Annotated in this window: 51 protein-coding genes (2 of these 51 only partly in view); 22 read left to right on the forward strand and 29 right to left on the reverse strand. The window is 72.3% G+C overall.

Annotated elements, in window-relative coordinates:
* From AB0B66_RS17095 to AB0B66_RS17105, 3 genes are all read right to left on the reverse strand, one after another.
* Positions 1–370, reverse strand: the 5' portion of a protein-coding gene (locus AB0B66_RS17095; protein WP_360529922.1) for a trimeric intracellular cation channel family protein. 272 nt of this gene lie to the left of the window's left edge; 370 of the gene's 642 nt are visible here — the first part of the coding sequence; the start codon lies at positions 368–370; the stop codon falls past the left edge of the window.
* A gap of 88 nt (positions 371–458) precedes the next feature.
* Entirely contained in the window at positions 459–1,400 is a 942-nt protein-coding gene (locus tag AB0B66_RS17100; RefSeq protein WP_360529925.1) for a ribokinase, read from the reverse strand.
* Between the two features lie 125 nt (positions 1,401–1,525).
* Positions 1,526–1,771 carry a DUF3039 domain-containing protein gene (locus AB0B66_RS17105; RefSeq protein ID WP_155372228.1) on the reverse strand — a complete coding sequence of 82 codons (246 nt, stop codon included), beginning with the start codon at positions 1,769–1,771 and terminating at the stop codon, positions 1,526–1,528.
* 89 nt (positions 1,772–1,860) lie between these two features.
* Between AB0B66_RS17105 and AB0B66_RS17110 the strand changes: the two genes are divergently transcribed.
* The 3 genes from AB0B66_RS17110 (at position 1,861) to AB0B66_RS17120 (ending at position 4,168) form a co-directional block, all read left to right on the forward strand.
* Positions 1,861–2,784: a pseudouridine-5'-phosphate glycosidase gene (locus AB0B66_RS17110; protein ID WP_360529929.1), complete on the forward strand. Its 924-nt coding sequence runs from the start codon at positions 1,861–1,863 to the stop codon at positions 2,782–2,784.
* On the forward strand, positions 2,781–3,695 hold the full coding sequence (locus AB0B66_RS17115) for a sugar kinase (RefSeq protein WP_360529932.1): 915 nt from the start codon (positions 2,781–2,783) through the stop codon (positions 3,693–3,695). Before AB0B66_RS17110 ends, AB0B66_RS17115 begins: the two co-directional genes overlap by 4 nt.
* A 92-nt stretch (positions 3,696–3,787) precedes the next feature.
* Positions 3,788–4,168, forward strand: coding sequence for a DUF3099 domain-containing protein (locus AB0B66_RS17120; RefSeq protein WP_360529934.1), 381 nt, complete (start codon positions 3,788–3,790; stop codon positions 4,166–4,168).
* A gap of 183 nt (positions 4,169–4,351) precedes the next feature.
* On the opposite strand, the gene AB0B66_RS17125 is transcribed toward AB0B66_RS17120, so the two are convergent.
* From AB0B66_RS17125 to AB0B66_RS17135, 3 genes are all read right to left on the reverse strand, one after another.
* On the reverse strand, positions 4,352–5,086 hold the full coding sequence (locus AB0B66_RS17125) for an alanyl-tRNA editing protein (protein ID WP_360529937.1): 735 nt from the start codon (positions 5,084–5,086) through the stop codon (positions 4,352–4,354).
* Positions 5,087–5,160: 74 nt separating this feature from the next.
* Positions 5,161–10,209 carry a Pls/PosA family non-ribosomal peptide synthetase gene (locus AB0B66_RS17130; protein WP_360529940.1) on the reverse strand — a complete coding sequence of 1,683 codons (5,049 nt, stop codon included), beginning with the start codon at positions 10,207–10,209 and terminating at the stop codon, positions 5,161–5,163.
* A 163-nt stretch (positions 10,210–10,372) separates the two neighbouring features.
* Positions 10,373–11,794 carry a diaminobutyrate--2-oxoglutarate transaminase family protein gene (locus AB0B66_RS17135; protein ID WP_360529943.1) on the reverse strand — a complete coding sequence of 474 codons (1,422 nt, stop codon included), beginning with the start codon at positions 11,792–11,794 and terminating at the stop codon, positions 10,373–10,375.
* 321 nt (positions 11,795–12,115) lie between these two features.
* Between AB0B66_RS17135 and AB0B66_RS17140 the strand changes: the two genes are divergently transcribed.
* Together AB0B66_RS17140 and AB0B66_RS17145 are read left to right on the forward strand one after the other, a co-directional pair.
* A complete protein-coding gene (locus AB0B66_RS17140) occupies positions 12,116–12,814 on the forward strand; it encodes an LppX_LprAFG lipoprotein (RefSeq protein WP_360529946.1) in 699 nt (232 codons plus the stop codon).
* Positions 12,804–14,399 (forward strand): MFS transporter, encoded by a 1,596-nt coding sequence (locus AB0B66_RS17145; RefSeq protein ID WP_360529949.1) that lies wholly within the window; start codon positions 12,804–12,806, stop codon positions 14,397–14,399. The genes AB0B66_RS17140 and AB0B66_RS17145 overlap by 11 nt, the downstream gene beginning before the upstream one ends.
* A 266-nt stretch (positions 14,400–14,665) precedes the next feature.
* Here the strand turns inward: AB0B66_RS17145 and AB0B66_RS17150 are convergent, their stop codons facing one another.
* Positions 14,666–15,247, reverse strand: coding sequence for an HhH-GPD-type base excision DNA repair protein (locus tag AB0B66_RS17150; protein ID WP_360529952.1), 582 nt, complete (start codon positions 15,245–15,247; stop codon positions 14,666–14,668).
* A 119-nt stretch (positions 15,248–15,366) separates the two neighbouring features.
* On the opposite strand from AB0B66_RS17150, the gene AB0B66_RS17155 reads away from it, so the two are divergent.
* Positions 15,367–15,597 (forward strand): ribbon-helix-helix domain-containing protein, encoded by a 231-nt coding sequence (locus AB0B66_RS17155; protein ID WP_360529955.1) that lies wholly within the window; start codon positions 15,367–15,369, stop codon positions 15,595–15,597.
* The gene (locus AB0B66_RS17160; RefSeq protein ID WP_360529958.1) at positions 15,584–15,931 is read left to right on the forward strand and encodes a type II toxin-antitoxin system PemK/MazF family toxin; all 348 of its coding nucleotides are present in this window, start codon (positions 15,584–15,586) and stop codon (positions 15,929–15,931) included. Before AB0B66_RS17155 ends, AB0B66_RS17160 begins: the two co-directional genes overlap by 14 nt.
* A 76-nt stretch (positions 15,932–16,007) precedes the next feature.
* Here the strand turns inward: AB0B66_RS17160 and AB0B66_RS17165 are convergent, their stop codons facing one another.
* The gene (locus tag AB0B66_RS17165; RefSeq protein ID WP_360529961.1) at positions 16,008–16,559 is read right to left on the reverse strand and encodes a VanZ family protein; all 552 of its coding nucleotides are present in this window, start codon (positions 16,557–16,559) and stop codon (positions 16,008–16,010) included.
* 71 nt (positions 16,560–16,630) lie between these two features.
* Here AB0B66_RS17165 and AB0B66_RS17170 point away from each other — a divergent pair, with 71 nt between their 5' ends.
* Entirely contained in the window at positions 16,631–18,082 is a 1,452-nt protein-coding gene (locus tag AB0B66_RS17170; protein WP_360530209.1) for a methyltransferase, read from the forward strand.
* 86 nt (positions 18,083–18,168) lie between these two features.
* Positions 18,169–18,591, forward strand: coding sequence for a D-aminoacyl-tRNA deacylase (dtd, locus tag AB0B66_RS17175; protein ID WP_360529964.1), 423 nt, complete (start codon positions 18,169–18,171; stop codon positions 18,589–18,591).
* A gap of 111 nt (positions 18,592–18,702) precedes the next feature.
* Here the strand turns inward: dtd and AB0B66_RS17180 are convergent, their stop codons facing one another.
* Positions 18,703–19,488 (reverse strand): sporulation protein, encoded by a 786-nt coding sequence (locus AB0B66_RS17180; protein WP_360529967.1) that lies wholly within the window; start codon positions 19,486–19,488, stop codon positions 18,703–18,705.
* Positions 19,489–19,601: 113 nt separating this feature from the next.
* Here AB0B66_RS17180 and sigB point away from each other — a divergent pair, with 113 nt between their 5' ends.
* The 3 genes from sigB to AB0B66_RS17195 all read left to right on the forward strand — a co-directional run bounded on the left by sigB (position 19,602) and on the right by AB0B66_RS17195 (position 22,609).
* Positions 19,602–20,582, forward strand: coding sequence for an RNA polymerase sigma factor SigB (gene sigB / locus AB0B66_RS17185; RefSeq protein WP_360529970.1), 981 nt, complete (start codon positions 19,602–19,604; stop codon positions 20,580–20,582).
* Positions 20,583–20,715: 133 nt separating this feature from the next.
* Positions 20,716–21,204 (forward strand): SigE family RNA polymerase sigma factor, encoded by a 489-nt coding sequence (locus AB0B66_RS17190; protein ID WP_360529973.1) that lies wholly within the window; start codon positions 20,716–20,718, stop codon positions 21,202–21,204.
* Position 21,205: 1 nt separating this feature from the next.
* Positions 21,206–22,609: a hypothetical protein gene (locus tag AB0B66_RS17195; RefSeq protein WP_360529976.1), complete on the forward strand. Its 1,404-nt coding sequence runs from the start codon at positions 21,206–21,208 to the stop codon at positions 22,607–22,609.
* Between the two features lie 174 nt (positions 22,610–22,783).
* Here the strand turns inward: AB0B66_RS17195 and AB0B66_RS17200 are convergent, their stop codons facing one another.
* From AB0B66_RS17200 to AB0B66_RS17210, 3 genes are read right to left on the reverse strand one after another with little or no spacing between them, the layout of a single operon-like run.
* The gene (locus tag AB0B66_RS17200) at positions 22,784–25,408 is read right to left on the reverse strand and encodes a GNAT family N-acetyltransferase (protein WP_360529979.1); all 2,625 of its coding nucleotides are present in this window, start codon (positions 25,406–25,408) and stop codon (positions 22,784–22,786) included.
* Between the two features lie 3 nt (positions 25,409–25,411).
* Positions 25,412–26,587, reverse strand: coding sequence for an acetoin utilization protein AcuC (locus tag AB0B66_RS17205; protein ID WP_360529982.1), 1,176 nt, complete (start codon positions 26,585–26,587; stop codon positions 25,412–25,414).
* A gap of 16 nt (positions 26,588–26,603) precedes the next feature.
* Complete coding sequence (locus tag AB0B66_RS17210; RefSeq protein ID WP_360530212.1) at positions 26,604–27,407, reverse strand: sulfurtransferase; 804 nt, start codon at positions 27,405–27,407, stop codon at positions 26,604–26,606.
* Between the two features lie 110 nt (positions 27,408–27,517).
* On the opposite strand from AB0B66_RS17210, the gene AB0B66_RS17215 reads away from it, so the two are divergent.
* Both AB0B66_RS17215 and AB0B66_RS17220 read left to right on the forward strand, forming a co-directional pair.
* Positions 27,518–27,694, forward strand: coding sequence for a hypothetical protein (locus AB0B66_RS17215; protein WP_360529985.1), 177 nt, complete (start codon positions 27,518–27,520; stop codon positions 27,692–27,694).
* A 99-nt stretch (positions 27,695–27,793) separates the two neighbouring features.
* Positions 27,794–28,480, forward strand: a complete 687-nt coding sequence (locus AB0B66_RS17220; protein WP_203698909.1) for a metal-dependent transcriptional regulator — start codon at positions 27,794–27,796, stop codon at positions 28,478–28,480.
* 61 nt (positions 28,481–28,541) lie between these two features.
* Here the strand turns inward: AB0B66_RS17220 and AB0B66_RS17225 are convergent, their stop codons facing one another.
* Positions 28,542–29,087 carry a hypothetical protein gene (locus AB0B66_RS17225; protein WP_360529988.1) on the reverse strand — a complete coding sequence of 182 codons (546 nt, stop codon included), beginning with the start codon at positions 29,085–29,087 and terminating at the stop codon, positions 28,542–28,544.
* Between the two features lie 73 nt (positions 29,088–29,160).
* On the opposite strand from AB0B66_RS17225, the gene AB0B66_RS17230 reads away from it, so the two are divergent.
* Positions 29,161–29,538, forward strand: a complete 378-nt coding sequence (locus AB0B66_RS17230) for a VOC family protein (protein WP_360529990.1) — start codon at positions 29,161–29,163, stop codon at positions 29,536–29,538.
* Between the two features lie 39 nt (positions 29,539–29,577).
* Here AB0B66_RS17230 and AB0B66_RS17235 read toward each other — a convergent pair whose 3' ends face one another.
* Complete coding sequence (locus tag AB0B66_RS17235) at positions 29,578–30,387, reverse strand: hypothetical protein (protein WP_360529993.1); 810 nt, start codon at positions 30,385–30,387, stop codon at positions 29,578–29,580.
* 143 nt (positions 30,388–30,530) lie between these two features.
* Here AB0B66_RS17235 and AB0B66_RS17240 point away from each other — a divergent pair, with 143 nt between their 5' ends.
* Positions 30,531–31,532, forward strand: coding sequence for an aldo/keto reductase (locus AB0B66_RS17240; protein ID WP_360529996.1), 1,002 nt, complete (start codon positions 30,531–30,533; stop codon positions 31,530–31,532).
* A gap of 161 nt (positions 31,533–31,693) precedes the next feature.
* Here the strand turns inward: AB0B66_RS17240 and AB0B66_RS17245 are convergent, their stop codons facing one another.
* Positions 31,694–32,620 carry a DMT family transporter gene (locus AB0B66_RS17245; protein WP_360530000.1) on the reverse strand — a complete coding sequence of 309 codons (927 nt, stop codon included), beginning with the start codon at positions 32,618–32,620 and terminating at the stop codon, positions 31,694–31,696.
* Positions 32,621–32,813: 193 nt separating this feature from the next.
* On the opposite strand from AB0B66_RS17245, the gene AB0B66_RS17250 reads away from it, so the two are divergent.
* Positions 32,814–33,137 carry a tetratricopeptide repeat protein gene (locus tag AB0B66_RS17250; RefSeq protein ID WP_360530003.1) on the forward strand — a complete coding sequence of 108 codons (324 nt, stop codon included), beginning with the start codon at positions 32,814–32,816 and terminating at the stop codon, positions 33,135–33,137.
* A 99-nt stretch (positions 33,138–33,236) separates the two neighbouring features.
* Here the strand turns inward: AB0B66_RS17250 and AB0B66_RS17255 are convergent, their stop codons facing one another.
* Complete coding sequence (locus AB0B66_RS17255) at positions 33,237–33,734, reverse strand: hypothetical protein (protein WP_360530006.1); 498 nt, start codon at positions 33,732–33,734, stop codon at positions 33,237–33,239.
* Positions 33,731–34,093 (reverse strand): hypothetical protein, encoded by a 363-nt coding sequence (locus tag AB0B66_RS17260; RefSeq protein WP_360530009.1) that lies wholly within the window; start codon positions 34,091–34,093, stop codon positions 33,731–33,733. The genes AB0B66_RS17255 and AB0B66_RS17260 overlap by 4 nt, the downstream gene beginning before the upstream one ends.
* 56 nt (positions 34,094–34,149) lie before the next feature.
* Here AB0B66_RS17260 and AB0B66_RS17265 point away from each other — a divergent pair, with 56 nt between their 5' ends.
* Complete coding sequence (locus AB0B66_RS17265; protein WP_360530012.1) at positions 34,150–34,848, forward strand: N-acyl homoserine lactonase family protein; 699 nt, start codon at positions 34,150–34,152, stop codon at positions 34,846–34,848.
* A 186-nt stretch (positions 34,849–35,034) separates the two neighbouring features.
* Here the strand turns inward: AB0B66_RS17265 and AB0B66_RS17270 are convergent, their stop codons facing one another.
* Together AB0B66_RS17270 and nrdR are read right to left on the reverse strand one after the other, a co-directional pair.
* Positions 35,035–37,851: a vitamin B12-dependent ribonucleotide reductase gene (locus tag AB0B66_RS17270; RefSeq protein ID WP_360530015.1), complete on the reverse strand. Its 2,817-nt coding sequence runs from the start codon at positions 37,849–37,851 to the stop codon at positions 35,035–35,037.
* 60 nt (positions 37,852–37,911) lie between these two features.
* A complete protein-coding gene (gene nrdR, locus AB0B66_RS17275) occupies positions 37,912–38,442 on the reverse strand; it encodes a transcriptional regulator NrdR (protein WP_203698922.1) in 531 nt (176 codons plus the stop codon).
* A 400-nt stretch (positions 38,443–38,842) separates the two neighbouring features.
* On the opposite strand from nrdR, the gene lexA reads away from it, so the two are divergent.
* Positions 38,843–39,583: a transcriptional repressor LexA gene (gene lexA / locus AB0B66_RS17280; RefSeq protein WP_360530018.1), complete on the forward strand. Its 741-nt coding sequence runs from the start codon at positions 38,843–38,845 to the stop codon at positions 39,581–39,583.
* 58 nt (positions 39,584–39,641) lie between these two features.
* Here the strand turns inward: lexA and AB0B66_RS17285 are convergent, their stop codons facing one another.
* A complete protein-coding gene (locus tag AB0B66_RS17285) occupies positions 39,642–41,270 on the reverse strand; it encodes a hypothetical protein (RefSeq protein ID WP_360530021.1) in 1,629 nt (542 codons plus the stop codon).
* A 51-nt stretch (positions 41,271–41,321) separates the two neighbouring features.
* Positions 41,322–42,758, reverse strand: coding sequence for a GTPase HflX (hflX, locus tag AB0B66_RS17290; RefSeq protein ID WP_360530024.1), 1,437 nt, complete (start codon positions 42,756–42,758; stop codon positions 41,322–41,324).
* 189 nt (positions 42,759–42,947) lie between these two features.
* Here hflX and AB0B66_RS17295 point away from each other — a divergent pair, with 189 nt between their 5' ends.
* On the forward strand, positions 42,948–44,420 hold the full coding sequence (locus AB0B66_RS17295; RefSeq protein WP_360530027.1) for an NAD-dependent malic enzyme: 1,473 nt from the start codon (positions 42,948–42,950) through the stop codon (positions 44,418–44,420).
* Positions 44,421–44,979: 559 nt separating this feature from the next.
* Here the strand turns inward: AB0B66_RS17295 and dapF are convergent.
* Together dapF and miaA are read right to left on the reverse strand one after the other, a co-directional pair.
* Complete coding sequence (dapF, locus tag AB0B66_RS17300) at positions 44,980–45,780, reverse strand: diaminopimelate epimerase (protein WP_360530030.1); 801 nt, start codon at positions 45,778–45,780, stop codon at positions 44,980–44,982.
* Entirely contained in the window at positions 45,777–46,706 is a 930-nt protein-coding gene (miaA, locus tag AB0B66_RS17305) for a tRNA (adenosine(37)-N6)-dimethylallyltransferase MiaA (RefSeq protein ID WP_360530033.1), read from the reverse strand. Before miaA ends, dapF begins: the two co-directional genes overlap by 4 nt.
* Before the next feature lie 234 nt (positions 46,707–46,940).
* Here miaA and AB0B66_RS17310 point away from each other — a divergent pair, with 234 nt between their 5' ends.
* Entirely contained in the window at positions 46,941–48,149 is a 1,209-nt protein-coding gene (locus AB0B66_RS17310) for a DUF349 domain-containing protein (protein ID WP_360530036.1), read from the forward strand.
* 142 nt (positions 48,150–48,291) lie between these two features.
* The gene (locus tag AB0B66_RS17315) at positions 48,292–49,983 is read left to right on the forward strand and encodes a cellulase family glycosylhydrolase (protein WP_360530039.1); all 1,692 of its coding nucleotides are present in this window, start codon (positions 48,292–48,294) and stop codon (positions 49,981–49,983) included.
* Positions 49,984–50,211: 228 nt separating this feature from the next.
* Here the strand turns inward: AB0B66_RS17315 and AB0B66_RS17320 are convergent, their stop codons facing one another.
* The 6 genes in view from AB0B66_RS17320 to AB0B66_RS17345 are tightly spaced (each overlapping or abutting the next) and all read right to left on the reverse strand, a layout consistent with a single transcriptional unit that may run on beyond the window.
* Positions 50,212–51,600: a nucleotide pyrophosphatase/phosphodiesterase family protein gene (locus tag AB0B66_RS17320; protein WP_360530042.1), complete on the reverse strand. Its 1,389-nt coding sequence runs from the start codon at positions 51,598–51,600 to the stop codon at positions 50,212–50,214.
* On the reverse strand, positions 51,588–52,805 hold the full coding sequence (gene eboE / locus AB0B66_RS17325) for a metabolite traffic protein EboE (protein WP_360530045.1): 1,218 nt from the start codon (positions 52,803–52,805) through the stop codon (positions 51,588–51,590). The genes AB0B66_RS17320 and eboE overlap by 13 nt, the downstream gene beginning before the upstream one ends.
* Positions 52,805–53,653 (reverse strand): TatD family hydrolase, encoded by an 849-nt coding sequence (locus tag AB0B66_RS17330; protein WP_360530048.1) that lies wholly within the window; start codon positions 53,651–53,653, stop codon positions 52,805–52,807. The genes eboE and AB0B66_RS17330 overlap by 1 nt, the downstream gene beginning before the upstream one ends.
* Positions 53,653–55,158 carry an EboA domain-containing protein gene (locus tag AB0B66_RS17335; protein WP_360530051.1) on the reverse strand — a complete coding sequence of 502 codons (1,506 nt, stop codon included), beginning with the start codon at positions 55,156–55,158 and terminating at the stop codon, positions 53,653–53,655. The genes AB0B66_RS17330 and AB0B66_RS17335 overlap by 1 nt, the downstream gene beginning before the upstream one ends.
* Positions 55,155–56,372 (reverse strand): SCO3242 family prenyltransferase, encoded by a 1,218-nt coding sequence (locus tag AB0B66_RS17340; RefSeq protein WP_360530054.1) that lies wholly within the window; start codon positions 56,370–56,372, stop codon positions 55,155–55,157. Before AB0B66_RS17340 ends, AB0B66_RS17335 begins: the two co-directional genes overlap by 4 nt.
* Positions 56,369–56,582, reverse strand: the final stretch of a protein-coding gene (locus AB0B66_RS17345; RefSeq protein WP_360530057.1) for an inositol-3-phosphate synthase. Its footprint extends 920 nt past the window's final position; 214 of the gene's 1,134 nt are visible here — the last part of the coding sequence; the start codon falls outside the window, past its right edge; its stop codon occupies positions 56,369–56,371. The genes AB0B66_RS17340 and AB0B66_RS17345 overlap by 4 nt, the downstream gene beginning before the upstream one ends.

Below are 56,582 nucleotides of genomic sequence, written 5' to 3' on the forward strand. Positions count from 1 at the left end.
GGCACGAGCCGACGGCCGGCACCCCGGCGTCGAGCGCCTTGAGCGTGCTGGTGACCGTGAACAGCCCCAGCCCGGCCGCGTCCAGGCCGAGCACGGTACGCCGCAGCCGGTCCAGGTGTGGGTGCAGCCAGAACACGGCCAGCGAGGCGACGATCGCGGTGGCCGGGTAGCGCCAGTCGGCGAACGCCAGCGGCGGCACCTGGTTGATCACCAGGTCGCGCAGGATGCCGCCACCCAGCGCGGCCACGAAACCCACGAACACGACGCCGAACAGGTCGAGCCGTTTGCCGACCGCGGCGGAGCCGCCCGAGGCGGCGAAGACGGCGACCCCGGTGAGGTCCCCGATCAGCAGGGCCGACGAACTGTCCACCGGCGCAGGCTACGACGCGGTGTGCCGTACCCCCGCGCCGCCTCGCCGCCGACCACCCACCGGAACCGGCCCCGTGGCACCGGCCGGATCAGTTCTGGGGCTGGTAGGCGCGCTCGTAGAGGGCGTCGATGTCGGCCTGCAGCGGCAGGGACGAGGACGCGCCCCAGTGCTGGGCGCAGGCCGCGCCCGCCGCGCAGGCCCAGCGCAGCGCTTCCTCGACCGGCCTGCCCTGCGCCCAGGCCACCGCGAACGCGCCGGTGAAGGCATCCCCGGCGGCGGTGGTGTCCACCGCGGCGACGGGCGGCGCGCCGACCTCCAGCCGCGTCCCGTCGCGGTCGGCGTACGCGGCCCCGGCCGCGCCGAGGGTCAGCACCACCCGCGGCACCGAGGCCAGCAGGTTCGCCATCAGCTCGGGCACGTTGTCGGCCCGGGACGGGTCGCGGCCGCCGTCGAGCCCGGCCAGCGCGGCAGCCTCGGTCTGGTTCACCACCAGCACGTCCACCAGGGCCAGCAGCTCGCTCGGCAGGGCGCGGGCAGGGGCGGCGTTGAGCACGAAGACCGTCCGGCCCGCGCGGGCGGCCACGGCGGCCTGGATGACCGTCTCCAGCGGGATCTCCAGCTGGCAGAGCAGCACGTCGCAGCTCTCGATCAGCTCACGGTCGACCGCGTCCAGCTCGGTGAACTGCGCATTCGCTCCGGGCGCGACGACGATGAGGTTCTCCGCGGCGGCGTCGACGGCGATCAGAGCCACGCCGGAGGGCCCGGCCGTCCGGCGCAGCCCGTCCAGTTCCACGCCGGACGCGGCCAGGCAGCCTTTGAGCTCGTCACCGAAGGCGTCCAGTCCGACCGCGCCCAGGAAATGGCACCGGGCTCCGGCCCGCGCGGCGGCGACCGCCTGATTGGCGCCCTTACCACCGGGAACAGTCGAGAATCCGTCGCCGAGCACGGTCTCGCCGGGGCGCGGCAGGGTGGGAGTCGCCACCACCAGGTCCATGTTCGCGCTGCCCACGACGACCACGCTCGCGGTCATACCCGCTCCTCGCTGCGCCCGCGGGCGCTACGACCTGACGGAGCCCGCAACGCGGGCTCCTGGCGGCGCGCCGAGACCCCCGTGCCGCACGGCCCATCCGGCCGTCCGTCGGCGCGCGAGCCGGATCATTCGGAGAGGTTCTCGTAGATCTCTTTGCACTCCGGGCACACCGGAAAACGGTTCGGGTCTCTGGTGGGCACCCAGACCTTGCCGCACAGGGCGCGCACCGGCGTTCCCTCGATCATGGCTTCGAGCAGTTTGTCCTTGGGCGCGTAGTGCGACAAACGCTCGTGGTCGCCCTCATCTAGGCGATAGTCCGTCGCAACGCGCTCATCAAGGATGGTGCTGGGGTTCGTCACTGGTGTGGTCACCCGAACATTGTCTCAGGTCACCGGCTGGCAGCCCAGCCTGATATCACGCCACGCTGGCAGGAGCCCGTCGCCGGGCAACCCGTAAGCTCATGATCGTGACTGGTGTGAGCATTCTGCTGGGTGACGAGGTCAAGGCGGCGCTGGCCGCGGGGCGGCCGGTGGTGGCGCTGGAGAGCACGATCGTCTCCCACGGCCTGCCGCGACCGGACAACCTGCGCGTCGCCCGCGAGATCGAGCAGGTGGTACGCGACAACGGCGCGGTCCCGGCGACGATCGGCATGGTCGGCGGCCGGCTGGTGGCGGGGCTCGACGACGCGGCGCTCACCCGGCTGGCCACGGGCGAGAACGTGGCGAAGCTCTCGGTGCGCGACCTGGCCATCGCGGCCGCACTCGGCGCCGACGGCGCGACCACGGTCGCGAGCACCTCGGCGATCGCCGCCGCGGCCGGGATCGGCGTGTTCGCGACGGGCGGCCTGGGCGGGGTGCACCGCGAGGCCGCGCAGACCTTCGACGAGTCCGCCGACCTGTGGACGCTCGCGCAGACGCCGATCGTGGTGGTCTGCGCAGGGGTGAAGTCGATCCTCGACGTGGGCGCGACCCTGGAGCGGCTGGAGACGCTCGGCGTCGGGGTGGCCGGCTACCGCACGGACCGCTTCCCAGGGTTCTTCATCCGGGACAGCGGGTTCGGCGTGGACTGGCGGCTGGACTCCCCCGAGCAGATCGCGGCGGCCATGCGCGCGCAGCGCGATCAGGGCGTGCACCGCGGCGCGCTGGTGGTGGCCAACCCGCTGCCCGAGGACGAGCAGCTCGACCGCGAGCTGCACGACCGCACCCTGGCCGAGGGCCTGGCCATCGTGGAGCGCGACGGCGTGACCGGCAAGCGGGTCACGCCGGTGCTGCTGTCGCACTTCCACGCCGCGACGCGGGGGCAGAGCCTGGCGGTCAACGTACGCATCATCCTGCGCAACGCGGCGCTGGCCGCGCAGATCGCCGTCGCGGCCGGGCAGCAGTGATCCTCTCCGTCGGAGACCTGGTCACCGACGTGCTGGCGGTGCTGCGGGCACCGCTGGCACAGGGCTCGGACACCCCGGCGACGGTGCACGTCGCCGGGGGTGGCCAGGCCGCGAACACCGCCGCGTGGCTGGCCGCGCTGGGCGCACCGGTGACCTTCGTGGGCGCGGTCGGCGACGACCAGGCCGGTCGCGACCGGCTGGCCGAGCTGCACCAGGCGGGCGTACGCACCCAGGTGAGCGTGCGCCCCGGGGCGAGCACCGGCAGCATCGTGGTGCTGACGCACGGCGGCGAGCGCACCATGATCAGCGATCGGGGCGCGAACCTGCTGCTGGCCTCCACCGACGTGGACGCCGCCATCGCGCAGGGCGCGTCGCTGCTGCACCTGTCCGGATACACCCTGCTGGACCAGCCGTCCCGCCCGTCCGGGCGCTACGCGCTCGCCTCGGCCCGCGCGGCGGGGCTGCGCACCTGCGTCGACGCCGCCTCGGCCGCACCGCTGTACGCGGTCACCACCGAGCTGATCGAGGACGGGGTGACGGGTCACCCGTTCCTGGACTGGGTGCGCGGGGTGGACCTGCTGCTGGCCAACGCCGACGAGGCGACCGCGCTGGCCGGCCCCGGGGACCCGGCGGACCAGGCGCTGCGGATGTCGTACGCGATCGGCGGCGACGTGGTCGTGAAGCTCGGCGCGCACGGAGCGCTGTGGGCTGGTCCGGCCGGTGTGGTGCACGTCATGGGCGACCCGGTGCCGATCGTGGACGCCACCGGCGCGGGCGACGCCTTCGCCGCGGGCCTGCTGGCCGCCTGGTCAGCCGGGGCCGGGCCGCACGACGCCCTGCTCGCGGGCTGCCGCCTGGGCGCTCGCGCGGTCGGCATCGTCGGGGCCCGCCCGCCCCTGCCGTCGGCCTGACCCGTGGCGTCCGGCACGGTCCGCGGCCCGCTGTCGGCATGCCGATCGGAGGGGAGCAGGATGGAAGAGTTCCCCGGCTATCAGGAGGCATCGTGAAGAGGCAGGCGGACCGCCCGGCGCTGATCACCGATGCGGCGGAGAGCCCGGAGGTCGAGCTGCGGCGACGCGAACGGCGCTACATCTTCATGATGCTGCTGCGCGCGGGCTGCCTGATCCTGGGCTCGGTGCTGGCCATGCTGCAGGTGCCGCTGCTGTGGCTGTGGCTGCCGCTGTGCGGCCTGGGCATGGTGCTACTGCCCTGGCTGGCCGTGATCCTGGCGAACGACCGTCCGCCCAAGGACGAGCACCGCTTCAAGCGCTACCGCCATCAGACCGTCCCGGCGAACGCCCTGCCCGCCCAGGCCGCCGGCCCCGTTTACGAGGGCACCGTCGAAGACGCGCCGCCTCCGGCCGACCCCGGCCGCCCCGCCTGACCCGCCCACACACCCCGCCCACCCACGCGCCTCGCGCGGCCGTGCGCCGTCGGCCCGCCATGATCGCTCGACTTGCCAGGCACATGGGCGAAAGCACGTGCAAGATACGCACAGGTGCCAGGCAAGTCGGACGATCATGGGCGGCGCGCGGTGCGCGGTGCAGCCGCGCGAAGGCGGGCGCGGTCAGACCAGGCGGACGCGGACGCGGCGGTTGGCCTTGCCCTTGGACTCGACCTTGACCACCTGGAGTTTGCCGATCTGGGCGGTCGAGGCGACGTGGGTGCCGCCGTCGGCCTGCACGTCCAGGCCCACGATGTCGACGATGCGGATCTCCTGCTCGTCGGCGGGGATCAGGTTGGACTGGGTGCGGATGATATCGGGCAGGGCCAGCGCCTCGTCCCGGCCGAGCACCTTGGTCACCACCTGGCGGTCCGCGCCGACCTCGGTGTTGACCAGCTCCTCCAGCCGCGCCTTGAAGTCGGCGGGCACCTCGGGCAGGTTGAAGTCCATCCGGGCCTCGCCCGGCTCCATGTTGCCGCCGGTGACCAGCGCGCCGAAGTCGCGGAACACCACCCCGCACAGTACGTGCAGCCCGGAGTGGGTGCGCATGAGCAGGGTGCGCCGGGTGTCCTCGACCGCTCCCGCGACCTGCGTGCCGACCGGCGGCACCGGGTCGCCCTCGGCCGGGATCAGCCACAGGTCGTCGCCCTTGCGGGTGCCGGTGATCCGGGTCTGCACGCCCTGCCAGAGCAGCACGCCGTGGTCCGGCGGCTGGCCGCCGCCGCCCGGGTAGAAGGCCGAGCGGTCCAGCACGATGCCCTGTTCGGCATCGGCGGCCAGCACGGTGCAGGTCCAGTCGCGCAGGGTCGGATCGGCGAGGTCGAGGCGCTCGGTGCGCCCGTGGTGTGTGACGCCCATGACCCCGCAGTCTAGGCGCCACCGGTCAGCGCCTGTGCGGCGACGCGACCGGTGACGCCCGTGCCCGCGCAGGATCAGGCGTCCCCGCCGGATGCGCTGTTCGGTGACGCGACGGTGCGGGCGGTGACCCTGCCACCGGCCAGGATCTGCATCATCACGTCCTGGCTGGCGGCGGAGCGGGTGGCGGGGCGCGGGGCGCGGCCGACCGACTTGGCGACCGCGGGACGTACGCCCCGCCCGGCCGGTCTGCGGCCACGCCGGCCGGTGGGCCGCCGCCGCACCGCGACGGTCACCCAGTGCTGCTCGGCGGCGCTGCCCCACTGCTCCTGGTGGAACCAGTAGCGCTGGCGGCCGTTCGGCGCGGCGCCGACCACCTGCAGCGGTTCCAGCAGCGTGTCCAGCTGCTCGAAGCGGACCTCGCCGTCGTCGCCGACGCAGCGGGTGAAGGCCTCCTTCAGCGTCCACATCCGCAGCAGCTGCTCCCCCTGGTCGTCGGCCTCCATCAGCCGGGCGTGCTCAGCGGCGGACAGCGCCGTCCAGGGCAGCGACGTGTGCTCCCGGCCGGCCGGTTCGAGATCAACCCCGATGTCGTACGCGTCGGAGACCGCCACCGCGATCGCCGAGTCGGTCAGCGAGACGCTCACGTCGATGCCGGACAGCGGCCCGGACACGGTCAGCTTGCCGAACCCGCCGTAGTGCAGGCTCCAGTTGCGCGGCGCGACCTCGCCGTGCCACTCGATCGACAGGATCATGCGGACCAGCGCCCGGGTGACGACGAAGGAGCTGCGGCGCTCGTCCGAGCGCATGCTCGCGGCCTCGGCCCGCTCGTCCGCGCTCAGGAACTGGGCCAGGTCCTTCTCCCGCCGCCGGCACGCGGCCAGCGCGAACAGGGAGACCGCCACGCCCGCCGGACGCCGCCGCCGCGGCGACGGGGTCGCCCGCAGTTCGGTGAGCAGGGCGCGGGCCGCCGCGCGGGAGCCGGCCCGGGGTCCGGACACGCAGGGCACGGGCCTGGTCCGGCGCGGCGCGGCGGGCAGCGGCTCGCACACCTGCCGGGCCGGGTTGCCGGTCCAGTCCTCGCCGTCGGGTATCTGCTCGCCCTTCATCAGGAAGGCGTGCGCGCCGAGCACCGCGTTCTCGCCGACGGTGACGCCGTAGTGCACGAACGCCTTGACGCCCAGCGTCGCGCCGGAGCCGATGACGGTCGGCTCGGACCGGAACATGCCGTCCTCCTGGGAGTGGCACTGGATCACCACGCCGGCGTTGAGGCAGGCGTCGTCCCCGACGGTCATCATGGTCCGCTCGGACATGTACGCACCATCGTCGTACACCCGCTTGCCCATCCGCACGCCCAGCAGCCGCCAGATCAGCGGGCGGAACGGGGTGCCCGCGAACGGGACCGGCGCCTCCAGCTTCCACAGCCGCTCGTGCCACCAGTAGTACGGGTCGTAGATGGAGCAGCGCCGCGGGCGCAGCCGCCGGAACCCGCCGACCAGCCGCTCCACCAGCACGCTGTAGCAGAGCTGGAAGGCCAGCATGACCACGCCCGCGGCGGGGATGACCAGCACGCTCCACTCGGAGTACATGTCCAGCGCGGCCGCGAGCACGACCAGGCCGACCGCACCCGAGATCCACATCACGAACAGGAACAGGGCCATCGAGCGCAGGTTGTACCGGTTCTTCAAGGTCAGCTGTCGGCGCAGCGCGTCGCCGGTGGGCGCCTCGCAGCCGGCCTCCCGCGTGACGACCCGCGCGATCGGGAACGAGGGCGAGCCGAGCAGGCCGGTGTCGTGGCGGATCGGCCCGTCGGTGGGCACCGTGGCCTTGGTCGCGTAGAGCACGTTCTGGCCGACGGCGTGACCCGCCGGGAAGGTGACGTCGTTGCCGACGAAGGAGCGGGCGCCGACGACGACCCGCGACATCTGGAACGACGTGGTCGAGTAGTCGGCGTTCACCATGGACAGGCCGTCGGACACCATGGTGCCGGTGCCGATGGTGCACAGGAACGGCGTGTCGAACCGGAACTCGATGCCGAAGTTGGACCCGGTCTGCACGACCTGCTGCAGGTCGACGCCGATCCAGCGCAGGTAGTTGACGACGTACGAGCTGTCGCCGAACAGGCGCATGAACAGCGCGGAGTTGGTCATCCCGGAGATCGTCGAGGCGAGCCAGTACCGGAAGCTGTAGAGCGGGTAGACGGTGTCGGGCTTCCACAGCAGGTTGAGCAGCCGCGGGATGACCACGATGGAGGCCAGGCCGAGCAGGAGCCCGACCACGAAGAGCACCGCCGAGGCCAGCACCAGGTCCAGATAGATCATGCTGCTGATCGAGAACGGCTTGCGGTCGACCAGGCCCTTCAGCAGCGGCACCTGGGTGACCAGCGCGACCAGCGCGCCGAAGAACAGCGGGCCGCGAGTGAGCACCTGGTTGGCGATCTTCACGCCGCTGTAGACGGTCTTGCGCAGCCAGCCGCAGCTGCGTGCGGGCACCAGCGGCAGGCCGGGGTGGCCCGGCTGGGCCGGCATGCCCTGCCAGCTCTCGCCGGCCGGCACCGTGTATCCCGGCGGCAGCGTCGAGGAGTGCCCGAGCCGCGCGCCGTCGCCGATGGTCGAGTTGATGTCCAGCGCGGTGTGCTCACCGACGATCACGTCGCTGCCGATGGTGATCCGGCCGGTCTGGATGTAGCCGGACTGGGCACGGTAGCCCATGAAATAGCAGTCCTTGCGGATGACCGTGTTGTCGCCGATCGTCAGCAGGTCGGTGCAGATCGGCATGACCGGCGACAGGATCACCACGTTGCGGCCGATCTTCGCGCCGAGCAGGCGCAGGTACCACGGGTAGAGCGGGGTGCCGTAGAACATCAGCAGGCGGCTGGCGCCCATGCACATGCGCACGTACCAGAAGCGCAGGTAGGTCAGCCCCCACAGAGGGATCTCCTGTTCCTTCCACCGCCCGATGAGCAGCCATTTCACGGCGATCGGATAGATGGCCAGGATCAGGAAGCCGACGATGCTGAAGGCCGCCGAGCGCAGGTACAGGTCGAGGTAGCCGTTCGCGGCGGCCATGAAGCGGAACGCGAAGATGAACAGGTAGCCGGCCATCACCGCGCTGCCCAGCCCCATCAGCAACTGCACCAGGCCGCAGGCCCAGTACTGCAGCGAACTCGCGCGCCGGGTCTGGCGCGCCGGGACCGGCGCGGTGCGCGGCCGCGCGTTCTCGGCGGCGACCGGGGCGACCGCGGCGGCCAGTGCCCGCACGGTGGGGTACACGTACACGTCACGCATGGATACCGAGGGCAGGTCGCCGCGCTGCCGCACCTTGGCGCAGAAACGCGCCATGAGCAACGAGTCCGCGCCCACCTCCTCGAAGAAGTGGCTCTCCACGCCGACCCGGTCCACCCGCACCACCTCGGCCAGCACCTCGGCGTACCCCTGCTCGACCGGGGTGGCGGGAGCGGCGGCGTCGGCGGGCGGCGCGGCCAGTCTGCGGTTGCCCGGCGGCGGCAGGCTCTTGCGGTCGGCCTTGTCGCTGGGCAGCATCGGGATCGCGTCGAGCTGCTCCAGGTACGACGGGATCATGTAGCCCGGCAGCCGTTCCCGCAGCCAGGCGTAGATCTGCTGGCGGTCCAGCGCGACCGTGTCCTTGCGCAGGCTGTAGTAGCCGACCAGCTCGGTCACGCCCGGCTCGGGGCGGTGCGTGTCCACCACGGCCTGCGCCACGCCCGGCACCTGCAGCAGCACCGACTCGATCTCGGTCAGCTCGATGCGATATCCGCGGATCTTCACCTGGGTGTCGATGCGCCCCAGGTATTCGATCTCCCCGGCCTCGTTGACCCGGCCCAGGTCCCCGGTGCGGTAGATGCGCCCGGAGGGGTTGTTCTTGAGCTTCAGGAAGTCGGGGATGAAGGCGCGCTCGGTCAGGTCGTCGCGGTTGACGTAGCCGACGGCCAGGCCGACGCCCGCGATGCCGATCTCGCCCAGCTCGCCCGGGGGCAGGGCGCGGGGCGCGTCGGGGTCGAGGATCACCGTGGCGTACGTCGGCAGCGGCAGGCCCAGCGTGATCGGCTTGTCCGGGTGCACCGGCGTCCAGGTCGCGGTGACGGTCGCCTCGGTGGGCCCGTACACGTTGAGGAAGCGGCGGTTCGGCCGGTGCCAGCGGGTGACCAGGTCCTGCGGGCAGGCCTCGCCGGAGACCAGCAGGAAGCGCAGGTCGGGCAGGTCCTCGTCGAGCGTGGCCAGCAGCGTCGGCACGCAGCACATCGCGGTGACGCCGCGCGCGGTGAGGAACTCCCACAGGTCCCGGCCGAGCAGGCTGGCCCCGCCGGGTTTGGGCACCAGGGTCGCGCCGACCATCCAGGACACCCAGATCTCCTCGACCGAGAAGTCGAAGGCGATGGTCATGCCCTGGTACATCCGGTCCTCCGGGCGCACCCCGTAGAGCTCGGCGGCAACCCGGACGAAGTTGACGATGGCGGCGTGCTCGACGGCGACGCCCTTGGGCCGGCCGGTGGAGCCGGAAGTGTAGATGATGTAAGCCAGCTCGTCGGCGGGCTCGCCGCGCTCGTCGCTGGTCAACCGGTCGTCGGCGGCCGCCGCCAGCTCGGCGGTGATCTCGTCTAGGCAGAGCACCTCGGCCTCGGCGACCTCGGCCAGGTGCTCGCGCAGGTGCGACACCGTCAGCACCAGCCGCGACCCGGAGTCGCCGACGATGTAGGCCAGCCGGTCGGCGGGGAAGCCGGTGTCCAGCGGCACGTACGCGGCGTGGATCTTCCCGATGGCGAGCATGCCGACGTACGACTGCACGGGCTGGTCGAACAGCAGCGCGATCCGGTCGCCGGGCCGGGCTCCGCGGCTGATCAGATGCCTGGCCAGCCGGTTGGCGCGCGCGTCGACCTCGTCGTAGGTGAGCGCCTCCTCGCCGGTGTCCACGGCGAGCTGCTCGCCCCGGCCGTACCGGCGCAGCCGGTCGCACTGCTGCTCGAACAGCTGGGACAGCCGCTCGCCCGGCCGCCAGCGCGGCTCGTGTTCGTAGCCCGGGCAGGTCAGCACGAGACCTCCGTTGCGACCGGGTTCGACGTCAGGGAACTCAGGAAGATCATTGACATCGAGGACGCGTGTGCTCATGGGCTTCTCCCTCCGCGGACGACTAGGACGGCTGAGCGGAACGGGCCGGGCCGGGGTGAGGCGGGGGCCGCGTTCGGCGAGGCGGTCGCCTGTCCGGCACGCCGCGCGGGGCGGCGCGCCGGACAGACCGCTGTCAGGCGGGGCGCATGGTGGCGCCCGCCGCTCAGCCCATGCCGTCCGCTCCGGAACGTGCGGTCGTCGGCTCGTCGGCCTCGGCGCCGGGGCGGCACGACTCCTCGATGGCGTCGATGACGATGCCGCACGCGGTGTCGATGACCTCGGCCGTCACGTTCAGCGGCGGCAGGATGCGGATGACGCAGTCGTCTCGGCCGCCGAGTTCGACGATCAGGCCGCGGCGCAGCGCCCGGGCCTGCACCTGGCGGGCCAGCTGCCCGGCCGAACGCCCGTCGCCCGGGTCGGCCAGTTCGACGCCCCACATCAGGCCGCGGCCGCGCACCTCGCGCACCACGGGGTGGGCCCGCAGCTCGCCGAGCCGGTCGGCCACCTGCGCCCCGCGCTCGCGGACGTTGGCCAGGATCTGGTCGCGGTGCAGGATCCGGACCGCCTCCGCCCCCGCGGCGAAGGCGAGCTGGTTGCCCCGGAAGGTGCCGGTGTGCGCGCCGGGCTGCCAGACGTCGAGCCGCTCGTCGTACATGATCAGCGCGACCGGCGTCCCGATACCCGACAGCGCCTTCGACGCGACGATCACGTCGGGCTCGATGTCGTACTGCTCGAACGCGAACCAGGTGCCGGTGCGCCCGCACCCGGTCTGCACCTCGTCGACGATCAGCGGGATGTCCAGCGAGCGGGTCAGCGCCCGCACCCGCCGGACGAAGTCGCGGGTGGCCGGGATGACCCCGCCCTCGCCCTGCACCAGCTCCAGGATCACCGCGGCCGGCCGGGCGACGCCGCCGTTGGGGTCGAGCAGCGACTTCTCCAGCAGCCCGGCGCAGTTGGTCTCGCAGCTGTCGGGCCGCAGTCCCAGCGGGCAGCGGGCGCAGTACGAGTAGGGATAGAAGTGCACGCCGGGCACACCGTTGGCGATCGGGCGCTTCTGCGAGACCAGCCCGGAGGCGGCCATCGCGGCGTGGCTGCACCCGTGGTAGCCGCCCTGGAACGAGACGATGTCGCCGCGGCCGGTGGCCGTCTTGCAGAGCTTGATGGCGGCCTCGACGGCGTTGGCGCCGGTCGGTCCGCAGAAGTGCACGCGCATGCGTTCGCGCAGGCCAGGGGCCAGCATGGACAGCTGCGCCTCGACGAACGCGTCCTTGGCGGGGGTCGGGAAGTCCAGTGCGTGGGTCAGCCGGCCCAGCTGCGACGTGACGACGCGGACCAACTCGGGGTGGTTGTGGCCGAGCGAGAGCACGCCCGCGCCGGTGAGGAAGTCGATGAACACGTTGCCGTCGACATCGCGTACGAAGCTGCCGGAACCCTCGGCGATGGCGATGGGGATGTTGCGGGGATAGGTACGCGCGTTGGACTCGCGGCGCTGCTGGCGCTCCAGCAGTTCGGCCGAACGGGGTCCGGGCAGGTCGCAGTGGACGGACGGCCCGGTCAATGCGTCAGGCTCGCTGAGCATCGTCATTGGTTCTCCTCAGGCAGGACACGGTGGCGCCGGGAGGCTCCACCTGGGCGAGCGGCCCTCGAACTCCGCCCGGAAGGTGGAGGACGACGCCATAACGATTACCAAATGAAATCGTTAGCTCACCCTCCGTGATGCTACCGAGCGACCGATAGCTTGCTCCGGATTTCAGAAGGTTCGTCCGGTCTGCTATGGACCGAAGGACGGATTCCGGTCCGGACCCCTGCGGGGGACTTCGCGAAACTGGTATAAGAAAGGCCAGGTCAACACGTGTGCAAGCGGCGTGTCGGGCCCGGCGTGGCGGCCCCCACTACCATGCGCGTTATGTCCCGCACCTCGTACGCGCTCGCCGCGCTCGCCGCCCTGGCCCTCACCCTCACCGGGTGCACCTCCACAGCGGACGACAAGACCCCGCCCGCCGACCTGCCCGCCGCGCAGACCCTGCTGGCCGACGGGGCCAAGGCGATGGCCGAGGTCAAGTCCGCGCACTTCGTCATCGACGTCAACGGCAAGATCAGCGGACTGACCCTCAAGCGCGCCGAGGGCGACCTCACCCAGGCGGGCTCCGCGCAGGGCACCGCCTCCATCGAGCAGTTCGGCACCGCGATCGAGGCCCAGTTCGTGATCGTCGGCACCGACCTGTGGCTCAAGGCCGCCACCGGCGGTTTCCAGAAGCTGCCGCTGGCCGCCGCGGCCACCGTGTACGACCCGTCGGCCATCCTCGACCCGAACCGCGGCGTCGCCAAGCTGCTGACCAGCATCAAGACGGCGACCACCAAGGCCAAGGAGACGGTCGACGGCAAGGAGACCTACAAGATCCAGGTCGAGCCCGACCCGGTCGCGCTGGCCGCGCTGATCCCAGGCGTCGGCACCGGGGTCACCGGGAACATCTGGCTCGACGCCACCAGCAAGCAGCTGGTCAAGGGCGAGTTCACCATCCCGGCCAAGGGCAGTGACCCGGCCGGCACGGTCACCGTCACCTTCACCAAGTACAACGACCCGGTGACGATCAGTGCGCCCTGATCACGACGCCACGGGCGGCGGGGCGGTCCCCGGCAAGCACCGTCTCGCCGTCGGCATGGGCGCCCTCGCCGTGCTGCTCGGCGCGCTCGACGCGTACGTGCTGGTCTCGGTGCTGATCGACATCGTCAACGACCTCGGCATCCCGATCAACCACCTGGAGCGGGCCACCCCGCTGGTCACCGGCTACCTGCTCGGCTACGTCGCGGCGATGCCCCTGCTGGGCAGCCTGTCCGACCGGTACGGCCGCCGGGTCCTGATCCTCGCCTGCCTCGCCGCGTTCGCGGTCGGGTCCGTCATCACCGCGACGGCGACCGACCTGGCCCCGCTGGTCGCCGGCCGGGCGCTGCAGGGCATGGCCGGCGGCGCGCTGCTGCCCGTCACCATGGCGCTGATCGCCGACCTGTTCCCGCCCGCAGCCCGGCCCGCCACCCTCGGCTGGGTCGGCGCCGCCCAGGAACTCGGCGCGGTGCTCGGTCCGCTGTTCGGCGCGGCCGTGGCGCTGTGGATCGGCTGGCGCGGCATCTTCTGGATCAACATCCCGCTGGCCGTGCTCATCGGCGTCGCCGTCTGGCTGCTGGTCCCGCCGCACCGCCCCGACCCGGACGCTCCCCCGCGTCGCGTCGACGTCGTCGGCGGGCTGCTGCTCGCCCTCGTGCTCGGCCTGTGCGTGATCGGCCTGTACAACCCCGACCCCGCGCACGCCGTGCTGCCGAACTGGGGACCCGCCGTGCTCGCCGCGGCCGGCGTCGCCCTCGTCGCGTTCGTCGCCTGGGAGTGGCGCGCCCGCACCCGCCTGCTCGATCCGGTCGGCGTCGCCATGGGACCGCTGCTGGCGACGCTGGCCGCGAGCGCGTGCGCGGGCGCCGCGCTCATGGTCACCCTGGTCGACGTGGAACTCGTCGGGCACACCCTGCTCCGGCTGGACAGCCTGGACAGCACGCTGCTGCTCACCCGGTTCCTGGTCGCACTGCCGGTCGGCGCGGTGCTCGGCGGGCTGCTGCTGCGGCGGCTCAGCGAACGGGTGCTCACCGTCGTCGGCCTGGCCGGCTCCGCCGGGGCGTACCTGCTGATCGCGGGCTGGCCCGCCGACCTGCCGGCCGCCCGGCATGAACTCGGCCCGCTCAGCCTGCCCCGGCTCGACACCGACCTGGTGCTCGCCGGGCTCGGCCTGGGCCTGGTCATCGCGCCGCTGTCGGCACTGGTGCTGCGTATCGTGCCCGCCGTCCAGCACGGTGTGGCCTCGGCCGCCGTCGTGGTCGCCCGGATGATGGGCATGCTGCTCGGCGTCGCCGCGCTGACCGCCTGGGGCCTGCACCGCTTCCAGGAGTTCACCAAGGACCTGCCCACGCCGCTGCCGTTCGGCATGACCGAGGACGAGTTCCGCCGCGCCCTGGCCGCCTACCAGACCGCCCTGGACGCCGCGCTGCGCGCCGAGTACCGCGAGATCTTCCTCGGCACCGCCGCGATCTGCCTGCTCGGCGCCCTCGCCGCCCTCGGCATGCGCCCCCACCGCACCCCCACCCCGTCCACCCCCACCTCCGACGCCGCACCGGCTCCGGAGCAACCAGCCCTCGACAAGGTGTAAGGCCGCAACCTCCCACCACCCACCACCCACCACCCACCGCGCGTCGCGCCCCGCACGTCGCGCCCCGCACGAAGGAAGGGCACCTTCTTAACGCTATGCGTTGTAGAAGGTGCCCTTCCTAACGCCCGTGGTCGGGGCAAGGTGGGAAGATCACTGTTTCCGGTCGGAAAGTGAGGTCTGACCACAGGTTTTGACCCGAAACAGCGATCATGCTTCGACCAACCGATCCCACGATCGACCGGGGCGCGCCAGGCTCGGGCGGGCGGTCAGCCCTTGGCGGCCTTGGCCTCGGCCTTCATCTGCTTCTTGAACTCGCGGACCTTGGCCAGCGAGGCCGCGTCGCGGATGTCGGCGACCGAGCGCAGCGAGCCCTCCTCGCCGTACACCCCTGCGGCCTCGCGCCACCCCTCGGGCTGCACACCGAACTGCTTGCCCAGCAGCGCGATGAAGATCTGCGCCTTCATCTTGCCGAAGCCGGGCAGCGCGGACAGCCGCTTGAACAGGTCCTTGCCGTCCTTGGCCCCGGTCCAGATCTTCGCGGCGTCCCCGTCGTACTCGTCGGCGACGGCGCGGGCGAGCTTCTGCGAACGCTCCGCCATCGAGCCGGGGAATCGGTGGATGGCGAGCGGGGTCGCGTACAGCTCCGCGAACGCGGCCGGGTCGTAGTCGGCGATCTGCGCCGCGTCGAGCCGCTGCACGCCCATCCGCTCGGCCAGCCGGTACGGCCCGACGAACGCCTTCTCCAGCGGGATCTGCTGGTCCAGCAGCATGCCGAGTACTCGCGCAAACGGGTCATTCAGGAGGAGTTCATCCGCCGCGGCATCCTGTGCCAACCACAACTTCGCCATGGTCACAGGATCTCAAATCCGGCACGGGCAACCCACACGGCTCGGCGTATTCGCCGCCGCCGTACCCCCGGTAGCAACGTCAGTAGCATCGATCGACCCCTCCGGGTAGCATCGAATCCATGAAACTGAGCGTCAGCCTGCCGGCGGAAGACATCGAGTTCATCGATGACTACGCCGACCGCCGGGGCAGCGCTTCCCGGTCCGCGGTCCTGCACCGCGCCATCGACCTGCTGCGGGCCAGTGAACTCGAAGACGCCTACGCGGCGGCCTACGACGAGTGGGACGCCGGCGAGGACGGCCGGCTGTGGAGCGCCACCGAAGGCGACGGGCCGGCAGATGCAGCGCGGTGACGTGTACCTGGTCAACCTCGACCCGGCCCAGGGATCTGAGTCCAACAAGGTCCGGCCTGCGGTTCTCGTGGGCAACACCGTGGCCAACCGCACCGCGGAGCGAAACGGCCGCGGTGTCGTCACGCTCGTGCCGGTGACCTCGAACACCGAACGGGTCTACCCGTTCCAGGTGCTGATCCCGGCGGGTGAGGCCGGGCTGAACCGCGACTCGAAGGCCCAGGCGGAACAGGTCAGGTCCGTCGACTTCGTCCGCCTCCGCCAACGGCTCGGCAGCTTACGCCCCGAAACGCTGAGCAGGCTGGACGCCGCGCTCCGCGTACACCTGGATCTGTAGCGCCGGATGTGCCCGGCATCTGGTGGAAAGTCGGCGCAAGATACGTGCACCTGCCCGGCAAGTCGGGTGACCTTGGTCAGGCCGGGACGGCCACCCGCGCGCGAGACCACCAGGGGCGGGTGACCAGGCCGCCGAGCAGGCAGCCGACGGCGTTGACCAGCACGTCGTCGACGCTGCACACCCGGTTGGCAACGAACAGCAGCTGGGTCACCTCGATCGCCAGCGAGCAGGCCGCCCCGAGCAGCAGCAGCCGCGCGGGCGAGGCGAGCGCCGCGAAACGCACCGGCGCGCCCGCCCCGAGCGCGAAGAACACGAGCAGGTTGCCGCCTATCTGCGCGACCACCCACGGCAGCGGCATGGTGAACTGCTGGCCCAGGTCGCTCAGCGGCACGAGGTACAGCATGGTCGTGTCCGGCGGCACCTGTTGCGGCGTCATCGTCATCCACACCCAGGGCAGCGTGCCGAGCACCATGGCGCCCTCGGCCAGCGACAGGCGCCACGCGTGGGCCCGCGGCACGCCCGCCCGCGACCGGCGCCGGACCAGGCCGGCGACGATGAGCAGGGTCAGGGGCACCAGCGCCGCCGTTGTGATCAAGACGGTGTGCCAGTGCGCCCATACCTGTGCCATGCGCAGCAGGTTAGTGCACACGTCCCTGCACCGTGCGCCGCGCGTTGGTGCACGATGTCAGGGTGCAGACGCTGCTGGAGACCGCTGACATCGATCATCTGCGAACCGCGCTGACCGGCGCCGGGTTCACCGCCTCGGGCATCGCCGACCGGCTGGGGCCGCAGGCGTCGGCCGACGCGGGCCGCAGCGACTTCCGGGCCGCGCTGCGGATCACCGGTTCGGGTGATCCGCTGGACACCCTGATCCGGCTGTTCATCTGCGGGCAGACCGAGCCGGAGGCCGCCGTCGCCGCCGCGCTGGCTCCGCTGCCGGTGGCCGCGGCCCGTGCGGCCGGGCTCGTCGTGCTCGCCGACGGCGGGCTCGCGGCGGGCGTCGACCTGGAGCCGTACGGCGACTGGTGGGTCCTGTCCGACCTGCCCGCCCAGCCGGGCCGCCAGCTGCCCGCCGACCACGTGCTCGGGGTGGGCGGCGCGTCCACGACGCTGGCCGGCGCGACGGTGCGCACACCCGTCGGCACCGCCCTCGACCTCGGCACCGGCTGCGGCGTGCAGGCGCTGCACCTGAGCACGCACGCGCGTTCGGTGACCGCCACCGACCTGTCGCCGCGCGCGCTGCGGTTCGCCGCGACGACGGCGGCGCTCAACGGCATGAGCTGGGAGCTGCTGCAGGGCGACATGCTCGCCCCGGTCGCCGACCGCCGGTTCGACCTGGTGGTCAGCAACCCGCCGTTCGTGGTCGGGCCCGGCCTGGCCACCCACGTGTACCGCGACTCCGGCCGGGCCGGCGACGGCGTCTGCGCCGAGCTCGCCGGGGCCGCGCCGACGCTGCTCAACGAGGGCGGCACGATGCAGTTCCTGGCCAACTGGGTGCACGTGAAGGGCGAGGACTGGGAGGACCGCGTCGCGAGCTGGTTCGCGGGCACCGGCATGGACCTGTGGGCGATCCAGCGCGAGGTCAGCGACCCGCTGGACTACGTACGCCTCTGGCTGGCCGACGCGAGCGAGAAGCACGACGCGTCGCGGGCAGCCGAGTGGCTGGACTGGTTCGCCGCGCACGGCGTCGAGGCGATCGGCTTCGGCCTGGTCACCGCCCGCCACAGCGGCAAGGCCGACCCGTCGATCGTCTGCGAGGACCTGCGCCAGCAGGTGCAACCCCCGCTCGGCGACCGCGTCACGGAGTGGTTCTCCCGCCGCGACTGGCTCGACGCCCGCGACCGCGACCAGCTCCTCGCTGCCCGCTACCGCCGCGTCGACGGCCTCCAGCTGCGCCAGGAGGCCACCATGGGCGAGGACGGCTGGATCGTCGACCGCCAGCTCCTGGCCATGCCCGAGGGCCTGCGCTGGGTCGAGGAGATCGACCCCCTCATCCTCGCCCTGGTCAGCGGCTCCAACGGCGACCTCCCCCTCCACGACCAGATAGCCCTCCTGGCCACCGCCCACGAAGCCCCCACCGAAGCCCTCGCCGACGCCCTCCTCCCCGTCCTGGACCACCTCGTCGAACGCGGCCTCCTCCTCCCCTCCTGAGGGGTTGATCATGAACCTATGGGCGTGTTCGACGGCGTGTCGCCACCCTGTAACCGTGATCGACTTCGACAGGGCAGGCTAGGGGGATGCGTGCGGTGGTGCAGACGGTCAGCCGGGCGAGCGTGACCGTCGCCGGCGAGGTCGTCGGGGAGATCAAGGACGGGCTGCTGGTGCTGCTGGGGGTCACGCACAGCGACACCCGGGCCACCGTGGAGACGATGGCCCGCAAGGTGTACGAGCTGCGCCTGCTCGACGGCGAGCGCAGCGCCTCGGACGTCGGCGCACCACTGCTGGTGGTCAGCCAGTTCACGCTCTACGGCGACGCCCGCAAAGGCCGCCGCCCCACCTGGCAGGCTGCCGCCCCCGCCGAGGTGGCCGAACCGATGGTCACCGCGTTCGTCGAGGCGCTCCGGGCCCGCGGCGCCACCGTCGAAACCGGGCGCTTCCGCACCCACATGCTGGTCGAGTCGGTGAACGTCGGCCCGAACACGGTGATCCTCGACCTCTAACAGCCACCGACACCACCGCCCGCCCCGGCACCGTTGGATGATCACGGTGCCAGGGTGGCGACACGCCGTCGAACACGCCCATAGGTTCATGATCAACGCGGAAGGGTGGGGTCAGAACAGGGGGCCCTTGCGGGCGGTGGATTGGGTCAGCCAGTCCTGGAGGAGGCCGCGCCAGTCGGTGTCGGCGATGGTGGCAGGGTCGACCGTGAATCGGCCGAAGATGTCGCGGTCGGCGAGCGGGCCGACCTTTCTGTCCAGTTCCATCACGACGTGCAGCTTGCGGTCGGTCGCGACGAAGGTGACCTCGAGGTTGCGCACCTGGGCGGCGTGCGCCGAGCCGGGCAGGAACTCGATCTCCTGGTAGAAGGGCAGCGTCTGCGGCAGCCCGCGCAGGCGGCCCTTCTCCATGTGCGCCTTCACGAACTGGAAGCCGAGCTTGCTCAGCGCGTCGAGGATGTGCTGCTGCGCCGGCATCGGCTCGATCTCGACCGGGTCCAGGTCGGTGCGGTCGACCGCACGGGCGACCTCCAACTCGGTACGCAGGCCGACGTTCATCCCGGCGATCGGCTGCCCGAAGGCGCGGGTCAGCGGCGTCTCCAGCGGCACGTCGCAGGTGATGTCGAATATCCGACGCTCCCGCGCGGCCAGTGTGAAGCCCTCCACCACCTTCTGCCGGCTGATCTCTCCCGTGGACTGGTCACCGAGCAGGCCGCCCTGCACACCGACGTCGGTGACCAGCACCAACGCGATGTACCCGATCGATACCTGGTGATCACCACCGGTGACCTCGACGGTGCCGGTGAGCTTGCCGCCGGGCTTGGCCCGCGACACCGTCAACTCCGTCCGCACGGACGGCCCGCCGACCCCGAACATGCGCATCAGGCGCTTCACGACCACACGTCCCTCCCCTGTCCGCCCCATCGTGGCAGATTCACGAAATCGTCTCACCGCCGTCTCACGCGCCATACACCAAGCTGTCCAGTACACAAGGCGACACGGGGAGGACAGCGATGAGCGACGAGAGCATGGAAGCAGTGGCCGTACTGGACAGCACGACTGCCGATCTGGACGAGACCGATGAGCGAGGCGTCTCGACCGACCTCGTCCGCGCGTACCTCAACCTCATCGGCCGCACCAAGCTGCTGACCGCCGAGCAGGAGGTCGTGCTGGCGCGCCGCATCGAGGCCGGCCTGATGGCCGAGTACGTGATGGAGCGCGACGGCATCGAGCACGACCGCGACCTGGAGACGGTGATCCGCGAGGGCCAGGCCGCCAAGAACCACCTGCTGGAGGCGAACCTGCGCCTGGTGGTCAGCATCGCCAAGCGCTACACCGGACGCGGCATGGCGTTCCTGGACCTGATCCAGGAGGGCAACCTCGGCCTCATCCGCGCCGTCGAGAAGTTCGACTACACCAAGGGCTACAAGTTCTCCACGTACGCCACCTGGTGGATCCGCCAGGCCATCACCCGCGCCATGGCCGACCAGGCCCGCACCATCCGCATCCCGGTGCACATGGTGGAGCAGGTCAACCGCATGGTCCGGGTGCGCCGCGACCTCGCCGCCGCGCTCGGCCGCGAGCCGTCCATCGCGCAGATCGCGGTCGCCCTGGAGATCCCGGAATACCAGGTCATCGAGCTGATCTCGTACGACCGTGAGCCGGTCAGCCTGGACCAGGCCGTCGGCGAGGACGGCGAGAGCGCGCTGGGCGACTTCGTCGCCGCGGTCGACCCGCGCGGTGACGCCGCCGACGCGCTCGCCCAGGGCCAGCTGCGCGACGAGGTCGAGATCGTGCTGTCCACCCTGTCGACGCGCGAGCAGGCCGTGATCCGGCTCCGCTTCGGCCTGGACGACGGCCGCCAGCGCACCCTGGACGAGGTCGGCAAGGAGTTCGGCCTGTCCCGCGAGCGCATCCGCCAGATCGAGAAGACCACGCTGCTGAAGCTGCGCAGCGGCGAGCGCGCCGAGCGCCTCTCGGTGTACGCCGCCTGACGCTTCTGAGCACGTCAGCACACAGCCCCGGCCGATCGGCCGGGGCTGTGCCGCGTTCGGGTCCCGCGACGGCTCAACCTTTTCGGACTGTCGGGTGTTCGTGCGAGTGGACACACGAGGGGAGACCGGCCCGATGCCCGACGACGACTTCGAGGCGTTCGTGGAGCAGCGCTACAGCGCGCTGTTACGCACGGCGTACCTGCTGTGCGGTTCCCGCGATCGGGCGGAGGACCTGCTGCAGAGCGCGCTCGCCGCGGCGCTGCCGAAGTGGCGGCGGATGGACCACCCCGAGGCGTACCTGCGCCGGGTCATGGTGAACCAGCTGGCCAACGTCTGGCGGCGGCCGATCCGGGAGATCGTGACCGCGGTGCTGCCGGACCGGCCGGGGCACGATCCGGCGATCGAGGACCGCGACGAGCTGTGGACCGCGCTGCGCCGGCTGCCGGTGCGCATGCGGGCGGTGCTGGTGCTGCGGTACTGGGAGGACCGGTCGGAGCAGGAGACCGCGCAGATCCTGGGGGTGAGCGTGGGCACGGTGAAGAGCCACGCCTCGCGCGGCCTGGACCGGTTGCGTGAGCTGGTGCCCGCCCCGTCGATGGCCACCGCGAACGGGGAGAACTGACATGATCGACGAACTGCGCGCCACCCTGGACCGGCACGCCGACGAGGTCAGGCCGCGGCCCGAGCCGTACGCCCGGGTGGTTCGGCTGCGCCGGCGACGCCGACAGCAGCGGGTGACCGTCCTGGCCGTCGTCTTCGTGCTGCTGGTGACCACGCCGACCATCTGGCTGCTGACCCCGCCGGGGGACGGACCGCACCAGCCCGCCGCGTCGGTGCCGGCCGCGCTGCTGCCCCTGCTGCGCTCGCCCACCCGCGGCAGCCTCGCCGGTGACGCGGCGTTCCTGGACGTGATGCGGCGGCGCACCGCGGCCGAGGTCGGCTCGGTGCGCGGCAACCCGGGCGACGGGCCGTACATGCCCACCGACCCGGATCGCATCAAGGTGCTGTTCGCCGGTGACATCGGCTCGCGGCGCTATGTGCTCACCGCGGGCATGGACGGGTGGCCGCTCAAGGCGGCGTTCCTCGGCGATTCGGGTGAGGGGCCGGAGGAGCTGTACCAGACCGGCTCCGGATCGCTGGAGGCCGCCGAGGAGACCAACTTCGGCACGGGCGACGGGGTGCACCCGGAGGAGAGCTTCCTGCTGCTCGGACCCGTCGGAGCGGTGTACGAGCAGGGACAGGCGTTGTGGTCGTCCACCGGCGTGACCCGGACCTGGCACCCGGTCGACGCCCCGGACGGGTACTACGCCGTCGTGGAGGTCACCCGGAGCCAGCGGCTGCGGGTGCGGCTCGGGGACACGGTGCTTCGCGAGGTCCAGACCTACCCGGCTGACACGGGCCCGGTGGTGGGACTCGACCCGAAGCCGTACGGCGGGCGGGGCACGCCCTTCCCCGACGTGGCCGAGCAGGTCGGCAGTTCGCTGCTCAGGCTGACCCAGCTCACGGGCACCGGTGCGACGCTGCGGGTGCTGTGGAGCTCGCAGGTGCCCGCGCCCGGCGCGGCCGACGGGACGGGGCGCGCGGTCACCGTCCAGGTGGTGACGGCTGACGGGGGTGGGCCGTACTTCACCGGGATCGCCGACGCGGACGGCAACTGGCGGGACCACCCGACCGGTTCCGGCTTCGCCGCCGGGCCGGAGCAGGCGCTGATCGTGATGCGCCTGCCCAGTTACGCGGCCGAGGACAACCAGCGGCTGCAGATCATCGCGCCGCCGTCGGCGGTCCGGGCGGAGCTGGTGCGGGACGGACGGGTCGACGAGGTCCCCCTGACCAAGGGGGCGGGGTCGTGGACCGAGGCGGGCAAGGTTACGGCGACCGTGCGGGCGTACGACGCCGCAGGCAACCTGCTGGCGACGGCCGAGTTCACCGACCTGCTGCCCCCGCAGTGCGACCGCCTCAATCCGCCGACCTGCCAGGCGTCGGCCGCCGCACCGTCCGCACCGGACACGGCGGGACCAACGCCGTGAGTGGTGCGGGCCGGAGCCGCACGGGGAGCGCCGGCCCGCACCGCCGTGCACGGGCCGGAGCAGCGGCCCCGACGCGCACAGCACGGCCGAGCCGCAGCCCGGCCTGCTCAGCCTGCATCGGAGGTTAAGAAGGGCACCTTCTTCTACGCGGAGCGTGAAGAAGGTGCCCTTCCTTCACCTCAGTTGGCGGGGGCCGGTGTCGGGGCGGGGGGTGGAGGTGGCGAGTTCGCCCAGGGCGTGCAGGACGGAGACGCCGGTGGGGTGCACCAGGATCGGGTTGAAGACGAGGTGGCGCAGGCGGGCCGTGTCGGCGGCGAGCTGCCCGATGCGGACCAGGAGCGCGGCCAGGGCGTCGGCGTCGGCGGCGGCGAGCAGCGGGGCGGCCTTCGGGGCGCGGACCAGGGCCGCGGCGTCGGTGTCGGTGAGCGGCGCGGCGCGCCAGGCGCGGTCGCCGACGAGTTCGGTGACCGGGCCGGCCAGGCCGAAGCCGACGACCGGCCCGAACGCCGGGTCGTCGACGACCTCGACCACGCAGGCGATCCCCGGCGCGACCATCGGCTGCACCAGCACCTCGACTCCCGCGCCGAACAGCTGCTCCAGGTCGGTGTAGGCGCGGCGGACCTCGTCCGGGCCGCCCAAATTGAGGCGTACCGCGCCGAGGTCGATGCGGTTGGGCCGGTCGGCGACCTTCAGCGCCACCGCGGCTCCGTAACCGGCCGCCGCGGCGGCGACCTGCTCGGCGCCTGCCGCGCGGGTGCTCGGCACGACGGGGATGCCGTACGAGTCCAGCAGGGTGTCCAGTTCGGGCGCGGCCGGGTCGGCCCCGGGCGGCGCGGGCGGCAGCGTGCCCGCGGGCGCGCGCAGCCAGGCGGCGCGGCGGGTCACCTGCGCGAGCGCCCGCACCGCCTCCTCGATCGAGCGGTAGGACGGCACCTGCGCCGGTCCGCGCCCGGCGAGGAAGCTCGCCAGCACCGGCTTGTCCGCGTCGCGCACGGCGTCGGCCAGCGCGTCGGCGTACGGGCCCAGCAGCGCCGTCTCCGCGCTCTGATCGGCGGCGAGCGGGCCGGTCGGCAGCGGCGGCGCGACGACCACGACCACGGCGTCGGTGTCGTCGCTGTGCAGGGCGGCGTGCACCGCGGCGGCGAACTCGTCCGGCTTGGCGGCCGGACCGACCGCCCCCGAGCGGCCGACGCGCAGCCCGACGGCCCGGATCTCGGCCGAGGCCAGCGCCGACAGCGCGAACGCGTTGCTGACCACGCCGATCCGGTCCCCGGTCGGCAGCGGTTGGGCCGCCAGCAGTGTCGCCACGTCGAACAGCTCGCCGACGGTGCCGACCTCGATCACGCCGGAGTGCGCCCGCAGTGCCTGCATCGCGGCCTCGTCCAGGGTGGACCCGCCGTGGCCGGTGTGCCCGGCGAGCATCACGATCGGCTTGTGCCGCCCGGTGGTGCGGGCGATCCGGGCGAACTTGCGCGGGTTGCCGAACGACTCCAGGTACATCGCGACGACGTCGGTGTGCGGGTCCTCGGCCCAGAACTGCAGCAGGTCGTTGCCGGACACGTCGGCGCGGCGGCCCGCGCTGACGAATCCGCTCACGCCCAGCCCGCGCCGCTCGGCCTCGGCCAGCAGCAGCAGGCCCAGCGTGCCGGAGTGGCAGAACAGGCTCACCCGGCCGGGGCCCGGCAGCCGGGGCACCAGCGTGGCGTTGAGGCTCACCGCGTGGTCGGCGATGCCGAGGCTGCCCGGCCCGATCACCCGCATGCCCGCGACCCGCGCGGCCCGCACCAGGTCACGGCGCTGCGCCGGGTCCAGCTCGGTGAGCACGAGCAGCCCGTGCACCCCGGCCGCGGCGGCGTCGGCCAGCACGTCGGGCAGCGCGGCGGGCGGCGTCGCCACGACAGCCAGATCGATGCCGGGACCGCTTGGCGTATCTCCGCCACGTCCCAGGCCGGATCCCGGCTCCCCAGGGCGGGACGAGCCGCTGATCGCCGTAGGCTGCCGCGGATCGGGCCCACCCGTCGCGGCCGCCCCCCGTGAGCCGTCGCCGGCGGCGGGCGGCGCGGGCGGAGACTGCGGGCTCAGCTCCGCGAGCGAGCGCAGCGGCCCGTCTGGGTGCACGTGGTGCACCGGGCCGGCGAATCCGCTCGCGCGCAGGTGGGCCAGCACCGCCGCGCCGACGCCGTGCCCCGACGCGCTCGCGCCGTAGACGGCCACGGCGCGCGGGCGCAGCAGGCGGGCCACCGAGCGGGCCTCGGTGCGCTGCTCGCGGTCGGCCTGCACGGCACGGGAGCGTTCGGTGGGCGCGACCGGGAACGTCAGCGTGACAACGCCGTCGGCGTAGCGCCGGGTCACCTCATACCCGGCGTCGGTGAACACGCGCAGCATGGCCCCGTTCTCGGGGAGCACCTCGGCGACGAACCGGGTGATGCCCGCCTCGGCCGCCGCGGCGGCCAGATGCTCCAGCAGCACCGAGCCGACGCCCCGGCCCTGGTAGGCGTCCTCGACCACGAACGCGACCTCGGCGTCGACGGCCTGCTCGCCGAGCCGCTCGTAACGGCCCACCGCGACCAGCCGCTCGCCCGCGGCGACCACGAACGCCTCCCGGTCGACGTGGTCGACGTTGACGAACCGGTGCAGGTCCCGGGCCGGAATCCGGGGGTACGGCGAGAAGTAGCGCAGGTAGCGGGTGCGCTCGGAGAAGCGCGAGTGCATCGCGACCACCGCGTCGCCGTCCTCCGGCGTGATCTGCCGCAGGTGGACCGTGGTGCCGTCGGACAGCAGCACATCCGCGCCGGTCACGGCTCAGTCCCGGGGGTCGTGCGGGTCGAGCCCGTGCAGCGGGAAGACCGCCTTGCGCGCCGCCATGATCGCTCGGTCGAGCTGGTCGCCCTCGGCCTCGGGCTGCCACGGGGTGAACGTGGTGTCGCCGCCGTCGGTGAGCGTGCTCGGCACCGCCCGCCCCGGCACCCGGCGCGCGGCGAACTCCCGCCACGACTCCGGCAGCGCGGTGGCCGGGTCCAGCGGCTCGCCGGTGACCATCGCCAGCAGGTGCGTCCAGGCCCGTGGCACCACCTCGACCAGGGCGTATCCGCCGCCGCCGGTGGCCACCAGCCGTCCCTCGCACACCTCGTCGGCGAGCGCGCGCACGGCCAGCTGCGCCGCCCGCTGCCCGTCGACGGTCAGCCGCAGGTTCGCCAGCGGGTCGAGCCGGTGCGTGTCCGCGCCCGCCTGCAGCACGATCAGCTGCGGCCGGAAGGCGCGCACCACCGACGGCACCACAGCGTGGAACGCGCGCAGCCAGCCCCGGTCGCCGGTGCCCGGCGGGAGCGGGACGTTGACCGCGGTGCCCTCGGCCTGCGGGCCGCCGGTCTCCTCGACGTAGCCGGTGCCGGGGAACAGGGTCAGCGGACCCTCGTGCAGGCTGACCGTGAGCACGCGTGGGTCGTCGTAGAAGATCTCCTGCACGCCGTCGCCGTGGTGCACGTCGACGTCGATGTACGCGATCCGCTCCGCGCCCTGGGCGAGCAGGTCGGCGATGGCGACGGCGGGGTCGTCGTACACGCAGAACCCGGCCGCGCGGGCGGGCATCGCGTGGTGCAGGCCGCCCGCCACGTTGACCGCGCGCCGGGCCCGGCCCGACCACACGGCCCGCGCCGCGGCCAGGGTCGCGCCGCAGACCAGCGCCGACGACTCGTGCATGTGCTCGAAGACGGGGTTGTCCGGGGTGTTGAGGCCGTACCCGCGGAAGAACGGGTCGTCCGGGGCGGCCCGGACCGCGTCCAGATAGTCCCGGCGGTGCACACGCAGCAGCTCGGCCTCGGTGGCCGGCTCCGGTGCGACCAGTTCCACCCCGGGCCGGTCGAGCACACCCAGCTCCCGGGCGAGCGCCATGGTCAGCTCGACGCGCACCGGGTTCAGCGGATGGTCGCCCAGGTTGTAGCCCAGCAGCGCGTCACTCCACACCACGGTCGCCGTCATGACCTGCCCTCGCCCCTCATCCGCGGCCGATCGGCCGGGACGGGTCGGTGATCCAGTGGCTCCAGGAGCCGACGTACAGCGCGGCGTCGGTGCGGCCCGCAGCGTGCAGGGCGAGCACGGTGTGCGCGGCGGTCACCCCGGAGCCGCAGTACGCCCCGACCGGCGTGTCGCCCAGGTCGGCGAACACCTCGGGCAGGTCGGCGCGCAGCGTGCCGTCGGCGTTGACCAGCTCGCCGTAGGGCAGGTTGCGGGCACCCGGCACGTGCCCGGCGACCGCGTCGATCGGCTCGGTCTCGCCCCGGAAGCGCGGCGCGACCCGCGCGTCCAGCAGCACCCCGTCGGCGGCGAGCGCCGCGGCAGCGGCCGCATCGAGCACCGGCATGCCACCGGGCGCCACGGTCACGTCGCCCCGGACGACGTCGGCCGGCTTGTCGGTCACTTCGCCGCCCGCGGCGGACCAGGCGGCGAAGCCGCCGTCGAGCACCCGTACGTCGGCGTGCCCGGCCCAGCGCAGCGTCCACCAGGCTCGCGCCGCGGCCATGCCGTCACCGGCGTCGTAGACCACGACGGGCCGGCCCTCGCGTACGCCCGCGGCGCGCAGCGCGCCCTCCAGCGCCTCGGGGTGCGGCAGCGGGTGGCGGCCACCCGGTCCGGGCGGCCCGCACAGGTCGCGGTCGAGGTCGACGAAGACGGCTCCGGGCAGGTGGCCGGCGTCGTAGTCGTCGCGGCCGGGCGGGCCGGACAGCCGCCACCGCACATCCAGCACGGTCGTGGGCTGCCCCGAGCGGAGCCGGTCGGCCAGCTCCACCGCAGTGATCAGTGGTGTACGCACATGAGCCAGTCAACACCATGGCCGCGCTGTGTCGTAGCGCACTGTCCCACCCGGCTGCGAGACTTCGCGCCGTGTGGTCCCGGCCGGTTCCGTCGGAGATGGACGAGGCGCTCGCGACAACGAGGGCGGTCGGTGCGACACTGCTGAAACCCGCCCAGAAGGTGGAGTGGGGCGGCTATTCGGGCTACTTCGTCGATCCGGACGCACCTGCCGGAGAGGTGGCATACGACCCGTTCCGGCCGCTCGACGAGGCAGGCCTGCGCGAACCGCCATGAGCGGAGCGGCCGCAGGTTGATCAACCGATAGACGCCGACGGGTGTCGCTGCGGTGACACGCAATAGAATCGCAGCCAGCGACTTGGAGAGGACCCGTTCATGTCCGACCTCATTGACACCACCGAGATGTACCTGCGCACGATCCTCGAGCTCGAGGAGGAGGGCGTGCCGCCGCTGCGCGCCCGCATCGCCGAGCGCCTGCACCAGAGCGGCCCGACGGTCAGCCAGACCGTGGCCCGCATGGAGCGCGACGGGCTGCTGACCGTCGTGGAGACCGACCGCCACCTGCAGCTGTCCGAGGCCGGGCGGGCGCACGCGGTCGCCGTCATGCGCAAGCACCGCCTCGCCGAGCTGCTCCTGGTCAACGTGATCGGCATGCCCTACGAGGAGGCCCACGAGGAGGCCTGCCGCTGGGAGCACGTGATGAGCGACGCCGTGGAGAAGCGGGTCTACGACCTGCTCAACCGGCCGACCCGCTCGCCGTACGGTAACCCCATCCCGGGCCTGGACGCCCTGGACATCAAGCCCCGCGACACCGAGGGCGGCGACACCCCCGAGCGCAACCTGGCCTTCCCCGGGCTCACCGGCCAGGTCGTGGTGCGCCGGATCTGCGAGAGCGTGCAGACCGACTCCGAGGTGCTGCGCCAGCTGCACGCCGCCGGCGTCGACCCGGGCGCGACGGTCACCGTCGCCCAGGAGCGCGACGGCGTCTCCATCGACCACGGCGGCGAGCCCGTCCGCCTGCCTCGCGAAGTCGCCTCCCGCGTCTTCGTCACCAGCCGCTGACAGCGAAACAGGCTCCACCTGCCGTTCGAGACGGCCGGTGGAGCCTGTTTTCGTATACGTCTCAGACGCCCGCGCGGTCGATGTCCTTCGCGAGTTCGACGACGGCGGGCAGCAGGGCCGCGGCGTCGCCGCCCTCGGGCAGGGTCACCTTGAGCACCAGCAGCCGGGCGTTGCCCGCCAGCCAGCCCACCTCCGCGTACGGGCCGCGGCCCTTGGCGGCGGGTTTGAGCTGCGAGTAGGCGACCTTGCCGAGCGCCGACACGGCCTTCGCGCCGTCGGGCAGCATCGCGTCCTTGAACACGGCGACGTCGGCCTTGGTCGGACTCACCGAAAGGCTTAACTCCGGCAGCGCCGCCTCGGTCGGCCGGGCCACGCACGTGTTGGTCTTCTGGTGGTTGGCCGCGCCGGCTATCGCCATCCGCACGCCGAGCCGCTGCTCGATGCGGGCGGAGTCCAGCAGCAGGCATGCGCCGGTCGGCGTCGGCGGGCTGGGCGACACCACCCGGGGCGCCTGCTCCGCGGGCGGCTCGTGCGCCGACGCTCCGGCGCCGGAGCAGCCCGCCAGCAGCGTTCCGCTCGCCATCAGCGCCATCACCGTCGTCCGCACCGGACCAAACTAGCCGCTGCCGGGGTACGCCGAAAGTCCGCTCACGTTCGGGTGGCGTGCCTAGCCTGATGCCATGACGGGAAAAGTGGTGCATTTCGAGCTGCCGGCCGACGACATCGAGCGGGCCCGCGCGTTCTACACCGACGCCTTCGGCTGGCAGCTCGACGCCATGCCGGAGTTCGACTACATCTGGGTGCGCACCGTGGCCACGGACGACCGGGGCAACCCGGCCGAGCCGGGCGCCATCAACGGCGGCATGACCCGGCGCGAGGCTCCGGTGACCGGCCCGGTCATCACGATCGAGGTCGAGGACGTCGACACCGCGCTCGCCAAGATCGTCTCGTGCGGCGGCCGGGTGCTCCAGGAACGACAGGCCGTGGGCACGATGGGCTTCACCGCGTACGTCGCCGACACCGAGGGCAACACCGTCGGGCTCTGGCAGAACGCGTGACGGGGACGGGACCGGCCCGCCCCCGTCGGCGCGAACCGGTCAGCCCACCTGCTCGATCTGGCCACGGACCTGGATGAACTCGGCCTTGACCTCGTTCACCGTCTTGAAGTACCAGACCACCATGCCCAGGCTGCCCTTGTCGGCCCAGGCGCAGACCACCAGCGGCACCGCCTCGGTCTTGGCGCTGCCGCACTTCGCCTCGCCGCCCAGCGGGCCCGCGTCGACCGGGATGATGCCGGTGGCGACCACGCCCGACGTGCCCATGCCGGCGAACGCGGCGTCGACCTCCTGGCCCGGGTCGGTGATGCGCGCCGAAGCCGCGAAGATCATCACCAGGTCCCGCTTGGCCTGGTCGCCGTAGAAGGCCGCCACCGCGCCCGTCGCCGACGGCAGCGTGGCCTCGAAGCTGCTCTTCATGGTGTCGGTCACCGTTTCGAGCTGCGGATCGGTCGACTTCGGCCGTCCCGCGAGCGTCGCGGGCGCGACCACGGTGATCTCCTTTGCCGCGGCCTGCGCGCTGGCCGAGGCGATCACGCCGTCGATCTCCTGCTCGATCTGGTCGGCGGTGTCCTTCACCAGGTACCAGACGCCGACGCCGCCGCCGCAGCAGAGCAGGAGCACGCCGAGCGTGATCCCGATCCACAGACCCGCCCGCGACTTCTTCGGAGTCGGCGGCACGGGGTAACCGGGCTGCGCGGGGTATCCCGGCTGCGCCGGGTAGCCGGGCTGAGCCTGATATCCCGGCTGCTGGGGGTAGCCGGGCTGGGCGGGGTAGCCGGGCTGGGCCGGGTAACCGGGCTGCTGGGGGTAGCCGGGCTGCTGGTCCGGGGACGGGGGCGGATACGACATGGGGGCTCCTGGCACTCGGGGGTCAGCGCATCGTATCGGCGCACCCCGTCATCCCGGACCTTCCGTGTCCGGGTCCGGACTGCGTAGCGCCCGGTCCCCGGCTGTCCGGGCGTGTCCGCCCGCTCCGGGGAGAAGATGGGGGCATGACCGCCAAGCGACGCATCGGCAACGACGGACCCGAGGTCAGCGCCATCGGCCTCGGCTGCATGGGCATGAGCTTCGCCTACGGGCAACGTGACGACGAGGGGTCGGCCGCGACGCTGCGGCGCGCCCTGGACATCGGGGTGACCCACTTCGACACCGCCGACATGTACGGCTACGGCCACAACGAGGAACTGATCGGGCGCACCATCGGCGACCGGCGCGACGAGTACGTGCTGGCCACCAAGTTCGCCAACCGCGGCGAGCTGGACGCGCAGGGCGACCTGGTCCGGCGCTGGGTCGACTCGTCGCCCCAGTGGGCCCGCGAGGCGCTGGAGGACTCGCTGCGCCGCCTGCGCACCGACCGCATCGACCTGTACTACATGCACCGGCGCAGCCCCGACGTGCCGATCGAGGACACCGTCGCGGCCATGGCCGACTTCGTCAAGCAGGGCAAGGTGCGCTTCATCGGCCTGTCCGAGGTCAGCCCCGCGACGCTGCGGGCCGCCCACGCCGTGTTTCCGATCACCGCGGTGCAGATGGAGTACTCCCTGTTCACCCGGTTCGTCGAGGACGAGATACTGGCGACCTGCCGCGAACTCGGGGTGGGCCTGGTGGCGTACTCCCCCGTCGGCCGCGGCTGGCTCACGGGCAAGATCACGTCCCCGGCCGACCTGGCCGCCGACGACTTCCGGCGCACCGTGCCTCGGTTCGCCGAGGAGAACTTCGCCCAGAACATGGCCCTGGTGCAGGCGGTCCGCGAGGTCGCCGACGAACTCGGCGCGACCCCGGCCCAGGCCGCCCTGGCCTGGCTGCTCGCCCAGGGCGACGACGTGCTCCCCATCCCCGGCACCAAACGCGTGCCGTACCTGGAGGAGAACATGGCCGCCGCCGACCTGGTCCTCACGCCGGACCAGCTCCACCGCCTCACCGCGGCCGTCCCACCCGGCGCGGTGGCCGGCGAACGATACGCCCCCGCCGGCATGTCCACCGTCAACCAGTGAGCGCGAAGGAAGGGCACCTTCACATCGCTCCGCGATGTAGCAGGTGCCCTTCCTAACCTCTGTCGGGTGGGCTGCGGGGGCATGATCGCCGTTTCAGGTCAGTATCTGCGCTCTGACCCAACGTTCTGTCCCGAAATAACGATCACCAGATGGCCCGGCCGTCAGCCGGTGCGGGCCAGCCCGGCGACCGCCGCCAGCATCAGCACCGCCCCGGAGGCCGCCGCCAGGGTGATCCGCTCGCCCAGCAGCCCGACCGCGATCAGCACGCCCGCCACCGGCTCGACCAGGGTCACCACCGCGGTCACCGTCGCCGGCACGGCGGCCACCCCGGCGAAGAACAGCCGGTACGCCAGCGCCGTCGGCACCGCCCCCAGGTACAGCAGCCAGCCCACCGTCCCGGCGAGCCCACCCACCGACAGGTCGGCCGGACCGTCCGCCACCGGCAGCAGCCCCTCGACCAGCGCGATCGGCAGCAGGCAACCCGCCGCCACCGCGAACGAGCCGACCGTGGCCCCGGACAGGTCACCCCCGACCCGCCGCGAGTAGATCGTCACCACGGCGTACCCGGCCGCCGAGAGCAGGCCGAACGCTACCCCCAGCACCGGTGCGGACCCGGCCTGCCCACCGCCTCCCACCAGCAGCACCAGCCCCGCCAGCCCCAGCGCCACCGCGGCGACCCGGCCCGCGGTGAGCGCCTCGCCGAGCGTCCAGCGCGCCGCGAGCGCGATCACCACGGGGCAGGCCCCTAGGGTGACCACGGTGCCGACGGCCAGCCCGGCGTACGCGATGGACCCGTAGTAGGCCGTCTGGTACACCGCCAGCCCGGCCCCGAGCACCAGCGCGTCCCGCCGGCGCGCGCCGAACCGCTCGCCGAGGGCCAGGTGCAGCCCGGCCAGCACGGCGATGCCGAGCACCAGCCGCCAGAAGGACACCGCGACCGGCCCGAGGCCGCTGGTGCGGTAGAGGACCGCGGCGACCGCGCCGCCGGTGCCCCAGGCGGTCGCCGCGACCGCCACGTAGAACATGCCGCGCCCGTACGACGCGGTCCGGCCCGCGCGCGACGGCGCGAACCCTGTGCTGGACTCCATCTCTTCCTGTCTCCACTGCTCGATGGCCGACGATTCCGCGTACGCGGACGGGCCACCGGACGTGCGGCGAATGCCGTCACGTCAGTGGTGCGACGCCGTCCGCCTCAGGCGACCGGCGGGGAGATGATCGAGTGAGCCATGGGCGCGATGCTATCCGGGGAATGCGCGGCCCATCCAGGGAGTTGTCCGATGCGTGGGAATCCTGGAGGAGTACGAGCGGGGAAGGCTGTTCTTCGACTACGGCGACTACATCACGGCTGCCCAGATCCTGGGACCGGTGGTGGACGAAGCCCCGGACGACGTGGCGCCCCGGCTGCTGCTGGCGCGCGCCTACTACCACTCGGCCCAGCTGCACAAGGCCGAGGACCAGCTGCGCCGGGTGCTCGACCACGACCCCGCGGAGCACTACGCCCACCTCATGCTGGGCCGCTGCCTGCAGCGGCAGAGCCGCCACGACGAGGCCCGGCCGCACCTGCGCATCGCCGACGCGATGGGCATCGGCGGCACGGCCGCCTGAGGCCGCTCGACCGTAGGCGCCGGGGCCGGACCTCGTTGCCCTGTCCGGCCCCGGACCCGCGTTGATCGCGCCGGAGTCCGGGGCGCGCCACGGGCAGGGTCACTCGTGGTCGTAGAACTCGACCGTGATGCCGCTGCGCCGGACGGTCACCGTGGCGTGGTCGCCGAACGCCTCCAGCAGCACATCGTCGAACTCGCCGCCCCAGACGGCGTCGGCGAGCGCCCGCACCCGCTCGTAACGCTGCTCGTCGTCGCCCTCGTACGGCAGTTCGGTCCGCGGGTAGGAACCCCGATCGGAAAGGCAGCGGCCGCCCAGCGTCGGGTGCCTGTCGGCATACTCGCCGACCTCCAGCACGCGCCAGTCGTCGTCCGGGCCGTCCTCGGTCGTCCGCGCCCAGAACGACACCGCGCTGAACACGCACGCTTCGCCGTCGTTGAAGTACGGCGTGTACTGCTGCCAGCCGAACTCCACGATCGCGTCGTCGTCGAGCACCGCGGTCAGGATCGGTCTCAGCTCCGACAGCGGGCGCTGCGGCACCCGGTCACCGGCCGTGATCTCCCCTTCGACCGGGATGCCCAGGAAGCTGGTGTGGCTCATGCGTGGTCCTCTCCCAACAGTGTCGACAACGGCACCTCTTTGCGCTGCGCACCCGACATCCACGGCTTGATCGCCATGCCCGCGATGTAGTCGGCGGGCGAGGGCAGCCAGCCCAGGTCCTCCAGGATGTGCCGCTCGGCGATCAGCCGCACCGGGATGCGCTTGCGCCCCACCTGCAGCGTGTCGCCGAAGATGCGCTGGCACAGGTAGACGCCCGCGGTGTGGTGGTACATCGAGCGGTGCCGGACGTCGCCGATGATCTGCTTCGAGGAGTCGATGAACTCCTCGATGGCCAGGTAGTCCTCCGGCTCGCCACCCCACTTGCGGGCCGCGGACAACGCATGGTGCCACGAATTCATGGCGCGAAGGTTAGGCAGCTCCCCCGACAATTCATGATCGGTGCCAGGATGGCGTGATGGCGGGCGACAACGCGATACGCAGACTGGATCTCGGCTACTTCATCCGGCCCGCCGAGGAGGCCGGCGGTCCACATCCGAGGGTCGAGGCGGTCCTGGCGTACCTGGTGGACGGCGCGGACGGGCTGATCCTGTTCGACACCGGCCTGGGCCGCGGCGACGGCGAGACCGAGGCCCACTACCGGCCGGTGCTCCGCCCGCTGCCGCAGGCGCTGGCAGACCATGGCGTACGCCTCGACGACATCGCCGTGGTCGTCAACTGCCACCTGCACTTCGACCACTGCGGTGGCAATCCGCTGCTGCCCGGCCGCCCCGTGTTCACCCAGCGCACCGAACTGGCGACCGCGCGGGCCGGGAACTACACCTTCGACCACCTGGTCGACTTCCCCGGCGTCGACTACCGAGAACTCGACGGGGAGGCCGAGATCAGCCCGGCGGTGTGGATCGTCCCGACGCCCGGCCACACGGCCGGACATCAGAGCCTGGTGGTACGCGACCGCAACGGCGTCACCACCGTGCTGGCCGGGCAGGCGTACGACCTGGCCACCGACTTCAGCTGCGCCCAGCTCGCCCGCCGCGCCACCGCCGACGGGGCAGCCGCCCCGCTCCCGCCATACCACCCCTGGTTGGACCGCCTCGCCACCCTCGACCCGCAGCGCGTCCTCTTCGCCCACGACGCCGCGGTCTGGCAGGCGTGACTAGGAGCCCTCGGCCCAGTAGCGGGTCAACCGGGCCACGGCCCAAGTACGTCAAGTACTGAACGTACTTAGATCGGCCCCACTCGCTGTCTCCCGAGGCCTGACACCGCCTGCGCCGAGACAGAAGACGAGACAGAAGAGGAGCCGGGCGGCATTGCCACCCGGCTCCTCTTCGTCGCGACGGTGTCAGCTGCAGCCGCTGGTCGAGCCGCAGCCCTCGCAGACGTAGCAGCTGCCCGCGGGGCGCATCTTGGTGCCGCAGGTGTAGCACAGCGGCGCGTCCGACACGCGGCCCGTGATGGACTCCAGCACCTCGGTCGAGGAGCCGATCCGGGTCGGCGCGGCGACCGGGGTCACCGCGGTCTGCGCCGGGGCGGCCGACGCCGCCGGCGGCACGTACTCCACGCCCTCCTCCTCGGCCCGCAGCCGCGCGGCGCGCTCGGAGGCGGTGAACACGCCCAGCTCGGCCCGCTGCTCGTAGGGCAGGAAGTCGAGCGCCAGACGGCGGAAGATGTAGTCCATCACCGAGTTCGACAGGCGGATGTCCGGGTCGTCGGTCATGCCGGCGGGCTCGAACTTCATGTTCATGAACTTCTCGACGTACGTCTGCAGCGGCACGCCGTACTGCAGCGCGACGGAGACGGCGATCGAGAACGCGTCCATGACACCGGCCAGGGTCGAGCCCTGCTTGCCCAGCTTGAGGAAGACCTCACCGAGGCCGTCGTCGGGATACGACGACGCGGTCAGGTAGCCCTCGGCCTCGCCGACGGTGAAGGAGACCGTCTGCGACGGGCGCTTCTTCGGCAGGCGCTTGCGCACCGGCCGGTACTCGATGACCTTCTCGACCACGGGGGCCGAGACGGGGGCCACCGCCTGCGCGGGCTCCTTGTCCTTCTTGGAGACCGACAGCGGCTGGCCGACCTTGCAGTTGTCCCGGTAGATGGCCAGGGCCTTGAGGCCGAGACGCCACCCGTCGAAGTACATCTGCTCGACCTCTTCGACCGTCGCCGACTCCGGCATGTTGACGGTCTTGCTGATCGCGCCGGAGATGAACGGCTGCACCGCGGCCATCATCAGCACGTGGCCCATCGGCGCGATCGAACGCTCGCCCATCGCGCAGTCGAAGACCGCGTAGTGCTCCGGCTTGAGGCCGGGGGCGTCGACGACGTGGCCGTGCTCGGCGATGTACTCGGTGATCGCCTCGACCTGCTCCTCCTGGTAGCCCAGGTTGCGCAGGGCGCGCGGCACGGTCTGGTTGACGATCTGCATCGAGCCGCCGCCGACCAGCTTCTTGAACTTGACCAGCGCCAGGTCCGGCTCCACACCGGTGGTGTCGCAGTCCATCATGAAGCCGATGGTGCCGGTGGGGGCGAGCACGCTGGCCTGGGAGTTGCGCCAGCCCTGCTTCTCACCGAGGGCGTTGCCGGCCTTCCACTGCTTCTGCGCCTCCTTGGCCACCAGGGTCGCGACCGCGCCCACGGGCTTGATCGCGTCCGCGGCGGCGGCGTGCTTGCGCATGACCCGCTGGTGCGGGGTGGCGTTGCGGGCGTAGCCGTCGTACGCGCCGACGACGCCGGCGAGCTCGGCCGAGCGCCGGTACGCGACACCGGTCATCAGCGCAGTGATCGCGGCGGACAGCTGGCGGCCGCCCTCGGAGTCGTACGGCAGGCCGGAAGCCATGAGCAGCGCGCCCAGGTTGGCGTAGCCGATGCCGAGCTGCCGGTAGGCCCGGGTGTTCTCGGTGATCTTCTGGGTCGGGAAGTCCGCGAAGCAGATGGAGATGTCCATCGCGGTGATCACGAACTCGACCGACTTCGTGAACCGCGCGACGTCGAACGAGCCGTCCGCGCCGAGGAACTTGAGCAGGTTCAGCGAGGCCAGGTTGCAGGACGTGTCGTCCAGGTGCAGGTATTCCGAGCACGGGTTGCTGGCCGTGATCCGGCCGGTCTCCGAGCAGGTGTGCCAGTCGTTGATGGTGTCGTCGTACTGGATGCCGGGGTCGGCGCAGGCCCAGGCGGCCTCGGCCATCTTGCGGAACAGGCCCTTGGCGTCGACGGTGTCGATGACCCGCCCGTCGAGGCGGCCCAGCAGGTCGAAGCCCTTGCCCTCCTCGACCGCGGTCATGAACTCGTCGGACACGCGCACCGAGTTGTTGGCGTTCTGGTACTGCACGCTGACGATGTCGCGGCCGCCCAGGTCCATGTCGAAGCCCGCGTCGCGCAGCGCGCGGATCTTGTCCTCCTCGCGCGCCTTGGTCGCGATGAACTCCTCGATGTCCGGGTGGTCCACGTCGAGGATGACCATCTTGGCCGCGCGGCGGGTCGCGCCGCCGGACTTGATGGTGCCGGCCGAGGCGTCGGCGCCGCGCATGAAGCTGACCGGGCCGGACGCGGTGCCGCCCGAGGAGAGCAGCTCCTTGCTGGCGCGGATGCGGGAGAGGTTGACCCCGGAACCGGAGCCGCCCTTGAAGATCAGGCCCTCTTCCTTGTACCAGTCCATGATGGAGTCGACCGAGTCGTCCACGGACAGGATGAAGCAGGCGCTGACCTGCTGCGGGCTGGCGGTGCCCACGTTGAACCAGACCGGCGAGTTGAAGCTGAACACCTGGTGCACCAGCATCCAGACCAGCTCGTGCTCGAACAGCTCCGCGTCGGCGGGGGTGGCGAAGTAGCCGTGCTGCTCACCGGCGGCCCGGTAGGTCTTGGCGACCCGGTCCACCAGCTGCTTGAGGCTCCACTCCCGCTCGGGGGTGTCGACCGCGCCGCGGAAGTACTTCGTCGTCACGATGTTCGTCGCGTTGACGCTCCAGAAGTCGGGGAACTCGACCCCCCGCTGCTCGAAGTTGATCGAGCCGTCGCGCCAGTTCGTCATCACGACGTCCCGGCGTTCCCAGGTGATCTCGTCGTACGGGTGCACGCCCTCGGTCGTCCACACCCGCTCGATCTTCAGACCTCCGGCGTTCGCCCGCGTGCGCTTCGCGCTCGCCGTGGCGTTCTCCCCCATCGTCAGCCCCCTCAGGTTCTCTTTTAACAACAAACAACTGCACGTTCTGATTGCCGAGCGTCAGCCCGCGACCTGACCCGCGGGCAGCCCGCTGTCGGCCTCGTCGGAGGCTGGTTCGGCTGCCTCTTGCCCAGCCGCCCGGGTTTTGACCGCGGCCCGCAGGGCCTCGATCTCCCGGATGAAGTCCTCGGCGGACTGGAAGTCCTGGTACACGCTGGCGAAGCGCAGATAGGCGACCTCGTCCAGGTCACGCAGCGGCCCGAGGATGGCCAGGCCGACCTCGCCGCTGGGCACCTCCGCGGCCCCCCGGGCGCGAACGGCTTCCTCCACCCGCTGCGCGAGCAGCGCGATGGCGTCCTCGTCGACCGGCCGGCCCTGGCAGGCCTTGCGCACGCCGCCCATGATCTTCGAGCGGCTGAACGGCTCGGTCACCCCGCTGCGCTTGACCACGGCCAGCACCGACTCCTCGACCGTGGTGAACCGCTTGCCACATTCGGGGCAGTGCCGGCGGCGGCGGATGAGCTGGCCGTCGTCGGCCTCCCGGGAGTCCACCACGCGGGAGTCCGGGTGCCTGCAGTACGGGCATCGCATCGCTGTCACCTCCCACGTCGTCGTCACTCCTGGGTGGCGTCCGGCCCGCATTCCGGGCACGCCACCGCAGACGTCCGCGTCGTCGCGGGCGCCCGGGGGTGGGTGCGGATGCGGGGGTACGGCCGTACCGCCAGATGGGGCTCTTACCCCAATCTATGGGCGGTCGGCTCGGTGCCACCACAAGATGTTGGGGTTGAACCTATGCCCCAACCGACGCGTAGGCAAGTTGAAACGCGCTTGCGAGTGGCGTGTCGCGGACAACAACACGTACCGTCACCCACTCGTGAAACATGCGTGACACCATCGACAGAGTCGTACAGATGTTTGAAACTGACATCATGTCGCATTAGTGTGTCCGGTGAGAGTCGCCGCCACTGTCACTATCCACCGGAGGTCCGACATGTCCCCCACTGAGCGAGCGTCCCGGCCCGGCCGGCCGCCCGCGGCGCCCGCGGGCGCGGGGCCTGTGCGCGCGGTCTCCGCGACCAGTGCCTCCCCCGCCGACCTGCAGGCCGCCGACCTGAGCAGCCGCCAGAAGCGCATCCTCGCGGTCATCCGCGAGTGGGTGGAGCAGCACGGTTACCCGCCGACCGTGCGCGAGATCGGCGAGGCCGTCGGCCTGGTCTCCCCGTCCTCGGTCGCCTACCAGCTCAAGGAGCTGGAGCGGAAGGGCTTCCTGCGCCGCGACCCGTCGCGCCCGCGCGCGGTGGACGTGCGCACCCCGGCCGACCCCGAGGAGGAGGCCGCCGCCCTGCTGGCCCGGCCCACCCCGGTGTACGTACCACTGCTGGGCCGCATCGCCGCCGGCGGGCCGATCCTGGCCGAGGAGTCCATCGAGGAGGTGCTGCCGCTGCCGCGCGAACTGGTCGGCCAGGGCACGCTCTTCTCGCTCCAGGTCAAGGGCGACTCGATGATCGAGGCCGCGATCTGCGACGGCGACTGGGTCGTGGTGCGCCAGCAGCCCAACGCCGAGAACGGCGACATCGTCGCCGCGATGATCGACGGCGAGGCCACGGTCAAGGTCTACCGGCTGCGCGAGGGACACGTGCAGCTGATGCCGCGCAACCCGGCCTACGACCCGATCCCGGGCGACGCCGCGGTGATCCTCGGCAAGGTCGTCTTCGTGATGCGGCGCGTCTGAGCCTGACGACGGAAGCGGCCCGCCCCACTGCTGGGGACGGGCCGCTTCTGTTCACGCGTCAGCGGTACTGCTCGTAGCCCTGCTGGTTCGGGTAGCCGCCGTCGGGCTGGTAGTACGCGGGCTCGGTCTGGTGGACACCGTCGTGCACCTGGCCGCCGCCGTACTGCTGGCCCTGGTACTGCTGGTGCCCGCCGTACTGCTGGCCGCCGTACTGCTGGCCGTAGCCCGGCTGGCCCTGATTGCCGTAGCCCTGGTTGCCGTAGCCGGGGTCGTAGCCCTGCTGGCTGCCGCCGTGCTGCTGGCCGTAGCCCTGGTCGTAACCGCCGGGCTGGCCGTACTGCTGGCCGCCGTACTGCTGGCCGTAACCCTGGTCGTAGCCGCCGCCCTGCTCGGCGTAGTAGCCGGACTGGTAGCCGCCCCCGCCGACGCCGACCGGCGCGAGCATGGTGGTGGCCGAGTTGTCCGCCGGCTCGAAGTCGTCGTCGACCTCGCCGCCCTTGCGGCCCTTGCGCTTACGGCCCTTGATCACGCCGACCACGCCGAGCACGACCAGCAGCACACCGAACACGCCGACCCCGGACAGCGCCAGGTACAGCTGGCCGATGTCGTCGAAGAGGTTCAGGTACCAGGCTTTGCCCGCCTTCTCCGGGCCCTTCTCCGGGGCGGCCTCGACGAACTCCTCCACCGACGGCGTGTACTTCAGCAGCGTGGGCCTCTGCGCGGCCGCGGTCGCGGTCTTGGTCTGCTCGGTCTCGGAGACGGTGAGGAACTTGCTGCCGTCGGCCGAGTAGGTGATGGCCTCACCAAACGGCTCCTCCGGCAGGTGCGTGACCCGCGGCTTCTCCTTGGTCAGCACGCCCGCGATGTCGTTGCCCTTGATATCCCACTCGAACGCGTCGGCGTACGTGCGCAGCACGACCTTGGTGCCGTCGGCGTTCTTGGCCGCGCCGGTGACCTGGCGGCGGCCCAGGCCGCCCATCGGGTTCGCGGTCTCCGTACGAGGCAGCGTGAGCGAGCCCAGCTCCTTCATCGGCGTGGGGTTGCCGCCGGCGACCAGGGGACCGGTCGGCGCGAAGAGGTAGGTCTTGCCCTCGGCGGCGGTGAAGTCCCAGTCCTTGGTGACGATGATCGGCTTGCCCTCGGCGTCGATGATCAGCGCCTCCGCGTCGAACTTCTTCGCCGGGTACGACATCCGGTACGGGCCGGTCATCTTGCCGTTCGCGAACTTCCACAGCGCGATGCGCGGGCGGTCGTGGGAGACGGTGAAGTCGTTCTCGTTGATCTTCGCATCGCCGGTGTCGGCGATCCAGATCTCGCCGTTCGGGCCGACCGCGACGTCCTCGGGGTCGAGCGCGCCATCGCCCGTGTACTTGTACGACGCCGTGACCTTGCAGGCCGAGTTGAGCTTGAACAGCTTCATGTTCGACTTGACGTCGTTGCTGTCGTTGATCGCGTAATACGTGTTGCCCACCGCGACCAGGCCGGACAACTCGGTCAGTCCCGGTGTGTTCGCCGACGGGCCCGTGACGGTGCAGACCTTCTCGCCCGGCACGGCCTTCTCTTCAGCCGCCTTACCGCTCGGAGCCGGGCTGGGCTCGGCCCCCGCGGGGGCGCTGAGCAGCCCGACTCCGAGCGCGACCGCGAAAGTGGCCGCACCTGCCTTCACCAGGATTCCCGTTAACCGCATCCGGACAGTTTGCCACGACTGGACACGGTCCTGCGTAACGCGATTAATACGTCACGATGCGTCGGTTACCCAGTCACTATCAGTAATTGCGTATACGCCCAGCTCAGCGGCCAGTTCCCGATCGACACGGGCCCGGAGCTGGGTTCCGGCGGCGGTGTGTCCCGACGCCAGCACCTCACCCCTGCGGTGGACCTTCGCCACCAGATCGCCCCGGTCGTACGGCACGCACGCGACGATCTCCACCGCCGGCACCGGCAGCTTCGACTCGATGATGTCGCGCAGCTCCTCGATGCCCTGCCCGGACCGGGCCGACACGAACACCGCGTCGGGCCACTCCCGCTTGAGCCGCAGCAGCGTCTCCTGCGGGGCGGCGTCGGCCTTGTTGACCACCAGCAGCTCGGGCAGCCGGTCCGCGCCGACCTCGGCCAGCACCTCGCGCACCGCCCGCACCTGCTCCTCGGGGTCCGGGTGGGCCCCGTCGACCACGTGCACCACCAGGTCGGCGTCGGCGACCTCCTCCAGCGTGGAGCGGAACGCCTCGACCAGCTGGTGCGGCAGGTGCCGCACGAAACCGACCGTGTCCGACAGGGTGTACACCCGGCCGTCGCGCGCCTCGGTGCGGCGGGTCGCCGTGTCCAGGGTCGCGAACAGCGCGTCCTCGACCAGCACCCCGGCTCCGGTGAGCCGGTTGAGCAGGCTGGACTTGCCCGCGTTGGTGTATCCGGCGATGGCCACCGACGGCACCGTGTTGCGGCGCCGGCCGGCCCGCTTGGTGTCGCGGATGACGCTCATCGCGGTGATCTCCCGCTTGAGCTTGGCGATCCGGGTGCGGATGCGCCTGCGGTCGGTCTCCAGCTTCGTCTCACCGGGACCGCGCAGACCCACACCGCCGCCCGCGCCGCCGCCGCGACCGGAACCACCCGTCTGCCGCGACAGGGCCTCGCCCCAGCCTCGCAGGCGCGGCACCAGGTACTGCAGCTGCGCCAGCTCGACCTGGGCCTTGCCCTCCTTGCTCTTGGCGTGCTGGGCGAAGATGTCCAGGATCAGCGCGGTCCGGTCGACCACCTTGACCTTGATCTTCTGCTCCAGGTTGCGCAGCTGGCTCGGGGACAGCTCGCCGTCGCAGATCACGGTGTCCGCGCCGGTCGACTCCACCGCCGCCCGCAGCTCGTCGACCTTGCCACGGCCGATGAACGTCGCGGCGTCAGGCTGGCTGCGCCGCTGGATCAGGCCTTCGAGCACCTGCGAGCCGGCGGTCTCCGCGAGCGCGGCGAGCTCCGCGAGGGAGTTCTCCGCGTCCACGACGGTGCCGGAGGTCCAGACGCCCACCAGCACCACCCGCTCCAGCCGCAGCTGCCGGTATTCGACCTCGGTGACGTCGGCGAGCTCGGTGGAGAGCCCCGCCACCCGGCGCAGCGAATGCCGCTCCGAGAGTTCAAGGTCACCGGTGGTCTCTTCGGCCACCAGGATGTCGGGGAAAGTAGGCAAATCTGCTCCTTCGTCTCTCGTTCTGTCGGCTTCAAGGTTGGCACGGAAGTACCCGGAGCGCACCTGTATTGAACCGCCGTTCGCACGCGCGTTCGGCCGGATGCCGCAGCGACCGCAGTCGGGTGCCGGAAGCAGGGTTACCGCAGGGTTCAGCAGGCGGTGACAGGGCAGCGCCCACGTGGTGGGAAAATGAAACGACTGACTTCACCGAAAGGCGACATCGTGCCCACTACGCGTCTGCCCAGCGCCGGATACTCCATCACCGTACGCGTGGCGGTGATCGCCGACTCATCGGCGATCGGCCGGCTCACCATGGCCGTCGGCGAGGCGGGCGCCATCGTCACCGCGGTCGACGTCGTCGACTCCGACCACCTGCGCGTGGTCGCCGACGTCACCTGCGACACGGCCGACAGCGCGCACGCCGACCAGGTCGTGAAGGCGCTGGAGGCGATGGAGGGCGTCGAGGTCCGCAAGGTCTCCGACCGTACGTTCCTGCTGCACCTCGGCGGCAAGATCGAGGTCACCTCGAAGGTCAACCTGAAGACGCGTGACGAGCTGTCCCGGGCGTACACCCCGGGGGTGGCCCGGGTCTGCCAGGCCATCGCCGACAACCCCGAGGACGCCCGCCGCCTGACCATCAAGCGCAACACCGTCGCGGTGGTCACCGACGGCTCCGCCGTGCTCGGCCTGGGCAACCTCGGCCCGGCCGCCGCGCTGCCGGTCATGGAGGGCAAGGCGGCCCTGTTCAAGCGCTTCGGCGGGGTCGACGCCTGGCCGGTGTGCCTGGACACCCAGGACACCGAGGAGATCATCAAGATCGTCAAGGCGATCGCCCCGGTGTACGGCGGCATCAACCTGGAGGACATCGCCGCCCCGCGCTGCTTCGAGATCGAGGCCCGGCTGCGCGACATGCTCGACATCCCGGTCTTCCACGACGACCAGCACGGCACCGCGATCTGCGTGCTGGCCGCGCTGACCAACGCGTTGCGCGTGGTCGGCAAGAAGCTGGCCGACGTCAAGGTGGTCGTCTCCGGCGCCGGCGCGGCCGGGACCGCGATCATGAAACTGCTGCTGCGGCAGGGCGTCGGCGACGTCATCGCGTACGACCGCCGCGGCGCGCTGCACCGCGACATGGCCAACCTCGGCCCGAACTGGCAGTGGCTGGTCGAGCACACCAACAAGGACGGCTACTCCGGCGACCTGCCCGGCGCGATCGTCGGCGCGGACGTGTTCATCGGCGTCAGCGCCCCGAACCTGCTGACCGGCGACGACATCGCCCGGATGGCCCCGAACGCGATCGTGTTCGCGCTGGCCAACCCCGACCCGGAGGTCGACCCGCGGGAGGCCCGCAAGCACGCCGCCGTGGTCGCCACCGGCCGCTCCGACCAGCCCAACCAGATCAACAACGTGCTGGCCTTCCCCGGCGTCTTCCGAGGCATGCTCGACGCCCAGGCCAAGGAGTTCACCGAGGAGATGGCCCTGGCCGCCGCCATGGCGATCGCCGACGTCGTCGGCGAGGAGAAGCTCAACCCGAGCGTCATCGTCCCGAGCGTCTTCGACGCCCGCGTCGCCCCCGCCGTCGCCGCAGCCGTCCGCGCCGTGGCCCAGCAGTCGACCACGTCCGTCCTCGACACCGACCCCACCCCCATCCCGGAGGCCTGACGCGGCCCCGCCCCACATCAAGACCATCGGACTTGCCTGGCACCTGGGCGTATCTTGACCCGCCATTCGGCCAGGTGCCAGGCAAGTCGACGGATCATGGGCTGCGGCATCGGCGGCCTGGGCGCACTGGACTTGAGGGCACTTGCGTGCTGCCGGAGTCGAGCAGCGCCTGCCGCGCCGCGATGATCCGTTTTTGTGGACGCTGGGTGCCCCCATAGGGGCCGCTAGCGTCCACAAAAACGGATCATCGCCTGGGCACGATCTGCCAGAACTCGCATAACGGACCACCGCGCGCCTGCTGCATGACCAACTTGCCGCGCACCGCACCGCACCCGCCGTACCGCACCGCACCCGCCGTACCGCACCGCACCCGCCGCACCGCAACCGCCGCACCGCAACCGCCGCACCGCACCCGCCGCGCCGCACCGCACCGCACCGCACCCGCCGCGCTGGCCGCACCGCGCGCGCCCCGCCGCGCCGCGCTGGCCGGACCGCGCTGGCCGCACGCTGCGTCTGCCGTGTGGGTGCCTCGCGGCCGTGGAGCGGACCGCGGATGGCGTCAGGGACGCGGAACCAGGACAGCGGGGTCGAGTTCGCCGGTGAAGGTCAGGACAGCGGGGCCGGCGAGCCAGGAGGTGCGGGCGTCGCGGGTGACCTCCAGGCGGCCGCCGGGCACGTCGACGGTGACCGTGCCGGTGTCGCGGCCGGAGGTGTGCAGGGCGGCCACGCCGACCGCGGTCGCGCCGGTGCCGCAGGACATGGTCTCGCCGGAGCCGCGCTCGTACACCCGCATGCGCCGGTGGTCCTCGCCCAGCTTGACCGAGAACTCGACGTTGACCCCGGCCGGGAACAGCACCGGGTCGGTCTCGGGCGCGCGGGACAGGTCCACGGCCGCGGCCACGGAAGCGGGCACGTCGCAGACCAGGTGCGGGTTGCCCATCGAGATCGCGAGGCCGGGGTAGCTCACCCCGTCGATCACCGCGGTCGAGTCGCCGAGCAGCGCGGGCGGGGCCATGTCGACCCGGACCAGGTCGCCCTCGACGTACGCGGTGCGCAGGCCGCCCCGGGTGGACAGCGGGATCTCGTCGCCGGCCAGGCCGGTGGTGTGCAGGTAGCGGGCGAAGACGCGGACGCCGTTGCCGCACATCTCCGACAGCGAGCCGTCGGAGTTCCAGTAGTCCATGAAGTAGACCGCCGCCGGGTCGGCCGAGGGCTGCACCCGCAGCACGCCGTCGCCGCCGATGCCGAAGCGCCGGTCGCACAGGGCCGCGACCAGGGCGGGCGTCAGCTCGACGGTGCCTTCGAGATCCTCGATGATCACGAAGTCGTTGCCGGTGCCGTGTCCCTTGGTGAACTTCACGGCGTCTCCCTCACCATCCGCAGCGCCTGCTCCACCAGGTCGGGGGCCGCGCCGTCGAGCCAGCGTACCGAGGGGTCCCGGCGCAGCCACGAGCGCTGGCGCCGGACGAAGCGGCGCGTCCCGGTGACGGTGTCGTCGTGGGCCTGCTGCTCGCCGCACCTACCGTCAAGGTACGCCAGGACCTGCTGGTAACCGAGCGCCCGCGACGCGGTCAGGCTGCCCGCGAGCCCTTCCGGGAGCAGCCCGCGCACCTCGTCGACGAGCCCGTCGGCCCACATCTTGCCGACCCGCTGCGCGACGCGCACGTCCAGGTCGGCGCGGTCCACCGCGAGCTGGAGCACCGGGTACACCGGGACGGGGTCGGGCAGGGAGGCGGTGAACGGCTTTCCGGTGAGTTCGATCACCTCCAGCGCTCGTACGATGCGACGCCCGTTGCTTTTCAAGATCTTGTCCGCGGCGACCGGGTCGGCCGCGCGCAGCCGCTCGTGCAGCGGACCGGGGCCGACCTCGGCCAGCTCGGCCTCCAGCCGGGCGCGCACGTCGGGATCGGTGCCCGGGAACGAGAAGTCCTCCAGCACCGCCCGCTGGTAGAGGCCGGACCCGCCGACCAGCAGCGCCACCTTGCCGCGGCCCTGGATGTCGTCGATCGCCGCGCGGGCCAGCCGCTGGTACTCCGCGACGCTGGCGGGCTCGGTGACCGGCCAGATGTCGAGCAGGTGGTGCGCGACGCCCTCGCGCTCGGCGAGGGTGAGCTTGGCGGTGCCGATGTCCATGCCGCGGTAGAACTGCATGGAGTCGCAATTGACGACCTCACCGCCTAGGGTGTGGGCCAGGGCTAGGGACAGCGCCGACTTTCCCGCGGCGGTGGGACCGACTACCGCGATCACCGTTGCGTCCGTTTTCGCACCTGTCTCGTTCACCCGCACGGGACAACCGTAATCGGATCGTGCCCTGCGCAGCGGGGCGGAGCAGGTGCGGTGTCGGCGCGGACCCCGTAAGGTCACCTTGTCCTGGGCGCGCGCCGCGCGTCCAGCCGGACCTGTGACAATGCTGAAGGAGAGACGAACTACTCTCCCCGGTGTAACGGGTCAACTGCGCTGTGGCGGCGACCTCGCACGTGATGGCGAGGTTCGGTCGGGAAGAACGAGGATGGGCACATCATGAGCGACTGGGCATCGTATGGCCGGGTGGACGCGGACGGCACGGTCTGGGTGAAGTCGGCCGCGGGCGAGCGCGCCGTCGGATCATGGCAGGCCGGCACCCCGGAAGAGGGGCTGGCGCATTTCGTCCGCCGGTACGAGGATCTCGTCACCGAGGTCGACCTGATCGAGACCCGCCTCAAGTCCGGGGCCGCTGACGCCTCGCAGACCCTGACCACGGTCAAGCGGCTGCGCGCCGGCATGGACGAGGCGCACGTCGTCGGCGACATCGACGGGCTGTCCACCCGCCTGGACGGGCTGACCACGCTGGCCGAGGAGAAGGCCGGAGCGGCCAAGGCCGCTCGCGACGCCGCCCGGGTCGAGGCCGTGGCCCGCAAGACCGCCCTGGTCGAGGAGGCGGAGAAGCTCGCCGCCGAGTCCACGAGCTGGAAGGCGACCGGCGACCGGTTCAAGGAGATCCTCGACGAGTGGAAGACCATTCGCGGGGTCGACAAGAAGACCGACGGTGACCTGTGGAAGCGGTTCTCGGTCGCCCGGGACAGCTTCACCCGCCGCCGCGGCGGCCACTTCGCGACGCTCGACGCCGCTCGCAAGCAGGCCCAGACCGCCAAGGACGACCTGGTCGCCGAGGCCGAGTCGCTGGCCGAGTCGACCGACTGGGCGGCCACCGCGGCTCGGCTCAAGGAGCTGATGGCCGACTGGAAGGCCGCGCCGCGCGCATCCAAGGAGGCCGAGCAGAAGCTCTGGGACCGGTTCCGCGCCGCGCAGGACGCGTTCTTCACGCGCCGCAGCGAGGTCTTCTCGGCCCGCGACAACGAGCAGAAGGCCGCGCTGGTGCGCCGCCAGGAGCTGCTGGCCCAGGCTGAGGCCATCGACGTGGACGCCGACCCGAAGGCCGCGCAGAACGCGCTGCGCGAGATCCAGGGTCAGTGGCACGACACCGGCCGGGTCCCCCGCGAGAACGTTGCGGGTCTGGACCGCCGCCTGCGCGCGGTCGAGGACAAGGTCCGCGACGCGATGGACGCCGCCTGGCGGCGTACCGAGCCGTCGGCGAACCCGCTGCTCAAGCAGATGCGCGAGCAGGTGGCCGAGGCCGAGGCGCGGCTGGAGCGGGCGCAGGCCGCCGGCGACGCCAAGCGCATCAAGGAGGCCGAGCAGGCCCTGGCCGGCAAGAAGAACTTCCTCGCGCTGGCGGAGAAGTCGAGCTGACGTACAGCTGAACCAAGGGGGCGGTCGCGCGAGCGGCCGCCCCCTTGCTGTGTACGCCACCGGCGGTGCACGATGTACCCGGAGCCAGGGCAGGCACGCATTTCCCGATCACGCACGTCCGTCATGGATGGAGCAATCCGAAATGCGTTGGAAGACTCGCACCACCGCGTTCACCGCGGCCCTGGCCGCCGTGACAGCCGCCGCGGCCACCGCCCTCGTGGCGATCACGTTCTCCGCCGGACCGGCCAGCGCCGACACCGGCACCGGCTACCTGCGCACCAGCGGCCGCAACATCGTCGACAGCACCGGCCGGGTGGTGCGCCTGACCGGCATCAACTGGTTCGGCATGGAGACCGACAACAAGACCTTCCACGGCCTGTGGGCCAACGCCCCCGCCACCTGGAAGGGCCAGCTCGACCGGATGGCCTCGCTGGGCTTCAACACCCTGCGCGTGCCGTACTCCGGGGACGCGCTCAAGGCCGGGGCGGTCGCCACCGGCATCAACGACTTCACCAACCCCGACCTGGTCGGCAACTCGCCGCTGCAGATCCTCGACAAGGTGATCACCTACGCGGGCACCAAGGGCATGCGGGTCATCCTCGACCGGCACCGGCCGACCGCGGCCGGGCAGACCCCGCTCTGGTACACCGCGTCGGTCTCCGAGGCCAGCATGATCGCCGACTGGGTGATGCTGGCCCAGCGATACGCCGGCAACCCGACGGTGATCGGGGCGGACCTGTTCAACGAGCCGCACGCCGAGGGCACCGACCCGAACGCGACCGGCGCCTGCTGGGGCTGCGACGTGCAGGCCCGCGACTGGCGGCTGGCCGCCGAGCGCATCGGCAACGCGGTGCTGGCCGCCAACCCCAACTGGCTGATCTTCGTCGAGGGCGTGAGCTGCCTGTCCGGCGGCGTCGCCAACGAGTGGGACAACATCCCCGACGACCCGATGGCCTGCGACTGGTGGGGCGGCAACCTGTCCGCCGCGATCGACAAGCCGGTCCGCCTGAACGTCGCCAACCGGCTCGTCTACGCCCCGCACGACTACGGCATCTCCGTGTACGACCGGCAGAAGTGGTTCAGCGACCCGAACTTCCCGAACAACCTGCCCGCGGTCTGGGACTTCTTCTGGGGCAAGCTCGCCAAGCAGAACGTGGCCCCGATCCTGGTCGGCGAGTTCGGCAGCACGCTGGCCAACCCGCTGGACACGCAGTGGCTGACCAAGCTGATGAGCTACATCGGGGAGAACGGGCTGTCGTTCACGTACTGGTCGTGGAACCCGAACTCCGGAGACACCGGCGGCATCGCGCTGGACGACTGGTACTCGATCAACCAGACGAAGTACAACATCCTCCAGCCGTACCTGAACCCGCCGTCGGGCAACCCGAACCCGACCACCCCCGGCCCGTCGGTCTCCCCGTCGCGCTCGGCCTCGCCGTCGCCGTCCCCGTCGCGGTCCACCTCGCCGTCGCCGTCGGTCTCGCCGTCGGCATCACCGTCCACGCCGCCGAGCCCCGGCACGGGGGCCTGCACCAAGGTCGTCACGATCACCAACTCGTGGCAGGGCGGCTACCAGGCCGAGGTCCGGGTGACGAACATTGGCACGAGCGCCGTGAACCCGTGGACGATCACGTGGACGGTGCCCAGCGGGGTGTCCCTGACCAACGGCTGGAACGCGACGGTCACCCAGAGCGGCACCACGTTCACGGCCGCCGCACCGAGCTGGAACACGTCGCTGGCACCGAACGCCACGGCGGTCATCGGCTTCACCGCGACCGGGCCGTCCTCGCCGGCCCCGAGCAACGTCCGCCTCAACGGCGCGGCCTGCGCCTGACCCCCGCCCCGGCGCGTCCATCCGTTTAGGACAATGGATGCGCCGGGAACAAGGCACCTGGCGCCCTGCATCGATCCACCGGCGATCGCCGGGATGGGTGCCAGGTCTCGCCGGCCCGACTGCGACCGCCGCACCGGGCCGGCGAGGTCCTCCCACCAGCGTTTCTCCCTGCCTGGTGTTAGTAAGGTGCCCTTCCTCTACACATGGCGACAAGAAGGTGCCCTTCCTTCAGCTCAGGCCGGCGAGGTGGAGGAGGAGGGGTTTGACGTCGGTGGCGGCGAAGGCGTCGCGGGCCGGGGTGGGGTCGGAGCAGATGAGGACGGGGCCGTCGGCGGCGGCGGTGGGCAGGCGGCCGTGGGAGCCGCGTACGGCGCGAGCGCCGGCGTCTAGGCCGACGACGTCCATGAGGTAGCGCATGCCGGCCTTCTTGCGCAGCAGCGCGGTGGCGGCGCGGCGTTTGGCGGCGGCCGGGGCGGCCGGGTCGAAGAACAGCTCGGCGGGGTCGTAGCCGGGCTTGCGGTGGATCTCGACCAGGCGGGCGAAGTCGGGGGCCTTGGCGTCGTCGAGCCAGTAGTAGTACGTGAACCAGGCGTCGGGCTCGGCGACCAGGACCAGTTCGCCGGAGCGCGGGTGGTCGAGGCCGTACGCCGCCTTGCCGGACTCGTCGAGCACCTGGGCCACGCCGGGCAGGTTCGCGCAGATCTTGGCGACGATCGCCCGGTCGGCGGGGTCGGCCACGTAGACGTGCGCGACCTGGTGGTCGGCGACCGCGAAGGCGCGGGAGGTCCACGGATCCAGGTATTCCATGCCGGCCTGCGTGTGCACGCGCAGCAGGCCCTCTGCGCGCAGGGCCCGGTTGACGTCCACGGGCCGGCGCACCGGCGTGATGCCGTACTCCGACAGCGCCACCACGGTCGCCCCGCGCGCGGCGGCGTCGTCGAGCAGCGGCGCGAGCACGCCGTCGAGTTCCTTCGCGGCGGCGGCGGCCTCGGGGCCGTACGGGCCGAAGCGCTGCAGGTCGTAGTCGAGGTGCGGCAGGTAGACCAGGGTCAGGTCCGGGGAGTGCGCGGCCATGACGTGCCGGGCGGCCCCCGCGATCCAGCGGGTCGAGGCGATGCCCGCGCCCGGCCCCCAGAACTGGAACAGCGGGAACGTGCCGAGTTCCGCGGTGAGGGCGTCGTGCAGCTGCGGTGGGTCGGTGTAGCAGTCGGGCTCCTTGCGCCCGTCGGCGCGGTACACCGGGCGCGGCGTGACGGTCCAGTCGACGTCCGCGCCCATGGCGTACCACCAGCAGATGTTGGCGACCGTGTAGCCGGGGCGGACCTTGCGGGCCGCCTGCCACACCTTCTCGCCGCCGACCAGCGCGTGGTGCTGCCGCCACAGCAGCACCTCGCCCAGGTCGCGGAAGTACCAGCCGTTGCCGACGATGCCGTGCTGGGCCGGCAGCACGCCGGTGAGCAGCGTCGACTGGGCCGAGCAGGTGACCGCGGGCAGCACCGTGCCCAGCGGGGCGGAGAACCCTGCGTCGGCGACGGCCCGCAGCCGGGGCATGTGCTCCAGCAGGCACGGGGTGAGCCCGACGACGTCGAGCACGACCAGCGGGGTCACGGTGTCCACGGGCGGACCTCCTGCAGCTCCATCATCTCCAGCGGTGCGGTCGGGCCGCCCGGGGCCAGCCCGAGCGCGATCAGCTCGTCGCGGGCGAACGCCAGCTCGGCGGCGATGCCCGCGGCCAGCTGCGCCGGGGTCACCGGCCGCAACGCGGGCGGCAGCACGTTCCAGGTGTACGTCTCGACGTCGACGTGGTCGCAGCCCGAGGTCGGCCCGCCGAACAGCTCTTTCAGCGCCACCCGCAGCTCGGGCAGGGTGCTGCCGAGCGGCGCGGCCGGTTCGGCGTGCAGCGGCACGTGGTAGTGCACCCGCCACGGCTGCGGGGTGCGGCGCGGGCGCGGCAGCAGCCGGTCGAGGGCTTCGCCGAGGTCGTCGGCGGCCTCGCCGCGCGAGCCGCGGGTCTGGTGCAGGAACCGCGGCTCGTCGTAGCCGCGCAGCACAGCCTGCGCCGCGACCGGGTCGTCGGCGGTCAGCGCGGCGGAGACCTGCACCTTGATCACCGGCAGTCCGGCGCGGGCCAGCCGCGACAGCGCCTCGGCCGGTTGCTCCCAGGCGCAGGCCAGGTGCGCGAGGTCGAGGCATACGCCCAGCCAGTCGCCGTCCATGCCGGACCACAGCCGGGCGGCCTGCTCGGTGGTCTCCACCACGCAGCCGGGCTCGGGCTCGAAGCCGACCTGCACGGTGCGGCCGGTGCGCCCGGCGATGGCGGCCAGGCCGTCTGCCAGCTCGTCCAGCACCCGCCCGGCCGTCCCGGCGCGTTCGGTGTCCCAGGGTTCGCGCCACGCCAGCGGCAGGGTCGAGATGGAGCCGCGCACCGCGTCGTCGGGCAGCAGGTCGGCCAGCACCACGGCCAGATCCAGGGTGTAGCGCAGCCGTTCCGGGGTGGTCCAGTCCGGGTGGTACACCGCGTGCTTGACCACCGCGGCCTGGAACGACTGGTACGGGAACCCGTTGAGGGTCACCACCTCCAGTCCTCGGGCGTCCAGCTCGCGCCGCAGCCTCCGGCGCAGGTGCGGCTCGGCGGCCAGCGCGGACGCCGCCGAGGCGGCCAGCCACAGACCCAGCCCCAGCACGTCGGTGTCCAACTCGCGGCGGATCGCCGTGCCGTACGTGTCGAGCTGCGCGACGATGCCGTCGAGGTCCTCGGCCGGGTGCACGTTGGTGCAGTAGCTCAGGTGCACCGTCTGCCCGTCGGGATGGAACAGCCGCATCAGGCGCCGCCCCGCTTGATCGAATTCCCGGCGAAGTCGGCGGGCGCGTCCGCGTCGGACAGGTCGAGCCGCCCGGACGCCCCGTAGAACTCGACCGGGTTGCGCCACAGCACCCGGTCCACGTCGTCGTCGCTGAACCCGGCCGCGAGCATCGCCTCACCGGTGGCCCGGGTCAGCAGCGGGTCGGAGCGGCCCCAGTCGGCCGCGGAGTTGACCAGCATGCGCTCGGTGCCGTGGCGGCGCAGCAGCTCCACCATCCGCGGCGGCGACATCTTGGTGTCCGGGTAGATCGAGAAGCCGAGCCAGCAGCCGGTGTCGCGGACCAGCTCCACGGTCACCTCGTTGAGGTGGTCGATCACCACGCGGCCCGGGTCGATCCCGGACTCCTTCACCACGTCCAGGCTGCGCTGGGTGCCGCGCTGCTTGTCCCGGTGCGGCGTGTGCACCAGCGCGGGCAGGTCGTACTCGACGGCCAGCGCGAGCTGCGCGGCGAAGGCGAGGTCCTCCAGCGGGGTCATCGAGTCGTACCCGATCTCCCCGACCGCGACGACCGCGTCCTTGTCCAGGTAGCGCGGGACCAGTTCGAGCACCTCGCGGCAGCGCGGATCGTTGGCCTCCTTCGGGTTCAGCGCGATGGTGGCGAAGTGCCGGATGCCGAACTGCCCGGCCCGGAACGGCTCCCAGCCGATCAGCGCGTCGAAGTAGTCGGCGAACGAGCCGGGGCTGGTGCGCGGCTGGCCCAGCCAGAACGACGGCTCCACCACGGCGCGCACCCCGGCGGCGGCCATCGCCTCGTAGTCGTCGGTGGTGCGTGAGGTCATGTGCACGTGCGGGTCGAAGATGCGCATCAGATCCCCTTCTCGGCTTTGAGGCGGGCCAGCAGCGCCGCCGCGTCGGCGGGCAGCTCGCGCCCGGCGGCATGGCGCTCGTCGGCGACCCCGGCCAGCATCGCGGCGAGCTCGCTGTCGGCCCGGTGGTCCAGGTCGTCGACGCAGGTCAGCGGGATGCCCATGAACACGCACTTGACCACCGCCTGCCGCCACGCGGCCGCGTCCAGGTGCGCCGCGTACGGCCCCAGCGCCGCCGCGACCAGCCGGGTGTCGTTGGTGCGGATGGCGTCGTGCAGCAGCTCGACCGCGCTCGCGCCGACCGGCAGCAGCGGCAGCGCGCGCAGCACCGCCCGCTTCTCCGCCGCGTCGCCGTGCCGGTAGAGCGCCCGCGCCTGCACCGCCGCGCGGTCGGCGGGCAGCGTGGCCAGCAGCACCGCACGGGCCGCCTCGTCAGCGGTCCAGCCGGGCACGTCCAATTCCCCACGCCCGCAGCGGCGGGCCGCGGCCGGGAACAGCCGGCTGATCACCGACGGGTCGGCGGCCACCCGGCGCAGCGCCTCGTCCAGCCAGCCGCCGTCGTCCACCGTCGCCAGCGCGGCCCGCAGCACGTCGGGTGCGGGCACGGCCCCGGACGGGCGGCGCTGCCCCGGCGCCCGCTGCCCCGTGGCGGCGGTTCGGTCGGCGGTGCCGGACTGCCCGGCCGCGGCGCGCAGGAACGTCAGCGAGCGCCGCGCGACATCCGGCGCGGCGTGCGAGTGCCGAGGCAGCTCCACCCCGACCAGGCCGCGGTATCCGGCGTCGGCCAGCGCCCGCAGCACCGGCGGAAAGTCGATCTCGCCCTCGCCGAACTCCAGGTGCTCGTGCACCCCTCGGCGCATGTCCTCGATCTGCACGTTGACCAGCCACGGCGCGGCCGCCGTGACGCAGTCGGCAACCGGCTCGGGCTCCAGGCACCGGCAGTGCCCGATGTCGAGCGTCAGCCCGAACGCCCGCGGCATGCCCAGCGCCCGGTGCAGTGCCCGCCAGCCCGCCAGGTCCTGCACGAACATGCCCGGCTCCGGCTCGAAGCCGATCGGCACGCCGGCCTTGGACGCGGCCTCGGTCAGCCGGGCGCAGCCGTCGACCAGCCGGTCCCAGGCCAGCTGCGCGTCGACCGACGGCGGGCGCACCCCCGACCAGCACGACACCGCCTCCGCGCCCAGGTCGGACGCGATCGACACGGCGCGCAGCAGGAAGTCCAGCCGGACCTCGCGCTCGTCGTGCAGCAGCGTGGGCGCGTGCTTGCGGCGCGGGTCGAGCAGGTACCGCGCGCCGGTCTCGACCACGACGGACAGGCCCAGCTCGATCAGGCGGGTGGCCAGGCCGGAGACCCGGCGGGCCAGGCCCGGGGCGTACGGGTCGAGGTGGTGGTGGTCGAGGGTCAGCGCGACGCCGTCGTAGCCGAGGTCGGCGAGCACGGCCAGCGCGTCGCCGAGGCGGTGGTTGGCGAAGCCGTTGGTGCCGTACCCGAAGCGCAGGTTCATGTGGCCGAGATCCTCCGGACCAGGCGCCGGGCCAGCGGCGCGAGAGCGGCGAGGGCGAGCCCGGTGACCCCGGCCCCGGTGCGGGCGGCCAGTGTGCCCTGCAACGTGGGCAGCCCGGTGATGCCCGAGCCGACCGCGGCGCGGACCCGGGCCGCGTCCGGCTGCGCGGCGGCGCGGGCCTGCGCCCGGCCGTAGTGGGTCAGGTACCAGCCGGCCAGCGCCACCGGCAGCACTGCGCGCCAGCCCTTGCGGCGGCTGGCCCCGGCGGCGGTCGCGGCGACGGCGACGGTGCCGGCGAGCGTGGCCATCGGCAGGGTCGCGTCCGCGCCGGACACCTCGCGCCGCGACAACGCGGTGACGGTGTACGTGTGCGCGGCGACGGTCAGCGCCGCGGGCACCGCCTTCCCGGCCCGGCCGCCCGACGCGCCGAGCAGCACGTCCAGCCCCCGGCAGGCGGCCATCACGGCCGGTCCCGCCGCGGTGTTCTTGGCTTTCACGTCGTACGCCCACACGGTCGCCGCCAATGGCACGGCCGTGGCCAGCCCTCGGCGGCCGCCCGCCCACGCGGCCAGACCCACTCCAGCGGCGGTGAGCCCGGCGGCCAGGCCCAGCGCGGCCCGGGGCGACACCCGCCCGCTGGGGATCGGCCGCTCCGGCCGCTCGACGGCGTCCAGCTCCCGATCGGCCCAGTCGTTGGCCGCCATGCCCGCCCAGTACAGGCACACCGACGCCGCGGCGAGCCCCGGCGTGCGCCGGTTGAGCGTCCCGGCCGCAGCGGCCCCGGCGATCACGTCCCCGGGCACCGAGAGTGCGGCTGGTGCCCGCACCAGCTCGGCCACATCCCGGATCGTGGCAGCCCAGCGCCCACCGCGAGAGCGGACGTCCGCGCCCGTGCGCCTGCTCGGCGCGCCGGCTCCGCTCTCGACAGCGCTTCCAGCCTGTGCGCCGGGGCCGCGGTCCCGCATCGTCGCCGCGGGGTACCCATCAGCTCCTGACGCCCGCATCGGTGCGGCAGCCGCGCCGCTGCGGTGGATCTTGAGCAGTTCGTGTCGTCCTGGCGACATCAAGTGCACAAGATCCGAAGATGGTGCCTGCCGCGCCGGCGACTGGCGGGGGTCGGCGGGGCGGGCCGGGTGGCGCTGGCCCTGGGCGGCACGCAGGGCGCGGGCGGCGGGCAGCGCCGCGGCGCGCTGCGCCTCGGTCTGCGCGGTCACGCCAGGCCCTCGACCATTCGGACCAGCGCGTCGAACTGGGCGCTGAGCCCGTGCTCGACGTCGCCGAGCGGGTCCTTGAAGAAGAACGCCAGCTCCGGCAGCGGGCCGCTGCGCCCGGCGCGGTGCGCGGCGGCGGTGAGCCGGACCAGGTCCAGCACCAGCGGGGCGGCCAGCGCCGAGTCGCAGCCGTGCCAGCTGAACTCCAGGCGC

The organism is Catellatospora sp. NPDC049111 (assembly GCF_040648615.1).
Classification (GTDB): domain Bacteria; phylum Actinomycetota; class Actinomycetes; order Mycobacteriales; family Micromonosporaceae; genus Catellatospora; species Catellatospora aurea.

Bases quoted from the DNA above. Each gene is read 5' to 3' on its own strand.
- AB0B66_RS17100 (WP_360529925.1), bottom strand. From the start codon at position 1,400: ATGACCGCGAGCGTGGTCGTCGTGGGCAGCGCGAACATGGACCTGGTG.
- AB0B66_RS17110 (WP_360529929.1), top strand. From the start codon at position 1,861: ATGATCGTGACTGGTGTGAGCATTCTGCTGGGTGACGAGGTCAAGGCG.
- AB0B66_RS17125 (WP_360529937.1), bottom strand. From the start codon at position 5,086: ATGGGCGTCACACACCACGGGCGCACCGAGCGCCTCGACCTCGCCGAT.
- AB0B66_RS17130 (WP_360529940.1), bottom strand. From the start codon at position 10,209: ATGAGCACACGCGTCCTCGATGTCAATGATCTTCCTGAGTTCCCTGAC.
- AB0B66_RS17135 (WP_360529943.1), bottom strand. From the start codon at position 11,794: ATGACGATGCTCAGCGAGCCTGACGCATTGACCGGGCCGTCCGTCCAC.
- AB0B66_RS17140 (WP_360529946.1), top strand. From the start codon at position 12,116: ATGTCCCGCACCTCGTACGCGCTCGCCGCGCTCGCCGCCCTGGCCCTC.
- AB0B66_RS17150 (WP_360529952.1), bottom strand. From the start codon at position 15,247: ATGGCGAAGTTGTGGTTGGCACAGGATGCCGCGGCGGATGAACTCCTC.
- AB0B66_RS17155 (WP_360529955.1), top strand. From the start codon at position 15,367: ATGAAACTGAGCGTCAGCCTGCCGGCGGAAGACATCGAGTTCATCGAT.
- AB0B66_RS17160 (WP_360529958.1), top strand. From the start codon at position 15,584: ATGCAGCGCGGTGACGTGTACCTGGTCAACCTCGACCCGGCCCAGGGA.
- AB0B66_RS17165 (WP_360529961.1), bottom strand. From the start codon at position 16,559: ATGGCACAGGTATGGGCGCACTGGCACACCGTCTTGATCACAACGGCG.
- dtd (WP_360529964.1), top strand. From the start codon at position 18,169: ATGCGTGCGGTGGTGCAGACGGTCAGCCGGGCGAGCGTGACCGTCGCC.
- sigB (WP_360529970.1), top strand. From the start codon at position 19,602: ATGAGCGACGAGAGCATGGAAGCAGTGGCCGTACTGGACAGCACGACT.
- AB0B66_RS17190 (WP_360529973.1), top strand. From the start codon at position 20,716: ATGCCCGACGACGACTTCGAGGCGTTCGTGGAGCAGCGCTACAGCGCG.
- AB0B66_RS17195 (WP_360529976.1), top strand. From the start codon at position 21,206: ATGATCGACGAACTGCGCGCCACCCTGGACCGGCACGCCGACGAGGTC.
- AB0B66_RS17205 (WP_360529982.1), bottom strand. From the start codon at position 26,587: ATGACGGCGACCGTGGTGTGGAGTGACGCGCTGCTGGGCTACAACCTG.
- AB0B66_RS17215 (WP_360529985.1), top strand. From the start codon at position 27,518: ATGGACGAGGCGCTCGCGACAACGAGGGCGGTCGGTGCGACACTGCTG.
- AB0B66_RS17220 (WP_203698909.1), top strand. From the start codon at position 27,794: ATGTCCGACCTCATTGACACCACCGAGATGTACCTGCGCACGATCCTC.
- AB0B66_RS17230 (WP_360529990.1), top strand. From the start codon at position 29,161: ATGACGGGAAAAGTGGTGCATTTCGAGCTGCCGGCCGACGACATCGAG.
- AB0B66_RS17235 (WP_360529993.1), bottom strand. From the start codon at position 30,387: ATGTCGTATCCGCCCCCGTCCCCGGACCAGCAGCCCGGCTACCCCCAG.
- AB0B66_RS17240 (WP_360529996.1), top strand. From the start codon at position 30,531: ATGACCGCCAAGCGACGCATCGGCAACGACGGACCCGAGGTCAGCGCC.
- AB0B66_RS17245 (WP_360530000.1), bottom strand. From the start codon at position 32,620: ATGGAGTCCAGCACAGGGTTCGCGCCGTCGCGCGCGGGCCGGACCGCG.
- AB0B66_RS17255 (WP_360530006.1), bottom strand. From the start codon at position 33,734: ATGAGCCACACCAGCTTCCTGGGCATCCCGGTCGAAGGGGAGATCACG.
- AB0B66_RS17260 (WP_360530009.1), bottom strand. From the start codon at position 34,093: ATGAATTCGTGGCACCATGCGTTGTCCGCGGCCCGCAAGTGGGGTGGC.
- AB0B66_RS17265 (WP_360530012.1), top strand. From the start codon at position 34,150: ATGGCGGGCGACAACGCGATACGCAGACTGGATCTCGGCTACTTCATC.
- AB0B66_RS17270 (WP_360530015.1), bottom strand. From the start codon at position 37,851: ATGGGGGAGAACGCCACGGCGAGCGCGAAGCGCACGCGGGCGAACGCC.
- nrdR (WP_203698922.1), bottom strand. From the start codon at position 38,442: ATGCGATGCCCGTACTGCAGGCACCCGGACTCCCGCGTGGTGGACTCC.
- lexA (WP_360530018.1), top strand. From the start codon at position 38,843: ATGTCCCCCACTGAGCGAGCGTCCCGGCCCGGCCGGCCGCCCGCGGCG.
- AB0B66_RS17285 (WP_360530021.1), bottom strand. From the start codon at position 41,270: ATGCGGTTAACGGGAATCCTGGTGAAGGCAGGTGCGGCCACTTTCGCG.
- AB0B66_RS17295 (WP_360530027.1), top strand. From the start codon at position 42,948: ATGAAACGACTGACTTCACCGAAAGGCGACATCGTGCCCACTACGCGT.
- AB0B66_RS17310 (WP_360530036.1), top strand. From the start codon at position 46,941: ATGAGCGACTGGGCATCGTATGGCCGGGTGGACGCGGACGGCACGGTC.
- AB0B66_RS17315 (WP_360530039.1), top strand. From the start codon at position 48,292: ATGCGTTGGAAGACTCGCACCACCGCGTTCACCGCGGCCCTGGCCGCC.
- eboE (WP_360530045.1), bottom strand. From the start codon at position 52,805: ATGCGGCTGTTCCATCCCGACGGGCAGACGGTGCACCTGAGCTACTGC.
- AB0B66_RS17330 (WP_360530048.1), bottom strand. From the start codon at position 53,653: ATGCGCATCTTCGACCCGCACGTGCACATGACCTCACGCACCACCGAC.
- AB0B66_RS17335 (WP_360530051.1), bottom strand. From the start codon at position 55,158: ATGAACCTGCGCTTCGGGTACGGCACCAACGGCTTCGCCAACCACCGC.